The sequence below is a fragment of the Exiguobacterium sp. s160 genome (genome assembly GCF_018617575.1).
Lineage (GTDB): Bacteria > Bacillota > Bacilli > Exiguobacteriales > Exiguobacteriaceae > Exiguobacterium > Exiguobacterium aestuarii_A.
The window spans coordinates 1,023,379-1,079,049 of the sequence record NZ_JACSKK010000001.1 but is presented as its reverse complement, the minus strand read 5'-3'; the positions used below and the strand labels follow the sequence as shown (position 1 = coordinate 1,079,049).

Annotated in this window: 65 protein-coding genes; 49 read left to right on the top strand and 16 right to left on the bottom strand. The window is 50.4% G+C overall.

Annotated features, from left to right (window positions below):
- Window positions 1-420: 420 nt before the first annotated feature.
- Window positions 421-1,092 (bottom strand): AAA family ATPase, encoded by a 672-nt coding sequence (locus tag KNO86_RS05570; RefSeq protein ID WP_214693793.1) that lies wholly within the window; start codon window positions 1,090-1,092, stop codon window positions 421-423.
- Window positions 1,093-1,195: 103 nt separating this feature from the next.
- On the bottom strand, window positions 1,196-2,140 hold the full coding sequence (locus tag KNO86_RS05565) for a DUF5692 family protein (RefSeq protein ID WP_214693791.1): 945 nt from the start codon (window positions 2,138-2,140) through the stop codon (window positions 1,196-1,198).
- Window positions 2,141-2,341: 201 nt separating this feature from the next.
- Here KNO86_RS05565 and KNO86_RS05560 point away from each other — a divergent pair, with 201 nt between their 5' ends.
- The 11 genes from KNO86_RS05560 (at window position 2,342) to KNO86_RS05510 (ending at window position 10,085) form a co-directional block, all read left to right on the top strand.
- Window positions 2,342-2,956: a TetR/AcrR family transcriptional regulator gene (locus KNO86_RS05560; RefSeq protein ID WP_214693789.1), complete on the top strand. Its 615-nt coding sequence runs from the start codon at window positions 2,342-2,344 to the stop codon at window positions 2,954-2,956.
- A gap of 84 nt (window positions 2,957-3,040) precedes the next feature.
- The gene (locus KNO86_RS05555) at window positions 3,041-4,033 is read left to right on the top strand and encodes a tRNA dihydrouridine synthase (RefSeq protein WP_483297458.1); all 993 of its coding nucleotides are present in this window, start codon (window positions 3,041-3,043) and stop codon (window positions 4,031-4,033) included.
- Between the two features lie 65 nt (window positions 4,034-4,098).
- A complete protein-coding gene (locus tag KNO86_RS05550) occupies window positions 4,099-4,731 on the top strand; it encodes a GNAT family N-acetyltransferase (protein WP_214693786.1) in 633 nt (210 codons plus the stop codon).
- 221 nt (window positions 4,732-4,952) lie between these two features.
- Window positions 4,953-5,123 (top strand): hypothetical protein, encoded by a 171-nt coding sequence (locus KNO86_RS05545; RefSeq protein ID WP_214693784.1) that lies wholly within the window; start codon window positions 4,953-4,955, stop codon window positions 5,121-5,123.
- Window positions 5,124-5,197: 74 nt separating this feature from the next.
- On the top strand, window positions 5,198-5,848 hold the full coding sequence (locus KNO86_RS05540; RefSeq protein ID WP_214693782.1) for an SIMPL domain-containing protein: 651 nt from the start codon (window positions 5,198-5,200) through the stop codon (window positions 5,846-5,848).
- Between the two features lie 8 nt (window positions 5,849-5,856).
- Window positions 5,857-6,285 (top strand): hypothetical protein, encoded by a 429-nt coding sequence (locus KNO86_RS05535; protein ID WP_251126897.1) that lies wholly within the window; start codon window positions 5,857-5,859, stop codon window positions 6,283-6,285.
- A gap of 55 nt (window positions 6,286-6,340) precedes the next feature.
- Window positions 6,341-6,808, top strand: coding sequence for a flavodoxin family protein (locus tag KNO86_RS05530; protein WP_214693771.1), 468 nt, complete (start codon window positions 6,341-6,343; stop codon window positions 6,806-6,808).
- 114 nt (window positions 6,809-6,922) lie between these two features.
- A complete protein-coding gene (locus tag KNO86_RS05525) occupies window positions 6,923-7,321 on the top strand; it encodes a hypothetical protein (protein ID WP_214693770.1) in 399 nt (132 codons plus the stop codon).
- Window positions 7,322-7,407: 86 nt separating this feature from the next.
- Entirely contained in the window at window positions 7,408-8,520 is a 1,113-nt protein-coding gene (locus KNO86_RS05520; RefSeq protein ID WP_214693768.1) for a M14 family metallopeptidase, read from the top strand.
- Between the two features lie 75 nt (window positions 8,521-8,595).
- Window positions 8,596-9,399, top strand: a complete 804-nt coding sequence (locus tag KNO86_RS05515) for an alpha/beta fold hydrolase (protein WP_214693759.1) — start codon at window positions 8,596-8,598, stop codon at window positions 9,397-9,399.
- A gap of 257 nt (window positions 9,400-9,656) precedes the next feature.
- Window positions 9,657-10,085 carry a CBS domain-containing protein gene (locus tag KNO86_RS05510; RefSeq protein WP_074033810.1) on the top strand — a complete coding sequence of 143 codons (429 nt, stop codon included), beginning with the start codon at window positions 9,657-9,659 and terminating at the stop codon, window positions 10,083-10,085.
- A gap of 37 nt (window positions 10,086-10,122) precedes the next feature.
- On the opposite strand, the gene KNO86_RS05505 is transcribed toward KNO86_RS05510, so the two are convergent.
- The 3 genes from KNO86_RS05505 to KNO86_RS05495 all read right to left on the bottom strand — a co-directional run bounded on the left by KNO86_RS05505 (window position 10,123) and on the right by KNO86_RS05495 (window position 13,477).
- Window positions 10,123-11,232 carry a low temperature requirement protein A gene (locus KNO86_RS05505; RefSeq protein ID WP_214693757.1) on the bottom strand — a complete coding sequence of 370 codons (1,110 nt, stop codon included), beginning with the start codon at window positions 11,230-11,232 and terminating at the stop codon, window positions 10,123-10,125.
- An 84-nt stretch (window positions 11,233-11,316) separates the two neighbouring features.
- Window positions 11,317-12,264, bottom strand: a complete 948-nt coding sequence (locus tag KNO86_RS05500) for a TIGR03571 family LLM class oxidoreductase (RefSeq protein ID WP_214693755.1) — start codon at window positions 12,262-12,264, stop codon at window positions 11,317-11,319.
- 10 nt (window positions 12,265-12,274) lie between these two features.
- Window positions 12,275-13,477, bottom strand: coding sequence for an MFS transporter (locus KNO86_RS05495; protein WP_214693748.1), 1,203 nt, complete (start codon window positions 13,475-13,477; stop codon window positions 12,275-12,277).
- 265 nt (window positions 13,478-13,742) lie between these two features.
- Between KNO86_RS05495 and KNO86_RS05490 the strand changes: the two genes are divergently transcribed.
- The 4 genes from KNO86_RS05490 (at window position 13,743) to KNO86_RS05475 (ending at window position 16,748) form a co-directional block, all read left to right on the top strand.
- Window positions 13,743-14,069, top strand: a complete 327-nt coding sequence (locus tag KNO86_RS05490) for a winged helix-turn-helix transcriptional regulator (RefSeq protein WP_012727011.1) — start codon at window positions 13,743-13,745, stop codon at window positions 14,067-14,069.
- Between the two features lie 82 nt (window positions 14,070-14,151).
- Window positions 14,152-14,655 (top strand): cupin domain-containing protein, encoded by a 504-nt coding sequence (locus KNO86_RS05485; RefSeq protein WP_214693746.1) that lies wholly within the window; start codon window positions 14,152-14,154, stop codon window positions 14,653-14,655.
- The gene (locus KNO86_RS05480; protein WP_285800659.1) at window positions 14,652-15,545 is read left to right on the top strand and encodes an aldo/keto reductase; all 894 of its coding nucleotides are present in this window, start codon (window positions 14,652-14,654) and stop codon (window positions 15,543-15,545) included. Before KNO86_RS05485 ends, KNO86_RS05480 begins: the two co-directional genes overlap by 4 nt.
- A gap of 135 nt (window positions 15,546-15,680) precedes the next feature.
- Entirely contained in the window at window positions 15,681-16,748 is a 1,068-nt protein-coding gene (locus KNO86_RS05475; protein ID WP_214693744.1) for a DUF389 domain-containing protein, read from the top strand.
- A gap of 31 nt (window positions 16,749-16,779) precedes the next feature.
- On the opposite strand, the gene KNO86_RS05470 is transcribed toward KNO86_RS05475, so the two are convergent.
- Complete coding sequence (locus KNO86_RS05470; RefSeq protein ID WP_214693742.1) at window positions 16,780-18,474, bottom strand: M3 family oligoendopeptidase; 1,695 nt, start codon at window positions 18,472-18,474, stop codon at window positions 16,780-16,782.
- 208 nt (window positions 18,475-18,682) lie between these two features.
- Here KNO86_RS05470 and KNO86_RS05465 point away from each other — a divergent pair, with 208 nt between their 5' ends.
- The gene (locus KNO86_RS05465; RefSeq protein ID WP_012727005.1) at window positions 18,683-19,183 is read left to right on the top strand and encodes a PTS sugar transporter subunit IIA; all 501 of its coding nucleotides are present in this window, start codon (window positions 18,683-18,685) and stop codon (window positions 19,181-19,183) included.
- A 90-nt stretch (window positions 19,184-19,273) separates the two neighbouring features.
- Entirely contained in the window at window positions 19,274-19,873 is a 600-nt protein-coding gene (locus KNO86_RS05460; RefSeq protein WP_214693734.1) for a helix-turn-helix domain-containing protein, read from the top strand.
- A gap of 52 nt (window positions 19,874-19,925) precedes the next feature.
- On the opposite strand, the gene KNO86_RS05455 is transcribed toward KNO86_RS05460, so the two are convergent.
- The 3 genes from KNO86_RS05455 to KNO86_RS05445 all read right to left on the bottom strand — a co-directional run bounded on the left by KNO86_RS05455 (window position 19,926) and on the right by KNO86_RS05445 (window position 22,489).
- On the bottom strand, window positions 19,926-20,351 hold the full coding sequence (locus KNO86_RS05455) for a hypothetical protein (protein ID WP_214693732.1): 426 nt from the start codon (window positions 20,349-20,351) through the stop codon (window positions 19,926-19,928).
- Window positions 20,352-20,415: 64 nt separating this feature from the next.
- Window positions 20,416-21,609, bottom strand: coding sequence for an ABC transporter permease (locus KNO86_RS05450; RefSeq protein ID WP_214693730.1), 1,194 nt, complete (start codon window positions 21,607-21,609; stop codon window positions 20,416-20,418).
- Entirely contained in the window at window positions 21,599-22,489 is an 891-nt protein-coding gene (locus KNO86_RS05445) for an ABC transporter ATP-binding protein (RefSeq protein ID WP_214693728.1), read from the bottom strand. The genes KNO86_RS05450 and KNO86_RS05445 overlap by 11 nt, the downstream gene beginning before the upstream one ends.
- Before the next feature lie 116 nt (window positions 22,490-22,605).
- Between KNO86_RS05445 and KNO86_RS05440 the strand changes: the two genes are divergently transcribed.
- Entirely contained in the window at window positions 22,606-23,550 is a 945-nt protein-coding gene (locus KNO86_RS05440) for a ring-cleaving dioxygenase (protein ID WP_214693727.1), read from the top strand.
- Complete coding sequence (locus KNO86_RS05435) at window positions 23,547-24,146, top strand: alpha/beta hydrolase (RefSeq protein WP_214693725.1); 600 nt, start codon at window positions 23,547-23,549, stop codon at window positions 24,144-24,146. Before KNO86_RS05440 ends, KNO86_RS05435 begins: the two co-directional genes overlap by 4 nt.
- A 5-nt stretch (window positions 24,147-24,151) precedes the next feature.
- Here the strand turns inward: KNO86_RS05435 and KNO86_RS05430 are convergent, their stop codons facing one another.
- The gene (locus KNO86_RS05430; RefSeq protein ID WP_214693723.1) at window positions 24,152-24,640 is read right to left on the bottom strand and encodes a hypothetical protein; all 489 of its coding nucleotides are present in this window, start codon (window positions 24,638-24,640) and stop codon (window positions 24,152-24,154) included.
- Between the two features lie 329 nt (window positions 24,641-24,969).
- Here KNO86_RS05430 and KNO86_RS05425 point away from each other — a divergent pair, with 329 nt between their 5' ends.
- From KNO86_RS05425 to KNO86_RS05405, 5 genes are all read left to right on the top strand, one after another.
- Window positions 24,970-26,025: an acyltransferase family protein gene (locus KNO86_RS05425; RefSeq protein ID WP_214693722.1), complete on the top strand. Its 1,056-nt coding sequence runs from the start codon at window positions 24,970-24,972 to the stop codon at window positions 26,023-26,025.
- A 74-nt stretch (window positions 26,026-26,099) separates the two neighbouring features.
- Entirely contained in the window at window positions 26,100-26,435 is a 336-nt protein-coding gene (locus tag KNO86_RS05420; RefSeq protein ID WP_074033784.1) for an Asp23/Gls24 family envelope stress response protein, read from the top strand.
- A gap of 200 nt (window positions 26,436-26,635) precedes the next feature.
- Entirely contained in the window at window positions 26,636-27,301 is a 666-nt protein-coding gene (gene pgmB, locus KNO86_RS05415; RefSeq protein ID WP_214693720.1) for a beta-phosphoglucomutase, read from the top strand.
- A 218-nt stretch (window positions 27,302-27,519) separates the two neighbouring features.
- Window positions 27,520-27,927 (top strand): Rok-like winged helix domain-containing protein, encoded by a 408-nt coding sequence (locus KNO86_RS05410; protein ID WP_214693715.1) that lies wholly within the window; start codon window positions 27,520-27,522, stop codon window positions 27,925-27,927.
- A 122-nt stretch (window positions 27,928-28,049) separates the two neighbouring features.
- Window positions 28,050-29,102, top strand: a complete 1,053-nt coding sequence (locus KNO86_RS05405; RefSeq protein ID WP_214693706.1) for a glycosyltransferase family 4 protein — start codon at window positions 28,050-28,052, stop codon at window positions 29,100-29,102.
- Between the two features lie 40 nt (window positions 29,103-29,142).
- Here KNO86_RS05405 and KNO86_RS05400 read toward each other — a convergent pair whose 3' ends face one another.
- Both KNO86_RS05400 and KNO86_RS05395 read right to left on the bottom strand, forming a co-directional pair.
- Window positions 29,143-30,150 carry an LCP family protein gene (locus tag KNO86_RS05400; RefSeq protein WP_214693705.1) on the bottom strand — a complete coding sequence of 336 codons (1,008 nt, stop codon included), beginning with the start codon at window positions 30,148-30,150 and terminating at the stop codon, window positions 29,143-29,145.
- Window positions 30,151-30,191: 41 nt separating this feature from the next.
- Window positions 30,192-30,833: a YigZ family protein gene (locus tag KNO86_RS05395; protein WP_214693697.1), complete on the bottom strand. Its 642-nt coding sequence runs from the start codon at window positions 30,831-30,833 to the stop codon at window positions 30,192-30,194.
- A 180-nt stretch (window positions 30,834-31,013) separates the two neighbouring features.
- Between KNO86_RS05395 and KNO86_RS14805 the strand changes: the two genes are divergently transcribed.
- The 6 genes from KNO86_RS14805 (at window position 31,014) to treC (ending at window position 37,924) form a co-directional block, all read left to right on the top strand.
- A complete protein-coding gene (locus tag KNO86_RS14805; protein ID WP_214693695.1) occupies window positions 31,014-32,138 on the top strand; it encodes a sensor histidine kinase in 1,125 nt (374 codons plus the stop codon).
- A 22-nt stretch (window positions 32,139-32,160) separates the two neighbouring features.
- A complete protein-coding gene (locus KNO86_RS05385) occupies window positions 32,161-32,853 on the top strand; it encodes a response regulator transcription factor (RefSeq protein WP_271305325.1) in 693 nt (230 codons plus the stop codon).
- Window positions 32,854-32,948: 95 nt separating this feature from the next.
- Window positions 32,949-33,797, top strand: a complete 849-nt coding sequence (locus KNO86_RS05380) for a DegV family protein (protein ID WP_214693694.1) — start codon at window positions 32,949-32,951, stop codon at window positions 33,795-33,797.
- Window positions 33,798-33,848: 51 nt separating this feature from the next.
- A complete protein-coding gene (gene treR / locus KNO86_RS05375) occupies window positions 33,849-34,556 on the top strand; it encodes a trehalose operon repressor (protein WP_214693692.1) in 708 nt (235 codons plus the stop codon).
- 201 nt (window positions 34,557-34,757) lie between these two features.
- On the top strand, window positions 34,758-36,206 hold the full coding sequence (treP, locus tag KNO86_RS05370; RefSeq protein WP_214693690.1) for a PTS system trehalose-specific EIIBC component: 1,449 nt from the start codon (window positions 34,758-34,760) through the stop codon (window positions 36,204-36,206).
- Window positions 36,207-36,289: 83 nt separating this feature from the next.
- Window positions 36,290-37,924 carry an alpha,alpha-phosphotrehalase gene (gene treC / locus KNO86_RS05365; protein ID WP_214693678.1) on the top strand — a complete coding sequence of 545 codons (1,635 nt, stop codon included), beginning with the start codon at window positions 36,290-36,292 and terminating at the stop codon, window positions 37,922-37,924.
- Window positions 37,925-37,979: 55 nt separating this feature from the next.
- Here the strand turns inward: treC and KNO86_RS05360 are convergent, their stop codons facing one another.
- Both KNO86_RS05360 and KNO86_RS05355 read right to left on the bottom strand, forming a co-directional pair.
- Window positions 37,980-38,708: a hypothetical protein gene (locus KNO86_RS05360; protein WP_214693676.1), complete on the bottom strand. Its 729-nt coding sequence runs from the start codon at window positions 38,706-38,708 to the stop codon at window positions 37,980-37,982.
- A complete protein-coding gene (locus KNO86_RS05355; RefSeq protein WP_214693674.1) occupies window positions 38,705-39,439 on the bottom strand; it encodes a hypothetical protein in 735 nt (244 codons plus the stop codon). Before KNO86_RS05355 ends, KNO86_RS05360 begins: the two co-directional genes overlap by 4 nt.
- Before the next feature lie 167 nt (window positions 39,440-39,606).
- Here KNO86_RS05355 and KNO86_RS05350 point away from each other — a divergent pair, with 167 nt between their 5' ends.
- The 11 genes from KNO86_RS05350 to KNO86_RS05300 all read left to right on the top strand — a co-directional run bounded on the left by KNO86_RS05350 (window position 39,607) and on the right by KNO86_RS05300 (window position 47,474).
- Entirely contained in the window at window positions 39,607-40,764 is a 1,158-nt protein-coding gene (locus KNO86_RS05350) for a DEAD/DEAH box helicase family protein (protein ID WP_214693672.1), read from the top strand.
- Window positions 40,761-41,429, top strand: a complete 669-nt coding sequence (locus tag KNO86_RS05345) for a ComFC family protein (protein ID WP_214693670.1) — start codon at window positions 40,761-40,763, stop codon at window positions 41,427-41,429. Before KNO86_RS05350 ends, KNO86_RS05345 begins: the two co-directional genes overlap by 4 nt.
- Window positions 41,430-41,447: 18 nt before the next feature.
- Window positions 41,448-41,834 (top strand): flagellar protein, encoded by a 387-nt coding sequence (locus tag KNO86_RS05340; protein ID WP_214693668.1) that lies wholly within the window; start codon window positions 41,448-41,450, stop codon window positions 41,832-41,834.
- Between the two features lie 23 nt (window positions 41,835-41,857).
- On the top strand, window positions 41,858-42,109 hold the full coding sequence (locus KNO86_RS05335; protein WP_074033759.1) for a flagellar biosynthesis anti-sigma factor FlgM: 252 nt from the start codon (window positions 41,858-41,860) through the stop codon (window positions 42,107-42,109).
- A gap of 114 nt (window positions 42,110-42,223) precedes the next feature.
- Entirely contained in the window at window positions 42,224-42,580 is a 357-nt protein-coding gene (gene flgN / locus KNO86_RS05330; protein WP_214693666.1) for a flagellar export chaperone FlgN, read from the top strand.
- Window positions 42,581-42,594: 14 nt separating this feature from the next.
- A complete protein-coding gene (flgK, locus tag KNO86_RS05325; protein WP_214693664.1) occupies window positions 42,595-44,115 on the top strand; it encodes a flagellar hook-associated protein FlgK in 1,521 nt (506 codons plus the stop codon).
- A 6-nt stretch (window positions 44,116-44,121) separates the two neighbouring features.
- Window positions 44,122-45,063 (top strand): flagellar hook-associated protein FlgL, encoded by a 942-nt coding sequence (flgL, locus tag KNO86_RS05320; RefSeq protein WP_214693656.1) that lies wholly within the window; start codon window positions 44,122-44,124, stop codon window positions 45,061-45,063.
- Between the two features lie 27 nt (window positions 45,064-45,090).
- Complete coding sequence (locus KNO86_RS05315; RefSeq protein ID WP_251126896.1) at window positions 45,091-45,645, top strand: DUF6470 family protein; 555 nt, start codon at window positions 45,091-45,093, stop codon at window positions 45,643-45,645.
- Between the two features lie 15 nt (window positions 45,646-45,660).
- Window positions 45,661-46,098 carry a flagellar assembly protein FliW gene (gene fliW, locus KNO86_RS05310; protein ID WP_214693653.1) on the top strand — a complete coding sequence of 146 codons (438 nt, stop codon included), beginning with the start codon at window positions 45,661-45,663 and terminating at the stop codon, window positions 46,096-46,098.
- Window positions 46,098-46,325, top strand: coding sequence for a carbon storage regulator CsrA (gene csrA / locus KNO86_RS05305; protein ID WP_074033743.1), 228 nt, complete (start codon window positions 46,098-46,100; stop codon window positions 46,323-46,325). The genes fliW and csrA overlap by 1 nt, the downstream gene beginning before the upstream one ends.
- Window positions 46,326-46,418: 93 nt before the next feature.
- Entirely contained in the window at window positions 46,419-47,474 is a 1,056-nt protein-coding gene (locus KNO86_RS05300) for a GGDEF domain-containing protein (protein ID WP_214693651.1), read from the top strand.
- Between the two features lie 56 nt (window positions 47,475-47,530).
- Here KNO86_RS05300 and KNO86_RS05295 read toward each other — a convergent pair whose 3' ends face one another.
- Window positions 47,531-48,445: a YitT family protein gene (locus KNO86_RS05295; protein ID WP_214693643.1), complete on the bottom strand. Its 915-nt coding sequence runs from the start codon at window positions 48,443-48,445 to the stop codon at window positions 47,531-47,533.
- A gap of 179 nt (window positions 48,446-48,624) precedes the next feature.
- Here KNO86_RS05295 and KNO86_RS05290 point away from each other — a divergent pair, with 179 nt between their 5' ends.
- The 3 genes from KNO86_RS05290 (at window position 48,625) to KNO86_RS05280 (ending at window position 50,947) form a co-directional block, all read left to right on the top strand.
- Window positions 48,625-49,485, top strand: a complete 861-nt coding sequence (locus KNO86_RS05290) for a YitT family protein (protein WP_214693640.1) — start codon at window positions 48,625-48,627, stop codon at window positions 49,483-49,485.
- A 131-nt stretch (window positions 49,486-49,616) separates the two neighbouring features.
- A complete protein-coding gene (locus KNO86_RS05285; protein ID WP_074033738.1) occupies window positions 49,617-49,904 on the top strand; it encodes a putative quinol monooxygenase in 288 nt (95 codons plus the stop codon).
- Window positions 49,905-50,011: 107 nt separating this feature from the next.
- The gene (locus tag KNO86_RS05280) at window positions 50,012-50,947 is read left to right on the top strand and encodes a DMT family transporter (protein ID WP_214693638.1); all 936 of its coding nucleotides are present in this window, start codon (window positions 50,012-50,014) and stop codon (window positions 50,945-50,947) included.
- Between the two features lie 31 nt (window positions 50,948-50,978).
- Here the strand turns inward: KNO86_RS05280 and KNO86_RS05275 are convergent, their stop codons facing one another.
- Entirely contained in the window at window positions 50,979-51,479 is a 501-nt protein-coding gene (locus tag KNO86_RS05275; protein WP_074033734.1) for a hypothetical protein, read from the bottom strand.
- Between the two features lie 156 nt (window positions 51,480-51,635).
- Here KNO86_RS05275 and KNO86_RS05270 point away from each other — a divergent pair, with 156 nt between their 5' ends.
- From KNO86_RS05270 to KNO86_RS05250, 5 genes are all read left to right on the top strand, one after another.
- Window positions 51,636-52,121 (top strand): hypothetical protein, encoded by a 486-nt coding sequence (locus KNO86_RS05270; RefSeq protein WP_214693637.1) that lies wholly within the window; start codon window positions 51,636-51,638, stop codon window positions 52,119-52,121.
- Between the two features lie 66 nt (window positions 52,122-52,187).
- On the top strand, window positions 52,188-53,015 hold the full coding sequence (locus tag KNO86_RS05265) for a GNAT family N-acetyltransferase (RefSeq protein WP_214693635.1): 828 nt from the start codon (window positions 52,188-52,190) through the stop codon (window positions 53,013-53,015).
- A 10-nt stretch (window positions 53,016-53,025) separates the two neighbouring features.
- The gene (locus KNO86_RS05260) at window positions 53,026-53,349 is read left to right on the top strand and encodes a hypothetical protein (RefSeq protein ID WP_214693633.1); all 324 of its coding nucleotides are present in this window, start codon (window positions 53,026-53,028) and stop codon (window positions 53,347-53,349) included.
- 123 nt (window positions 53,350-53,472) lie between these two features.
- Complete coding sequence (locus tag KNO86_RS05255; RefSeq protein WP_214693627.1) at window positions 53,473-54,765, top strand: methyl-accepting chemotaxis protein; 1,293 nt, start codon at window positions 53,473-53,475, stop codon at window positions 54,763-54,765.
- A gap of 238 nt (window positions 54,766-55,003) precedes the next feature.
- Window positions 55,004-55,671 (top strand): flagellin N-terminal helical domain-containing protein (locus KNO86_RS05250; protein WP_214694033.1); only part of this gene is annotated, 668 nt, incomplete at its 3' end.

The window sequence follows — 55,671 nt, the reverse complement described above, 5'->3', positions numbered from 1 at the left end:
GTAAACGGAATGAACGATGTATGTTTTCAATTGATTATCGTTTTTTCAATTCATTGCTGATTATGGGATGTACATAAGGAAGGTGAGAAGTGAAATATCACGAAGAAGGTAAATATACAAAGGAGGAATTTGATGAAACAATATACGATTCGAAACCGAAACGTCCCGATTTCCCTGCATGACGCTGTCATCACGGAAGCGACCGTAACTGGTTCGATGATACGTCTCGTATTTGCAGATGGAATCCGTGATTTGTTCAAGAAAGAAGCGGTATGGACAGGATGTGCCACCGTGACGATTCCGAACGTAGATCGAGATTCTTCTTCCGTTACACGATTTGGTGAAACGACCTATTCGATGTGTCCAATCGAGCAACTCAGTCAGTTCGTCAAAAACGGACGGTTCGAGATTGTCGATGAGTTATATGGTTACCGCCAGCTGTTGTTCCGCTGCATGTGGTTGACCGATACGACATGTGAGACGGTGGAGTTGAATCTCTCCCATGCAAGCGAGCTTGTTATCCAATGGGAAGACGAACCCGTGGAAGAAATGTATGAATCTGAAGCATTTTGAAGAAAGCGTAAGTCCTACATGCTGAGCGACTGCTCTCGCGACATTTTGCTTTGATTGATAATCCGTTACAATCTTTTCTGCATGGATGTCAGATTCGAATGCGGACTGGCAACGGTCGATTTGAGATTTCCCCCAAGAGCTGAACCACTCGAACCGTTTATTCAATCGCTTCACGAGTGTCCGTCGATTCGCTTCGAGAATGATATGTCGTACATCGACGCCTTCCCGTTGAAGTCGTCCGATGATTTCATCTACATACGTTGCGTCAACGAGTGTCATCGGAACGAGGATGACTCCATCAAAGGATGTGGCAATCTTCAACAACATCTGATAGTTGAACTCACGCCATTCCGGGTGATGTTGAAAATCAGATTGCTGAAGGCTCTCCGGTAATTGATTCCGAATGAAAAACCCAGCCTGCTCCGGGTCATAGAGAAACGCGTTCGGCAATTGTTTCTCAAGTATCTTGGCACAGGTTGTCTTGCCCGAACCGAATGCGCCGTTGATCCACAAAATCATTGTCATCATCCTTTCGTGTTTATATTCTATACGATTACAATGGAGTCCTATAAAAAACACCCCATAGTAACGGAATTTGAATTCCATCTACTATGGGGTATTGTCATGCTGTCTTTGGATTAGGCGATTCTGTTTCACGTAACGCATCGACTCGTTTGTATTCTTCGGTATCGGTCCACAGCTCGTCTTTCAACGGGTTGAGACGTTGTTTCATAATACGTGACACCTGCATGACGGCGAGCACGACGTTGAGGACAAGACTGATAAGTGCGAGTGTCCAGTTCGCTGCTGGATTATACGAGACACTCACGTTGACCGTACTGCCGACCGCAAAAAAATAAGGGAAGGTCATGACCCACATCATCCAAATCGATAGTGTCTGGGCACGGTTTTGCATCCATGTCCCTTTCGCCCAAAGAAGAGCAGGAATCGTTGCGGCAATGTTCAAGGCAAAGCCGGAATAGAATGCATTGCCCGGTGCACAAGAGTAGACGTAAGAGATGTTCCAAATGCCATAGGCGATGATCCACAGTTTCGTCTGGTCCGGCCAAATCATATCGACTCGCTTACCGGACGTCGCGAAGATACCGAACCATCCGCAAATCGTGAGGATGTTCAAAATCCCGGCGAAGGCGTTGATATAGTTCCAACCACCGGAGATGTAAGTCATTCCATCGACGACTCCATCAAATCCCATGAAGCCGACTTGAAACTCCCGAATGACGGCCTCCATGATATTGATGGCAAGAATAGCCGGGACGAGTACTAAATACCAAGGATGTTTCTTATGGTAGTTTGTGAAGCGGATGACCATGTAGATGAGTGCGCCGGCGAGTGCCGAGTACACCTTCACCCAGTGGAACCATGATGTAATTTCGGAATCGACGACAAACAACCAGATCGGGGTCAACGCAATCGGTAACGCCATGAACATGAGTTGACTCGCCCGTTTTCCAGAGCGGACGAACTCGTTCAAACCCATTAAAAGACCAAGTACGACGAACCACATGATGACGTTATACCAAGGAATCGACTCGAAGAAAAACATAAAGCAACACTCCTTTCAAAAATGAAATGACCAGAAATAAATGCAATGACTAAACATACCGAACGTTCGTTATGTTTATGTGAAAAGTGTAACAATATATTGAAATCGCTGTCAATGTGAGTTGGTAGCTCACAGGGAAGTGTCGAAAGTTCGCCACATCATTATGATATAATGAGCGATGAGAACAGAGGAGGGTGCTAGATGATGATGAACGAAGGGAAGTTAAAAATCTTACAAGCCGCGCGTGAAATCATCGTCGAACAAGGCATCAAAGGCACGACGCTTCGAGGAATCGCAGAGCGAGCCGGATTCAGTACGGGCGCGATTTATCATTACTATACGTCAAAAGAGGCGATTCTATATGACGTAATGGACGAAGGACTCGGAGAGATCAAACGAATCGAGAGTGTCTCTCATGACGATCAGAAAGAAGCGACGGTGATCATCCAAGAAATTTACGAAGGCATGCAGGAGCGCCTTCAAAAAGATGCGGAGAGCCGACTCCAGTTTTATCTCGCCCATGAAGCGATGATTGGGAATGAGGACATTCAACAGAAATTCAAAGAGAAGTATGAAGACTGGATCACACGAATTGAGGCGATTTTTGTACGAGCGTATGATGTCGAACAAGGACCGATGACTCGGGCGGTCGCCACGTGGACGATGGCCGGAATTGATGGAATGGTCCTCCAGACGCTACTCCGGACGGGAACGATCGAACCGGAATACACGAATCGTGTGCTTCATTATTTGTTGACCGAAGGATTCCCACACTTTTTTCAGCTCATTCGTTCGAAAGAAACGAATCATGAGTAATGTCAGTTGATACAATCCGACAGACATAATAGAATAGATGAGTGATTTTGTTGGACTGTATGGATGAAAGGAACTGATTTTACGATGAAAGAAAACTTTTGGCGCGACCTTCCGCGTCCATTCTTTATACTTGCCCCGATGGAAGATGTGACCGATGTCGTCTTCCGTCATGTCGTCGCTCATGCGGGACGCCCGGACGTCTTCTTCACAGAATTTGCGAACTCGGACAGTTATTGCCATCCTGAAGGGAAAGGTAGCCTTCGTGGTCGTTTGACATTCACGGAAGACGAGCAGCCGATGGTCGCCCACATCTGGGGAGACAATCCGGAGTATTTCCGTCAGATGAGTATCGGGATGGCCGAGATGGGCTATAAAGGACTCGACATCAACATGGGTTGCCCAGTCCCAAACGTTGCAAAACGTGGGAAAGGGAGCGGACTCATTCTCCGTCCGGAAGTCGCGGCTGAGCTCATTCAAGCGGCGAAAGCCGGCGGCATCCCGGTCAGTGTCAAGACGCGTCTCGGTTTCGCGAAGCTCGACGAGTGGCGCGACTGGTTGACGCATCTCTTGAAACAAGACATCGCCAACTTGTCGATTCACTTGCGCACGCGCAACGAGATGAGTAAAGTCGACGCGCACTGGGAGATGATCCCGGATATCGTGAAGTTGCGTGACGAGATTGCACCGGATACGCTCATCACCATCAACGGAGATATCCTCGACCGTCAAATGGGACTCGAGCTCGTTGAGAAGTACGGGGTCGATGGTGTCATGATTGGTCGCGGGATTTTCAAGAACCCGTTCGCATTCGAGAAAGAGCCACGCGAACACTCGATGGAAGAACATCTCGATCTATTGCGTTTGCAACTGGACCTTCAAGACAAATTCCAAGAAGACGTGCCACGTTCAATCTCGAACTTGCACCGTTTCTTCAAGATTTATGTCAAAGGATTCCGCGGGGCGAGCGAGCTCCGTCATAACTTGATGGAAACGAAATCGACGGACGAGGTACGAGCGTTGCTTGATGCCTTCGTCGAGAAATATCATAAAGAAGAGGCAGCGCTGGCTGCTGAATAAACGATGAGGTTCAGCGAGAGCTGAACCTTTTTTGTATACTGAATTGAGAAAGGGTGAGAAACATGATGAATATTCGCAAAGAAAGAGTGGAAGATGAGCGTCGCGTCGAAGAAATTGCGCGGGAAGCGTTTTGGAACTTATATTTCCCGGGATGTCATGAGCATTATGCAATCCATCAACTTCGAAAACATGAAGATTACTTGCCTGAATTGTCATGGGTCATCGAGGTAGACGGGGAACTTGCTGGCGGAATCTTTTACTCGAAGTCGAAAATTGTAGATGGAGAGAAGTCGATGGATACCATCACGTTCGGTCCAGTTTTCATCGATCCGGAGTATCATCGACAAGGCGTGGGCAGACATCTCATCACGCATTCGATCGAGCATGCGAAATCGCTTGGTTACCGTGCAATCCTGACACTCGGGTATCCATATCATTATGAACCATATGGTTTCGTAGGTGGAAAACGGTACGGTATTGCGATGCCGGACGGACAATATTATAAAGGGCTGCTCGTATTACCTTTATATGAAGGGGCGCTAGATGGGGTTCAAGGTGTCGCCGTATTTACCGAGGGCTTAGATGTAGAAGAAGCTGAGGTAGAGGCATTCGACGCTACGTTTCCGAAGAAGAAAAAAGAAGTGCTACCAAGTCAACGCGAGTATGAGCTTGCTTCAACTGAACTCGACGAATCATAAAGTAATGCCAAAGAAATGATTCTTTGGCATTTTCTCTTGTTTCTTACCTAAATAAAGGATATTTTGGATATATCGGCTGTTACTACATATTAGGAAATATGTGACAAGGTTGTTTAAAAGAAAAGTAGTGAACTCACTTTGACATAAAGAATTAATGGTTAGTAGATGTAGATGGAAGAGATGAAGTCGTCAGATTGAGCGGATTGGTAAGGAGGGGCAAGATGGATTCACGAGAATGGAAGGACTGTATCATTTGTTTTGGATTGATTGCGGGGACAACACTCGGTGTAATCCTCTCGTTTTTCTTCGATATACAGCTGACATACGGCATCGCGAGCGGAGCAATGGTTGGCTATATCGGAGGGCTTGCCGTATCGATTTGGAATAAATGACAATTTTATACAAAAGGACTATGTGGCAGGATTACCGAAAATCTGTGTAATACACTATGGAGGAGCGGATCAATATGGAACGTACGATTACCGTAAAAGGAACAGGAAATGTCTCGTCTCGACCAGATTTGATTGTGATTCATATGGACCTCGTCACAAAAGCACCACGATATGAAGAGACGATGACTGATGCAGCAAACGCCGTGGCGCAGCTTCAAAAGGCCATCGTGCGCGCAGGATTTGAAAAGAAGGACCTGAAGACGAGTGATTTTTCGATCGATACGGAGTATGAACGATATCAAGATAAACATAACAATTATCGGTCGCGCTTTGTCGGTTATGTCTGCAAACAGAAGACGAGACTCGAGTTTCCGCTAGATACGTCCAAACTGTCTGATGCCATCGAACAAATCAGTCAATCCCGGGCGAATCCAGTGCTATCGATTCGCTTCACGATGAAAGACCCGAACGCGATTGAAGATCAGCTGTTAGTGAACGCTGCGGAAAATGCGAAAAAACGAGCGGAACTTCTCGCAAATGGAGCAGGCGCAACGTTAGGAGACTTGCTTCAGATTGACTACACGTGGGGAGAGATTCACGTATTCTCACCAACGAGCGTCCTCTATAGTCAGGACGTCGTCTATTCCGAATCACGGATGCCAGAAATCGAACCGGATGACATTGATGTGAGCGATACGGCGACGTTCGTCTGGAGTCTCAAATGAGGCGATTTATGATCCTGACTCTTTTCGCTATATCGATTGCGCTTCCCGTATCCGCTCTTTCCTGGGCATATACATTTGTCGTGTTCGACCGAAATGCATATGAAGTGCTTGATACGATAATAGATGAGGATTCGCTCGGTGACGTGATTGGTGAAGTGGAAACAACGGTCAACGATGAGACGGGACGTTACTACGGGAATGCATCGAACGGCTATCCAATTGGGACCGCTTACCGTGAAGTCGTCGGGGAGCCCGTTGAAGACGTCATTGCGGTCGAGGACGGCTCGGAATGGAAGCGGGCGGAATACCGATTTGAAGCACCCTATCACACGCGCGACTTTGTCACGTTCTTCGGCTATATCTTGCTCGTGCTCGGCATTGTTATGGTAAGTTGGACACTCTTCAAGCGAAGTTCACTGTACAAAAAAGAAGCATGAACGAACGTTGGAATGGGAAGGGGATAAAGAGACGTTCGGCAAAGGGGGATTCATCATGAATATTTTGATTATTTTTGATTCGTTGTATGGTCATACAGAAAAGATTGCCCATGCGATGCAGGAAGAACTTTCGAAAGAGCATGAGGCGCGCATGGAACATGTGTTGAATATCGGCCTCGGTGACTTGGCGCATGTCGACCTTGTCATCATCGGTTCACCGACACATGGGGGTTATGAGACGGAGGACATTAAAGTGTTTCTAGACGGAATCTCGGACAATGCGCTTCGCGGGAAGCGGACGGCTGCGTTTGATACGAGTGTCGTCAAAGAAAAACAGAATCCGATTCTCGGTAAAATCATCGACTGGTTCGGTCATGCGGTCAATCGCGTCGAAGGGGAAATGGTTGAAAAAGGCGCGACGAACGTTCAAAAAGAATCGTTCTTGGTTGATGGGGAGACGGAGATGCTGAAAGAAGGCGAGCTCGAACGTGCAAAAGCATGGGCACGGGAGTTGGTCGGATAATACGTGAAACGCATTCTGAAATGAGGATGCGTTTTTTTAATAGAAGCGGAAGAGAAGGCTGAAAAAGCGGGTAAATACTTAGTATTCAACTCTTTAGAAAGGGAGCTGGTTGTGATGAGAAAAATGGAACGTGATGTCTTCGTCGGATGGATGGTCGTCTTGCTCATTATATTGGTGCACTTCCTCATCACTGTCTCTCTCGGAAACTCATACTTTGCCGAGTCCTCCCTCAATCGCATGTTGTGGCTCTCGAGTTTCCCAGCATTTCTGATTGCTTTCGTTGCAGCCTTTTTCCAAAAAACGAATACGATTCTCCTAGCGGTTCGCCGTGGATTGTTGTGGACCGTCGAGTTGATGGTCGCGTTCACGGTCCTCGCCTGGGTGTTCCGTTCGTTTGAAGGATTGTATGCGAACGCGGGTCTCTATTGGTTATTCGGTGCCGTCTTGATTGGTCCAATCTTCTACGTGATGGCATTCCGACGTCAACATACGAAACGGATCCGAACGCCTTGACTCGAAACGTCTCCTCTTTCAGGAGGCGTTTTTAGATTGCCGTAGGATGGGAATGGAGTAGAGAGAAAAGATTGGAGGAGAGTGCGATGAGCCAGTATTTTTCATCATCTTACGAAGAGTCGCGTGAGAAGTTCATCAACTTGTTGTCGGAGGTGAAACGATATTATCCGAAAGCAGAGCTGTTGACGCATTCGATTGGGGACGAAAGCATCGACATCATCTTAGGAGAACCGAAACGAGATCGAAAAGCGATGCTTCTCATGACCATCGGAGAACACGGGATCGAAGGATATGCAGGTGCCGCGGTGACGCATCAATTTGTTCACACACAATTGCCACAACTGCGACATGAAACGACAGGCCTTTGTCTCATCCATGCCGTCAATCCGTGGGGAATGAAACATTTCCGCCGGGTCAACGAGCATAATGTCGATTTGAACCGGAACTATGTGATCGACCGTGAATCTGTCCCATATAACGTGAACCGTGAATATGAACTGATGCGCCATCTCTTCGTACCGGACGGAGTGATTGACGACTACCATGAGGCGCGTGAACAGATTTATTCGTTCCTCGGCTCTGGGATTAAACTCGACGGATTCAAAGCGATGAGTGGAGCGAAAGGGATGGGACAGTACCAATTCCCGAAAGGTGTGTACTATGGGGGAGAAGAAGACGAACCGTCAGCCATCTTCTTGAAAGGCATTCAACATGATTTACTGGAACGCTACGAGAAAGTGGTTCATCTCGATTGGCATACCGCACTCGGTCCGACAAACGAAGTGACGATGGTCATCAGTAAGCGAGACGGTCGCACCGAAGACGAGTTGAAACAGGCGTACGGTCTCGACAACGCGAAAGTGTATGACCCAGATGAAGTGCTCGGGGACTCGACGAACCACTTCTACTATGTACGCGACACGGAGTATCCGGACAAAGGGCTCGTCTCTGCTCTCTTTGAGTTCGGTACGTTCGGAACGTCGACGAAAGCCTCCATCCGCGAGTTTTTGACGATCATTTTAGAGAATCGTCTGTATTTTGAAGGGACGAAAGATCCCGAAGCGCGTAACGGGATTCAAAACGAGTTCATGGCGATGTTTTATCCAGACGACCCGTCTTGGCGGGAAGCGGTGTTACGAGAAGGGGCGAAAGCCATCGAAGGGTACTTAAAAGGAGAATCGCTCTGGCGTGACACATGAGAAGGTTTTTAAGGGTTGGAAACGGGAACAAGTAGGTTGTGAGTATTTACAATCAATTAAAAATGTGGAGGTTGGATGATGGGATATATTACAGCACATGACGGGACAAACTTATATGTGGAGGATGTCGGTTCTGGGGAGCCGATTGTCTTCTTACACGGTTGGCCGGCGAACAACAACATGTTCGAGTATCAGAAGAACGCGCTCATCGAAGCAGGCTATCGCTATATCGGGATCGACTTTAGAGGGTACGGCAAATCTGATGCGCCAGCGACGGGGTATGACTATGAGACGATGGCATCCGACGTGCATATGGTCGTCTACGGCCTTGGTTTGAAAGACTTCACACTCGTCGGATTCTCGATGGGTGGCGCGATTGCTGTTCGTTACGCGGCCGACTATAAAGAGGATGGTCTGAAAAAGTTAGTGTTGGCGGGAGCAGCGGCACCGATTTTCACACAACGTTCAGACTATCCGTACGGGATGACGATGGATGAAGTTGACGCGTTGATTGACGATACACGAGCCGATCGACCGAAGATGCTCGAAGGATTCGGGGAAATCTTCTTCGAAAAAGAACATTCGAAACCGATGCAAAATTGGTTCCACCATCTTGCGCTCGTTGCTTCGAGTCACGGAACGATTGCCTCGGTAAAAGCGCTCCGAGACGAAGATTTGCGTGACGCCTTGCCGAAGATTGACGTAGAGACGTTAATCATTCACGGCGTACATGACAAAATCTGTCCGTTTGAGTTTGCCGAACAGATGGAAGAGGGTATTTCAAACGCACGGATTGAACGTTTTGAAGAGAGTGGGCACGGTACGGTACTCGATGAACGAGAGAAATTTAACGATACACTGTTGCAGTTTGTTCAATAACCTTTGGCCTCCTCATGGGGGCCTTTTGTGTGTCTGGACGGATAAGAACCAACTAAAACGGGTATAAATCAATTGGAGTTCCCTTCCAAATCTTTTGAAGCACCGAAACATCGCTGTGACAAGAATCACGATGTTTTTTTGTGTCGTTTAGGAGAAAGGGGATGATTAAAGAGAATAGGAACATGGATTTAGTTCAACCTGTCCTACCATTCATGGTACAATAACGGGGTGGATTAACAGATTGAGGAGAGATTTAAATGAACATCGCTTTCTTTTTATATCCGAAAGAAGACGTCAAATATTTGGACCCCGAATCAACGGTACGACAAGCACTTGAAAAGATGAAACATCATCGATTCACGTCTGTTCCACTCGTTTCGGAAAACGGATTTTACGCCGGGACGATGACAGAGGGGGATTTACTCTGGGCACTCGCAGAACAGCTTCGCGGGGAAGAAGACTATGAAAAAGTGCTCCGGACACGTCTAAAGGACATCAAGCAACGCGTTCGCTATAAGCCGGTATCCATTACGGCCCAAATCGAAGAACTTGTCGATGCGATCACGGATCAAAACTTCGTGCCGGTCGTCGATGACGGCAAATACTTCATCGGCATCATCCGACGCCGTGACATCATCGAGTATTACTCGTCAAAGTTGAAACAACTGGAGAATGAAGTCCGATAACGAACAAGCCAGAACCGAATCCCGGTTCTGGTTTGTTTTACGTTTCTTTCTGCTTTGTTTTCAAGAACGGAAGTGGGGCAATCATTGCGATAAAATAAATCAAGGTTATCACGAGTAAGAGTAGGGTTGCCGGTAAATAGGGTGCGATGAGTGGGATGACGAGTAGGACCGCGAGAACCGCAAGTCGCTTCCAAGACACCTTGAAGAATAGACGATTGAAGTAAATGACACCATATCCAAACAAGACGATGGCGACATACAACGTAATCCGGTGTGCCAAATCGAGTGTCTGCATCGGATCGTGCACGAGGGCGATCTTGACGACAGCGAGTAAGATGATGCCAAGGAACATGGAGAGGTGCGACCAATAGAATCCGGCCTTGGCTGTCTGATCTCGTTTATCCGTATGCATGTCTTGAAAACGATTCTCCCTTGCTTCATCGTCCTTCACGTAGGAGTACCAGAGCAGAACGGTCAGCATAAGGGCAAGAATCATTGTCAGAACGACATCCGAGGTTAAATCCTCATCAATCGCAGCGCGACCGGTCGATGCAATCGTTTCGCCAAGGGCGATGACGAGAATCAAGTAATGACGCTCAAGGAAGTGCCAGGAGGACACTTCGAACTGCCCTCTGTTTTTCTGTACAAGAGGACCTAATACAGCGACAATCGCGACAATTCCCCATACAATCAGGCGTACGTTCCCCTCAAACAGCGAAGCGACGAGGATGATGATGCTAAAGGAGACGTTGTACGGTACGATGGCAAGCATCGCCTTTTTCGTATCCTCATTACTGTGCAACAAGAATAGCGTCGAATGCACGGCGACAATCACTAAAAAGCCAAGCCCGAAAATGAAGCCATCTTGATCATATGCTTTTGGGATGGCGACGGAAATGAGCATAAAGCCAATCATCCCGAGCGTCATGAAGATTTGATGGTTCCTTCTTGTCAGTTTGGTCGTATTCGTCAACCAAATATATCCCTCGAAGATGTACCAAATGAGAGCCATGAGGACGAGAACTTCTAAAAACGTATGAACACTCAAATGATGTTCGAGTTTCAATGTGAGTTGGATGAACGTAAATACAAATACCAAGTCAAAAAACAGTTCAATCTTTTCTACCTTTTCATGATGAGAGGGCATGAGAGGACTCCTTTTCATAGATTCATTTGTATTTACCCGTCCATTTCTCAAAAAACCCTTCATTTCGAAAATGAAGGGCAAACCTCAAACAAGTGGTGGGAAATGCGGCAACACATACTCTCCTAATTCATCGATGACTTCTTCAGCCAGACGTTCTCCGTCGAAGAGGGCGAAGAAGAGGTGATTCACGCCGATAGCACGATACGCTTCGAGCAATTTGACTAAGTGGTTGCGACCTAGACGGAAACCGAGGCGAATCGGCGTCGGTAGCTCATCTGGGTCATGCGTCAAGTCAAGATGCATCGGCATCGAGAAGGGACGAAAAGCACGACCGTGCGCCTCACCGCTTTCACGCCAAGCGTCAAGCGCTTGTTTTTGTGCGAAAGGTGCCTGCGGATAGTACATCCATCCATCCCCGTTCGCCCCGAGCCAGTCCATATCCTGTTGCGCGAAGCCGGTGATCATTGTCGGGATCCGTTTCTTCGGACGTGGTACGAGCGTTGCCTGTTCAACTTCCCCGTAAGGTGAGTCAATCGTTGGGTAGTTGTAATAGAGTGCCTGCTCCATGACGCGAAGCGATTCTTTGAACTGGTCGCCGCGTGTCGGATGATCGACTCCGAGTCCTTTGAAGTCGGCACGACGGTCGCCTGACGAGATTCCGAGAATCAATCGTTCCGGGAATAACGCTTCAATCGTCGCGACTTCCTTCGCTGAACGAAGCGGATGTCGGAGTGGTAAGACGAGTGCGGACGTACCGAGCGCGATGTTTTTCGTTTGACCGAGTAAATGTGTCCCGTAGATCAACATGTCATAAATCTGACCGACGGCGGGGTCTAAAAAGTTCGGGTCTTTTAATAGAACATCCCGTAACCAGAGCGCTGTGAAGCCGTAGTCGTCTGCTTTTTGAGCGAGTTCGACTTGACGTTCGAGTGTCGGGGTACGCATTTTAAAATTTTCTAAAGGGATGTGGAGGCCGAGCGTAAGCTCGCCCTCCCGATACATCCGGTTGTAGCTTTTATGATTGTTGAACATAAGCTCCTCCTTAGTTTGCTTCCAAACGACGAGAGATGGCTGTCAAGATGACGGCGATGATGACCATGATCCCACCGACCCACGGTGTGTGGACGAGTCCGATTGAATCGGCGACGAGTCCGCCGATTGTCGCACCGAGGGCGATCCCGATGTTGAAGGCCGCGATGTTGAGTGCGGATGCGACATCGACAGCAGCCGGTACATATTTTTCAGCCAATTGCACGATATACAGTTGAAGTCCAGGCACGTTCATGAAGGCGAGAAGTCCCATCAAAACGATGGCAATGAGACCTGCCACTTTGAACGGAATCATGAACGACATGAGGATCATGACCGCTGCGTGAACGATGAACATATAGAACAATGCTTTCGCCGGGTTTTCGTTGGCGAGTTTTCCGCCGACCGCGTTCCCGATGGCGACTGCGATTCCGTAAACGAGTAAGACGACGCTGATCAAGCTCGGGCTGATTTTTGTCACGTCTTGCATGATTGGTGTCAAGTACGTAAACGCGACGAACGTTCCGCCGTAACCGAGTGCTGTGATCAAGAATCCGAGCATGAGACGACCCTTCGTGAGCAGTTTCTTCATATCTGAGAATTTCGCCGGTGGCGACTGTTTCAAATCTTTCGGAATCAAGAAGAAGCTGGCGATGATTGAAACGACACCAAGTGCTGCGACAGCAAAGAATGTGGCACGCCATCCGAAGGCTTGACCGATGAAGGTACCGAGTGGGACACCTGTAACGGTAGCGACAGTTAAACCTGTGAACATGAGTGCAATGGCACTCGCTTTTTTATGCGGTGGTACGAGTTGTACGGCGATGGTTGCTCCGATTGAGAAGAAGACACCATGCGAGAACGCGGTGATAAATCGGGCGACGATCAAGAGTTCAAAGCTGGTCGACATGGCAGAGACCAAGTTTCCGCCGATAAAGACGACCATCAGTGCCATGAGTAACGTCTTGCGGTTCATTCGGTTCGTCAGTGCCGTTAAAATCGGTGCACCGACGGCGACGCCAATGGCATATCCCGAAATAATGAGACCCGCGAGTGTGATCCCGATGTTTAAGTCACTTGCGATGGATGCGAGCAATCCGACAGGGACGAACTCGGTCGTCCCGATGCCGAAAGCGCTAATGGCAAGGGCGAGTAACGCCAATCCTCCATTTTTAGGTGCCTGTTCTTCAACAGGTTGTGAAATAGGTTGATTCATGAGTAGTTCCTCCTAGTTGATGAAAAAATGGTGTGGAAGACGAGGGCCCTTCGTCTCCCGATAGCAAAGACATCTCACTTTCCTCTATTTGTTCAGTACGGTCGAAAAAGTACCTTACCGTCTCAAGAGGGTTCTACGAGCGAAATGAACTTGTATTGATTTGCTATAGTCGTTATCATAAGGGCATGAAAACTGTTTGAGAAGTACGTACTTTAAAGTGCGGTAGGCACCAAAAAGTGCCTATAGGAGAAATGGAGGAAATGATATGCCATATAATATTCCGGTCGAAGCGACGCTTGACGTCATCGGTGGTAAATGGAAAGTCGTCATCATGTGTCACTTGATCAAAGGAGAGCGTCGGACGAGTGAGCTGCGTAAACTCATGCCGAACATCACCCAGAAGATGCTCACTCAACAATTGCGTGAACTAGAAGCGGACGGAGTTGTCGTGCGTACGGTGTACGAGCAAGTTCCACCGAAAGTCATCTACTCGCTCTCAGAGTATGGATGGTCACTTAAACCGATCTTAGACGCCATGTGCGCCTGGGGAGAGTGCCATATCGACCAGTCTGGAGAAGAGGTCATCTCATAATATTCACGGTCGTCCATAGAGGGCGACCGTTTTTTGTGTGGGGAAGTCGGGTACAGGGACAGAGACAAGGAGGGTTTTTAGAATGGACTTGAAAACTTTTTTGTTTACAGATGACGGCTCGATCCCGAATCATCCCGATTATCCGGCGCTTCTTTATCGTGGTGTCTTTGATGACCCGAGTGGGATGCAAGAAACGTTCGCTCATAATGAGTGGACGAACAGTTGGGTGAACGGGGTGTTCGATTATCATCACTATCACAGCAACACGCATGAAGTGTTGGGCGTATTAAACGGCGAGGCGACCCTTCAACTCGGAGGGACGAACGGTGATCTCGTACGCGTCAGTGCAGGGGATGTCCTCGTCTTGCCGGCGGGAACAGGACATCGGCGCATCGAGGCGAGCGCAGATTTTCAAGTCGTCGGGGCATATCCGGACGGTCGTGACTATGACACGTTGACTGGAAAGACGGAAGAACGTCCGGAAAACGTAAAGCGAATCGAACAAGTCGAGAAACCGACATACGATCCCGTCTTCGGGACGACGGGACCGTTACATGAGGCATGGACAAAGGAGGAAACGATATGAATCAACGACTACCACATTCTTTATTACTCGCGGCATTGAAACAAAACGTCGTCGAATTGAAAGACGGACGGGAGATGCGCGCACTCGGGCAAGGAACGTGGCGTATGGGGGAAGAAGAATCAAAGCATGACGCTGAGGTGGAAGCGCTTCGGACAGGACTCGACTGTGGACTTCATGTCATCGATACAGCTGAGATGTACGGGGAAGGGGAGTCGGAAAAGTTGGTTGGCGAAGCCATTCAAGACCGACGCGAAGACGTTTTCCTCGTCTCGAAAGTGTACCCATACAATGCGTACGGCGACAAACTCGTCAAAGCGTGCGACGCGTCACTCGAACGACTCGGAACAGACTATCTCGATCTTTACTTACTCCATTGGCGAGGGGATGCCCCGCTCGAGGAGACGATTCAAGGAATGGAGCAGCTCAAGGCAGACGGCAAGATTCGGGCATGGGGTGTCTCGAACTTCGATGTCGAGGATATGAAAGAGTTGCTTTCTCTGCCTAACGGAGACAACTGCGCGGTCAACCAAGTGCTCTACCATCTTGGCAGTCGAGGGATCGAGTATGACCTGCTCCCTTATTTGAAAGAACAAGGCATCCCGGTTATGGCGTACGCACCGCTTGCCGAGGGAAGTGACGTGAAAAAAGATGTCTTTGAAAACGAGACGGTCAATCAAATCGCGGAGGCGTATAGTGCCTCGGTCGCGCAAATCTTACTCGCCTGGACGATTCGGAGCGGACACGTCATCGCCATTCCGAAAGCGGGGCAGGCCGAGCACGTCGAGGAGAATGCGGCGGCCCCCTTGCTCGATTTGAGTGAAGAAGATTTCGAGGCGCTCGATGAAGCATTCCCACCACCGACGACGAAACAACCGTTAGATGTCATTTGATGATGTGAACTGGACCAATCAAAGGTCCAGTTTTTCTTTTGCTGAAATCGATTGTCTTTTTCGAGTTGCGGGTAAATAAAGGAAGGACTTGCTTCTGTGGATGACATCGATACGACAAAGGAGCTGAAAATCAGAATGGAACAGACGTACACCGCCGAAGAATTCAAAGACAAGATGTACACGAATTTAAAGGTACGGCCGAGTGATTCCGTCATTTTGATGTGTTCGATCTTCATCGCTTCAATTGGACTGAATATGAACTCTATTCCCATCATTATCGGGGCGATGTTAATTTCGCCACTGATGACACCGATTTTAAGTATCGGTCTCGCCTTGTCGCTTTATGACATGAAATTACTGCGTGCAGGCGTACGTCTGCTTCTCGTCCAAGTCGCGGTCAGTCTCACCGTCGCGACCATCTATTTCGCTATCTCCCCAATCACCTATGCGAGTAATGAAATCATCGCTCGGACCGAACCGACGATTTGGGATGTCATCATCGCCTTCGCCGGGGGGACCGCTGGGATCATCGGGGCACAAAAGAAAATGAGTAACAACATTGTTCCGGGTGTCGCCATCGCGACCGCCTTGATGCCACCGTTATGTACGGTCGGTTATTCGATTGCAACACGCAATCTCGACTACTTAATCGGATCGAGCTATTTGTTCGTCATCAACTGTGCATTCATCGCCATCGCCACGTTCATCGGGGTCAAATTCATGGGCATCTCACAAGTGTTGACGAAACAGGATGCGAACCATAAAAAAATCAATCGACTTCTCATCGGTTTATCTGTCCTGATCGTCGTTCCGAGTATCTTTTCGGCCGCGACGCTCGTTCAAGACAGCATCGTCCGGACGGGAATCAATAACTTCATCGAAGAAGAATTCTCAGATGCCATTATTATCAGTCAGGACTATCAAGAGGATGACAATCTTCTTCTCGTGACGACGACAGGGAAACGGTTGACCGAAGAAGAACTTGCCGACATCGAATCGCGGTTGCCGGACTACGGGCTTCGTACCATCGAACTCTCGGTGACGCAAGTCCCGGACTTGAACGGATTGTCCGGGGAGAAGGTAGCTGAACTGCTTCAAAAATATTTGGAAAGTCGCCTCCAACAGTTCAACCTGTTCGACAGCCGTCAGATTGATTTAGAAGACTTGCCGTTTGAACTGCAGAACGAAATCAATCCAAACTAAAAGACCATCGATTTTTCGATGGTCTTTCTTGTTAGTTCGCGAGCGGATGTTTCAAGAGATAGTCTTCGATTTGATCGATTGTTTCTTTCAACACGCCGTCTGCGAATGGCGATTTGAGACCCGCGAGTTCGACGAGTTCGAGGAACGAGCGGCTTCCGCCGGCCTGACAAAGCGTGAGATAATCGCTCCATGCCGCTTCACGGTCTTCATGCATGCGTACCCAGAACTGGAACGCACACACTTGCGCGAGCGTGTAGTCGATATAATAGAACGGACTTTGGAAGATATGCCCTTGTTGGTGCCACCATGCACCTGATTCGAGATAGTCGTTCGTCTCGTAGTCACGATGCGGAAGGTACACTTTCTCCAAGTCGCGCCATGCTTGACGACGCTCGGCGGCTGTCATGTCCGGATTGCGGTACACGACGTGTTGGAACTCATCGACGAGCACGCCGTACGGAAGGAACGTCATGCTGCCAGCCAAGTGGTTGAACTTGTACTTGTCGACTTGGTCGCCGAAGAAGAGCTCCATCCATGGCCAACAGAAGAACTCCATCGACATCGAATGGATTTCGCACGCCTCATATGTCGGGAAGGCGTATTCTGGAGTCGTCAAATGACGGCTCTCGTACACTTGGAAGGCGTGACCGACTTCGTGTGTGAGGACGTCGATGTCTCCGGCTGTCCCATTGAAGTTCGAGAAGATGAACGGGAGACCTTCAGAAGGCAAGTACGTGCAATATCCGCCGCCAGCTTTACCTGGTTTCGCCGTCAAATCGAGGGCGCCGCGTTCTTGCATGTATTGGAAGAACTCGTCTGTCTCGTTCGAGAGTTCCTGGTACATCTTGTTGCCGCCTTCGATGATGAACGACTCATCCCCTTGAGGTGTCGCGTTACCGTCCGGGAAGACGAATGACTCGTCGTAATAGTAGAGATGATCGACACCGATGCGTTTCGCCTGCTTCTCTTTTAACGCAGAAGCGAGCGGGACGATGACGTCGCGGACTTGTTTGCGGAAGTTGTCGACCATCGACTCGTCATATCCAACGCGTTGCATGCGGGCATAACCGAGTTCAACGAAAGACGGGAAGCCGAGTGCATGGGCAATCTCTGTCCGAACCCGTACGAGTTCCCCGTAAATCCGGTCGAGCTCGTCACCGTTGTCAGAAAGGTATGTATAGCGGGCGACGGATGCGGCTTTACGGACATCGCGGTCAGGTGACTGAAGGTATGGACCGAACTGTGACAAGTTGAGTGTCTTGCCGTCAAATTCAATCTGTGCCGCCGACATGACCTTTTGATAAGCCGTCGCGAGGCGGTTCTCTTCCTGCAATTTCGGGATGAGCGACTCCTCGAACGTCTCGAGTGCACGCTCGGCGAGAGAGAACAACTGGCTACCCCATTCCGCTTCGAGTTCCGAACGAAGCTCGTGGTTCGTCAAGACGCGGTAGTATGCTTGAATCTCTTTCTCATAGACCGGTAGTGCATCGTCGAAGAAAGATTGTTCTTCCTCATAAAAAGCGTCGCGTGTGTCGACCGAGTGTCGGATCGCGACGAGTTGACTTTGTGTCTCAAAGTCGTTCCGTTCCTTGTTGATTTGACGAATGAGTTCATTCGCTTCCTCAAGTGTGCTCGCTTGCTGTAATTCGGCAGAATAATCCGACAATCTGCTGTTCAAAGCGTCCAAATCGGGCCGTTCATATGACAATTTTGTGAAAGTCGTCATTGTAAGCGCCTCCATCGTGTGAAATTTTTATAAAGTGTAAAAAGGGCTTGCAAAAGCGATTGCACACTCGTATTCTTACGATGTGTAAAACGATTTCGCACTACCTTATATCTACTATACCGTTAATAAGGTAGGGATTGAAGTTTTAGCTTTTCGGGTATAAAAGGGAAGACTTCGATTCAATAGAACATGTTGGAGGGATTAAGCTATGGGATTCTTTAAAAAACTATTTGGTGGTAAAGAAGAACAACTCAACGCGGTTTCACCGCTTACAGGAAAGGTCGTCGACATCACGAACGTACCGGACCAAGTATTCTCACAAAAAATGATGGGTGACGGAATTGCAATCGAGCCGACTGAAGGCAAAGTCGTTTCACCAGTTAGCGGAACAATCGCAACGGTATTCCCGACGAAACACGCGATCGGTATCAACGCGGACAACGGTGCAGAGTACTTGATCCACATCGGTTTGGATACGGTCAACCTTAAAGGTGAAGGCTTCGAGACACACGTCACAGAAGGTCAGTCTGTCAAAGCAGGCGACCCGCTCGTCACGTTCGACCTCGACTTCATCAAAGCGAACGCTCCATCTACAATCACTCCGATCATCATCACGAACCATGACAGCTTCGGCGTGAACAAACTTGTCGCAGAAGGCGACACGGTGACAGCTGGATCTTCAGAAGTCGTCGAATTGACGAAGAAATAAGAGAACGATTCATGACTCGGGAGCCTACGCTTCCGAGTATTTTTTTGTGAATTCGGGAATTATAATGAAGAGAGGGAAGGGGGAAATGAGATGGATGGTAAAAATGCACCATATCGGGGATATGGGGACCGGATTCGAATCTTGCGAGAGCGGGCTGGATTATCGATTGAGACGCTTGCAGAACAAATCGGCGTCGCCCCATATTTTATTCGACGTACGGAACTGAGTGAGGTCTATCCGACGATGCCTTACATAGAGGCGCTCGCAGAAGCTCTGCGCATCGATTCCAATTATTTGGCGCGTCACATTTGGACGGGGGAATCGCTCAAAGTGTTGATGCGAGGGAAAGTACCTGAAATCGAACAGATGAAGCTCGCCTATGAGGAGGCGATGCACGGAAAGTCCGTCGAGGAGATGCAACGACAACTCGAGGAGCGGATGCGCATCTTCGACTTGATGCACGAAGAGGAATTGCAGCGAATCTTTGAAGAGGACGAAGAGCCGACGTCGCACCATGCCCTCGAAGCACTCGTCGACGCCGTCCTTGACCTCGGACGGTCCCATGACACGAATCGTCACATCGTCCCGTTCGCTCGCTATGTGGAAAGACTCGTCCCCGACCAGTTCGCGGACAACTCCTTCCAATATGCAGAGTACGGCGTCGTGGACAAATCATATAAATTGCAATGATATGGAACGAAAAAATGACCAGGAGAATTACTCTCCTGGTCATTTCCATTCATCAGCGCATCGGACGCGCTTCGTAGCGTACTTTCGGACGAGTGCCGGCAAGTAAAAAGCCGAGCACGATATTCAAGATTGTGAGCACCCATCCGACATACCCGAACGTGTAAGCGAGACTCGCTAGCACCGTTTGCCAGTCGAGCAGAGCTGCTGCGTCGCCGCGGAATGTGAAGCGGATGACGGTGAAGCCAATGAGTGTCGTTGCAGTAATCATGATGCCGATCCATGCGCCACCGAAGCGAGACGTTTGTGGACGTCTGCTGACCGGATACCAAAACGCGAGCGTTCCGATAAACGTACTACCTGCATACGCAAGCAGGATTTGCCATAACGCATCCGCGTCTAAGAAGACGGTATAACAGATGAACGTCGTGAGCGTCGTCATAAACGTAAAGATTAAGGCCGCGAGTAATCGTGATCGCATAGTTCGTTTTCCTCCTCATTTTGCACATTCTTTAGAGTAAACGAAAACGAATTTGCTGTAAACGTTATTGGCGGTTTTGTAATATTTGTCGCCATTGTTTAATGGCGTTCGTTCCATAGAACAAGACGCCGCCACGATAGAATTTCGAGCCGATCCAAAGCGTCACGCCGATCGTTCCGATGAGTAAGCCGATTGAGAGGGCGACCTCCCACACCGCCACATCGACGAGCATGACCCGGAGGAACATGAGCATCGGGGCGAAGAACGGGACGAAGGAGAGAATCGTCACGATGGTCGCGTCCGGATTGTTCAAGCCGAACATCGCCACTAAGAACGCTGCGACGAGAAGCATGATGACCGGCATGACCATCTGTTGGGATTCTTCGACGCGGCTGACGAGCGAGCCGAGGACGGCGAAGAGTGACGCGTACAACAAGTAACCGAGTAGGAAGAAGACGAGCAAGTAGATGACAGCTCGCGCATTCCCTGCGTTTTCGATGACGGTCGTCGCTAACTCACTGCCGCTCGCGCTGACATAACCAAACCCAAGGAAAATCCCGATCTGGATGAGGGCGAGTGTCCCGATGGCGGTCACTTTGGCGAGCATGTGCGTCACCGGATGCGTCGTCGAGATGATCAGTTCCATGACACGCGACGATTTTTCAGTCGTCACTTCCGTTGAAATCATCGATCCGTACGTAATGATCGAGATGTAAAGGAGCATCAACATGACATAGACGAGTGCCGAAGACGAAAGCAGCTCATCCGAGTTCTCGCCTCCGCGCCCGAGATACGACTCATCGAGCTGGATTGGTTCACTGAGAGCCGTGATGACGGCCGGGTCGACATCGGCTGATTCAATTAATTCCGCATTACGCAATTGCTGAAGCGACGTTTGCAAGATGGTCGTGAATTCCTGCTCTGGTCGTTCCGAGATAACACGGGCGTCGTAACCGTCGACAAAAGCAACGACTCCGTATTCGCCGTCATTGATTCCGGCGCGTGCCTCCTCTTCGGTGATGTCACTCGTGGCAACGTCTTCATAGCCGAGCGACTGAATCGTATCGACGAGCGCTGTGTTTTCCGTTACGACGAGGGCGCTCGCTTGTTCTGAATCCTCGAACGAGGACATGATGCGGTCGATGTTCGTGAATCCGAAGATGAATAGAATCGTCAACGCCGTCGAGATGACGAACGCTTTCGAACGGATCCTCGATTTGAGGGTGAATGCATAGAGCGGTCCAAAGTTATGAAACATGCTGTCCGACCTCCTTGATAAAGATGTCATTGAGCGATACCGGTTGGCGCATGAACGTCTTCACGTTTGCCTGATGGCGAACGAGTGTCGATAGGACGACGTCGCTATCATCAAATGAATGTAGACGTACTAAATGACCGGACTTATACGGTTCGATCGTCTCGATGACCGGGAGTGATTCGAGCACTTGAATCTGGTCCGTCTCGATGAAGAGGGCCGGCTCGGCGTAACGCGACTTGATGGACGGCACGTCACCACTTACGACGGCACGTCCACCTTTTAAGATCCCGACATGTTGACAGAGCTCTTCGACATGTTCCATTCGGTGACTCGAGAAGACGATGGTCGTTCCAGCGTCACGCAAAGCGAGCACCTCGCGTTTCAGAATCTCGACGTTGACCGGGTCGAGTCCACTGAACGGCTCATCTAAGATGACGAGCTCGGGGTTGTGGAGCAGGGCGGCAACGAGTTGAATCTTCTGCTGATTCCCTTTTGACAGTTGTTCGACGCGCATCGTCTCATACTGAGGAATCTCTAGCCGTTCGAGCCAAGATTTGACCGCACGTTTGGCATCGCTTGAACGCATGCCTTTCAAACTGGCTAAAAAGACGAGTTGTTCGCGCACTTGTGACTTCGGGTACAGTCCTCGTTCCTCGGGTAAGTATCCGACAATCCGATGGTCGACCGCTTTGCCGTTCCACGTGATGCTTCCATCGGTCGGTTTCAAAATGTCGAGGATCATTCGGAACGTCGTCGTCTTGCCGGCACCGTTCGCTCCGAGAAGACCAAACATCTCTCCTTGTGGCACGCGGAACGTGAGATCGTCGACAGCGGTGAAGTCACCGAATTCTTTGGTGACTCGTTCAATCTGTAATGCCATGTTCTTATACCTCCTTAGAATGTCTCTCTTCTTATCGTACGCCACCGTGAGCAAAAAGTTTCACTTTTTCTAACAAATGATTTATCTTGAAATCAAGATAATAAAGGAGGATGACAATGAATACGCAATCTACAGGCATCCATCACATCTCATCGATGGTACAAGACCCGCAACGTACACTTGATTTTTATGGACAAGTACTCGGTCTTCGTTTCGTGAAGCAGACCGTCAATTTTGATGACCCGGGTACGTATCATCTCTATTTCGGGGACGAGGTCGGCACACCGGGAACCGTCATTACCTTCTTCCCAATCCCTGGGTTAGGGAAAGGACAGGTCGGGAGCGGTCAAGTCGGTGTGACGACATATCTCGTGCCGGCAGGAAGTTTACCGTTCTGGGAAGAAAGATTACAACAGCATGGAATTGCGACCGTCGCCACGGAACGGTTCGAGGAGCCGTCACTTCTGTTTGAAGACCCGGACGGACTCGTCGTCGAACTCGTCGCTCGACCGACGACGAAACAGACGCACTGGGTCATCCCAGGCGTCACGAAGGATGAGGCGATTGTCGGATTCGCGGGCGCGACATTATTATCAAAAGCACCAGACGAGACCGTACGCTTGTTGACGGAACTGTTTGGATTTGAACGAGTCGGAGAAGACGAGGAATGGGTACGTTTGAAAGGGACGGCTGACTATGGGAACATCATCGACGTCAAAAAGACGATTCTTCCGAACGGTGTGCCCGGAACGGGGACGGTTCACCACATCGCTTGGCGAGTCGCGGACGGTGAACACTATCCGACGTGGCAAGATGCCATCTTTGACCTTGGGCTTAGACCGACCGAAGTGAAGGAACGAAACTATTTCCGCTCGGTTTATTTCCACGATGCCGGACGGATCTTACACGAACTCGCGACAGACGTACCTGGGTTCACCGTGGACGAATCCATCGACACGCTCGGTGAGACGTTACGCCTACCACCATGGCTTGAAGCGGACCGTGACAAGATTGTCCGCACGCTACCAACGATTACAATCCCGAAAGGAGAACGGATATGATTCATCAATTCATTCAAGGAACGAAAGAGACGACGCTCGTCTTATTGCACGGAACAGGGGGGAGCGAGCAAGACTTGATCCCGCTCGCAAAAGAGTTATCACCGGAATCGAACGTCCTGACGCTACGAGGGGACGTCCTTGAGAATGGGATGACCCGCTTCTTCCGTCGTCACGCGGAAGGCGTGCTCGACCTCGAAGATTTAAAGAAACAGACGGAGCGCTTCCTTCAGTTTTTAGATGATGCGGCAGCGGAATATGGAATCAAACGGGACAAGATGATTCCAATCGGATATTCGAACGGGGCGAACTTGATCGGTTCGGCACTATACCGTCAACCAGCATTCGCCGCTTCACTCTTGTTCCATCCGATGGTCCCGGACCGTTCGCTCACATTGCCTGACTTGTCAGGTACGAACGTATTCATCTCAGCAGGTGAGCGCGATCCGATTTGCCCGAAAGCAGAAACAGAAGAGCTGACATCGACACTCCGGAATGCCGGAGCGGACGTCGAGCTCTTCTATCATACGGGTGGGCATGAAGTGCGCATGGAAGAAGTCGAGGCGGCACGGACATGGATCGCCGCTCACCTCGACTAATTCGTTCAAGCCATTTTTTTCGGTTTGTTCGGACGAGAATAGACGACGAGGACACCTCGGTCAATCAAATAGGCGGCGAATAAGCGTTTCGCTTCCTCAGCATGCACGGTTCGGTCGATTTGGATATACAATCGGCCGAGCTTTTTTTGTGAGGTTCGCGTGAGCAACCAGATCGAGTCGAGCGTATACTGCCAGCTCTGAAGCGTGTCGCCACCGATGTATAAGTACCGGTTTTGGGTGCGCTCGAGCAGATAGTTGAGCCACCAGACGTCACGGACCAATTTGGCGCACACACCGAGCGCGAACGTGAGACCGAGGAAGGCCATACTAGACAACACAGGATGAATGGCAGAGAACCCGTTACGGACCGACTCAAAGGCCACCATCAGTAGCCCGACGGAAAAGCTGCTGATTAACCACCAGAATCCGAAGTTAGAGAATGAACGTTTCGGGTCGTGCACCATATGATGTCGATTCCGGATGATCGAAGCCATTCTCTCCACCTCCTTTATTAGAATATTCTGAATATTTAGTAACACTACTATACTATACTGTACCCAATCCCGTCTATTTGAATACGCCCACAACGTGCTGAATCGTGAGGATTTTTTGACGTTTCGGCTTGCAATACGTGAATTATGGGAATGATGACAGTGAAGACATGAAAATTTTGTTGAAACGTAATTTCACTTGGCGAGGGAATCGATTATGATAGGTGAGGGATTTTTCCATCTGATCTTCCATGCAGTCCGTGTGCGAATTGAACGTGAAAACATGAAGGTCAGCTTCATCGCAATCATCATAAAGAACTAGAGGGAATGTTATGAGAAATTATTGGTATGACAATATTAAGGGAGTACTCGTCTTACTCGTCGTGTTCGGTCACCTGTTGACGGACGTCCGCGGCGCTTATGACGACATTCTTCCGAAGTGGGTGTATTTGTTCCTGTACACCTTCCATATGCCGTTATTCATTATGCTAAGCGGTTACTTCTATCGGGAGAACCGTTATTTACGTGTGATCCAGTTGTTCGTCGTCTACGTCATCTGGCAAGTCATTCTCGGGTCGTGGTTCGCCTTCACAGAAGGCATCCCGATTTTCTCGCTGGAGAATCCGGGGCTGAATCTGTTGAAACCGTATTGGGCACTCTGGTATTTGATGGCGATCATTTTCTGGTACATCATCACTCCATATGTGACGCAGCTGAAAGGGTATGTGCTATACGCGCTTCTATTTGCGCTCCTGTTCGGGTTCCAGGCGGAGGCGACCGGCTATTTCGCGTTACGAAAAGTGATCATGTTCTATCCGTTCTTCTTGATCGGGAACTGGATGTCCGAACGGAACACACTCAATTTCTTTGAATTGCCGAAACGGGCTGAACAACGTAACCGTTACCGGATTGGGGGAGCGATTGTCTTTGTCACGTTGACGATTGGCCTATTGATCTCCATGCGCGTCCAACAGGCCGACGCGTTCTATCACATCGGAAACTTGTTCAAGTTCCGCTTCGCTTATGATACGGCGGTGCCGGAGGCGATGTGGAGCGGACCGTTCGCTTTCTTGATCGTCTATACGGTGTCGCTTCTCATGTCGATCAGTTTCGCGCTCATCATTCCGGGACGAAGACTACCAATCTTCTCGAGGGCTGGACGATATAGTTTGTATGTCTATCTCGTTCACGTCTTCTTCGTCGTCGCTTGGAAGGCGTTCGTGCCGGCTGGATTCATGCCGACGTCGTGGATGCAATTGCTCGTCTTGTTCGGTGTCGCATTCGTGATGGTACTCGTGATTATCAGTCCGCCGATGGTTCGTCTCTTACGTCCGCTCGTCGAGATTGACGTGAGGCGCGTACAAAATACGAAAGGTGTGAAAGGGTAAAGTCTTTTCTAAACGCTTCATTTCCGCTACACTTTATAAAGAGGAAACGAAACTAGAGTTAAGGAAGTGACCCTATGCCATACGAAAATGGAATGCACAGCACAGAAGGTGACGTGAACGTCTCACGTCATGTCGTAGAAATGATCGCCGCAGTCGCGGTCAAAGAAACGAAACACGTATCGTTCACGCAAGAAGACACGAAATTGTCAGAGCGTGCGCTCATGAAGCATGTGAAAGTCGATGAGTCAGAAGAAGGCATCACGATCAACTTGTCACTTTATATCGCATATGGGCAGTCGATCATCAAAACGGTGACGGCGGTTCAAGAGCGAATCACGCAAGATATGGATACGATGCTTGCGATGACACCACGTTCGGTGAACGTGAAAGTCGTAGGAATCCAACTGTAAATGAGAGGGGAGAGCAGAGAGCTCTTCTCTTTTTTTGATTTTTGCGAAAACGGTTGCATCAAGATAACGTTTTCATTTATAATAGAAGTCGAACAAGTGCAACCGTTTGCATCATTGACCAAACGTGCGACGGGTACTTGTCAAGTTCCCTAAATGTAGTCTGACGACACAAGCATTTGAAGGAAAGGCGGAAAGCATGTATGTCAACGATTGAAGCAGTGATTTTCGATTTGGACGGTGTCATCACTGACACGGCAGAGTACCATTACCTCGCTTGGAAGCAGCTCGGTGAAGAGCTCGGAATTCCATTTGACCGCGAATTCAACGAAACGCTCAAAGGGGTGAGTCGGACTGAATCGCTCGAGCGGATCCTTACGCTCGGCGGAAAACAGAACGACTTTACGCCGGAAGAGAAAGAAGAACTCGCTCAAAAGAAAAACGAGCATTACGTTGAACTCATTCAACATATCTCATCTGACGATCTTCTTCCTGGCATCGTTTCATTCCTGGATGAAATCAAAGAGGCGGGACTTAAAATCGGAATGGCGTCTGCTTCAAAGAACGCATTTGCGGTCGTTGACGCACTAGGTGTCCGTAATTACTTCGACCATATTGTCGATGCAGCAACTGTCGCCCAGTCAAAACCACACCCCGAAGTGTTTTTGAAAGCCGCTTCTGCCCTTGGCGTGAAACCCGAACTCGCCATCGGCGTTGAAGACGCGGCTGCCGGCGTAACTGCAATCAAAGCGGCAAACATGTTTGCTGTCGCCGTCGGGGAAGAATCGATGCTTGGTCATGCAGACCTCATCGTCGCTTCTACCGACGAACTTTCGCTCGATCGCATCCTCGAACGCGCTCGCGTGTAATGGACTACAATCATCTTCCGTGAGACGGCGACTGCCCCGAACAGTCGCCGTCTTTTTATAGTCCAAAAGTCCCGAATAGACAATATTGCCCAAAAAGAGATGACAAGCACATTACAAATCCGTTACACTTTTATAGAAGATATCAAGGGATTATTAGGAATTACTGATTTAAAATAGGGAATTCCTAAAATTAATTGGATGTAGAAGGGGATTTGTGTATGGAATCTACGAATGTGAATGAACACATTTATCGAGAATTGATGGAAATCGAAGAATCTTATCGTCAATTGCAACGACGTGCGGAATATTTGATTGCGGAATTGAGTCGGGACAAAGAGGAAACAGACTCAACGACTGATGCATCAAAACGCCTACGTCCACGTCGTGTGAATCAGCGTTATCCACTCGAAGTATATGTTCATCAAGTGACGGATCTTTTGAAAGAGCGTCAGACGATGAGCGTACGTGATATCCAGATGGAGCTCGAACTTCGTTACCGCCATCACATTAGCAATATTTACCAATTGATGGTGAAGATTGAAGGGGTCAACCCAGAGATTAAAAAGATTGGCCGCGGCCTTTATACATATGAACCAGCAGAAGAAGTAGCCGTAACACTTTCATAAGTTTGAGCCGATGGGAACGCCCCATCGGCTTTTTGTTGTAAACGGACTGATAACAACTCATCGATTCAAAATATGATATAATTCGCCAGAGTCTATTTTTTTGAGAGAGGAACTGTCGGCCCATGCTATGGATTGCCATGTTGGTCAGTTTTGTAATGGCCATCTTGATTACACCGCTCGTTCGTCGATTCGCATTCTTTATCGGTGCAGTCGATCATCCGAACGCACGAAAAGTACATATACGGACGATGCCACGAATCGGTGGTCTGGCGATCTTCATCGCCTTCTTCATCGGCTATGCGCTGCTGCTTCCGACGAGTCGTTATAATGACGCCATCTTGATCGGGGCCGTCGTGATTCTCCTGACCGGACTGATTGATGACCGTTTCCAGCTCTCTGCTCGTGTGAAGTTGATGGGGCAGATGATTGCGACGGTCGTCGTCTTGAACTCTGGGATGCGCATCGAGCTCGTCAATCTCCCGTTCGATCAGCAACTGTATCTCGGGTCATGGAGTATCCCGGTCACCGTTCTTTGGCTGATTGGGATCACGAACGCGATCAACTTGATTGACGGACTCGACGGGCTCGCTGCGGGTGTCTCGAGTATCGCCCTCGGAACGATTGCCGTCTTGGCAATCATTCAAGGGAACGTCTATTTGACGATGATGGCTTTGTTGTTGCTTGCGAGCACGCTCGGCTTTCTCGTCCACAACTTCTACCCAGCGAAGATTTTCATGGGGGACACGGGAGCGCTGTTTCTCGGCTATATGCTCGCTGTCTTCTCTCTGATCGGATTTAAGAACGTGACATTGTTTTCACTCGTCGTCCCGGTCCTTTTGCTCGGCTTGCCGATCTCGGATACGATTTTCGCGATCGTGCGCCGGCTTGTCCAAGGTCGACCGCCGATGTCACCAGACAAGTCGCATATGCACCACCAGTTGATTGACATGGGGTTCACGACGCGCCAAGCCGTCCTGCTCATGTATGGGATGACGCTATTTTTCGGCATCTCATCCATCTTGTTTGCGAAGACGACAATGCTCGGTGCCGTCATCACGTTCGTCGTGGTCCTGATCGTCATCGAATTGATTGTCGAATCGACGGAACTCATTCATCCGAACTATAAACCCATCATCCGAACGTCTCGGCGACTACTTGGTCGACCGAGGACATAAACAAACGGCCGGTATCGCCTAGCGATATCGGCCGTTTTCTTTAGTAAATCGTTGTCTCGGTCATCGAGTCATCTGTTTCATCGGTTGATGGCTCGTCCGCCGTGACGGGCATTCCAAGCTCCGTTTGGAGAAGGGCTTGCGCGTCCCGGAGGTCAGCAGGGTCAAGCTCATAATAATAGACACCGTTCAACGTCAAATCGGTTCCTTCAAGTGTTTCACGATTGAACGACTTGAGGGATTTTGTATACGGTTGAAGCTGTGAGGCTTCTGACAAGGACATGTTCGTTCGAATGTTCTCGCCGACCGCATTCATAATCCGATTCAATTTGGTGAACGAGTTGATCGTGGTCGCCTCGTTGATGATGGCCTCGATCACTTGTTGCTGTCGACCGGCCCGACCGATGTCACCGGCAGGGTCTTGTTTTCGCATGCGGGCGTATGCAAGTGCTTCTTTTCCGTTCAACACTTGAACGCCTGGCTCTAACTCGACGTTTCCTGTCGCTTTTCCGGAAATAGGGATGAGGACGTCGATTTCGATGCCACCGACCGCGTCGACGAGGTCTTCGATTCCATCAAAGTTGATGGTCGCATAGTAGTCGATGGGGATATCGAGCAAGTTTTCGACGGTTGCGATTGTCGTATCGATGCCGCCGTAAGCATACGCATGATTGATTTTGTCTTTGAATGGTTCTCCGTCATCGAGGATGATATCGACATACGAGTCGCGCGGGATGCTGACGAGCGTCACTTGACGCGATTCCTTGTTGAACGTCGCCACCATCAACGAATCACTTCGGCCTTCTTCGAGCGAGGCGCCGCCATCGACCCCTGCTAACAAGATGGAGAAGTGATCTTTCGTCAAGTCGATGGTTTCGTCACGACGTTCGGACTTGTCGCCACGATCCAATTCTTTGTTCGCGTTCTCCGCGGTCTCGTTCGCTTTGAAGACAAAATAGCCGAAAGCGGAACCGCCGATCAGCAATACGACACCCAACACGATGAGGACGATTTTCCAAGGTGACTTTTTCTTGCGTGGGGGTGTTTCCATGTGGATTCCTCATTTCAGTTGTTTCTTTTATTATAAGTGTTTCAGCGTTTGAAATCACGTTCGATGATGCGAATATCGTGAGTTTGTAGCATGCCTTGACCGTTCGTCATATCTGTCAACCAAGCGATTGCATCTTCAGTTTCTTCGACAGGCACTGATACATAGAACGTGACGAGGTCGGCGTACGAGATGTCGTCGAGCAAGTAGGTGGACTGTCGCAATTCGTTCTCGACTTTACCGATCCATGTGTAGTCAACGGTGAGCGTCAATTGCTGCATTTGCAAGCGTTCGACAATCCCGATCGCATCGAGTCCTTCACTGACAGTCCCACCGTATGCCCGGATGAGTCCACCTCCGCCCAATTTGATGCCTCCGAAATAACGTGTCACGACGACGACCGTGTCTTTTAGATGACGTTTCCGCAACACCTCGAGCATCGGCATGCCTGCTGTACCACTCGGCTCCCCATCATCGTTCGCTTTCTGGTGCTCGTTCCGTTCCCCGATGATGTAAGCAGAACAGTTATGGTTTGCGTTCCAATGCTCTTTTTTGATGCCTTGGATAAACGACTGCGCCTCTTCCTCGGTTTCGACACGTTTGAAGTGGGCGATAAATTTTGACTTTTGTATGACGACTTCGTATGTTCCACTTTGTTTTATAGTATAATTTGACTCAATAGACATTTCTGAAAATTCTCCTTTCTATTTTTGAATATTTTTTTTAGAATTCAAGTAGGCACATACGCTTCAATTGGCGAATGCAATTTATAGAAAATCTCTCATGTTCACTGTAAACCTGTTTTCAAGTGGACGATATATAAGGATAGATGAGGATTAACTACCGAACTATTAGGGGATGGCATCGTGAATCATATTACCGATCGGACAGCTTTAGAACATATCATAACAAATATGATTGATACGGTGACGGAAAGTAAAGAGGAGATTGTCCGTATAACCGAAAGTTCATCAACTGAATATTCTGCGATTCAAAACGAGTTGAAAGAATTGACGGATAAAATCGAGTTCTACATCGAGGAGTCCGATCGACTCGACCGACTCGTAAAAGCCGCGAAAGCCAAGCTCGTTCAAGTCAGTAAAAAGTTTCATATACATAGTGAGCAAGAAATTCGTGACGCCTATGAACGGGCGAATCAGATGCAATTAGAACGGTTTCTCGTTCAAAAAGAAGAGATGGCGGCCCAGCAGCGTCGTAACGATTTAGAACGACGTCTTCTTATTCTAGAGGACACGATCGAACGTGCCGAAAAACTGATCGGTCGTGTCAGCGTCGTCTTGAACTTCTTACGGGACGACCTGCAACAAGAATATTCGGACATGATGAAAAAGCAGGAGATGGCCATCGGTGTATTCGAAGCGGCCGAGCGTGAACGACGTCACCTCGCTCGCGAGATGCACGACGGACCGGCGCAATCGCTTGCCCACATTTTGATTCGTGCCGACTTGATTGAAAAGACGTTTGATAAACGAGGGAAAGATGAAGCGTTTGCCGAATTACATGAATTGAAAAAGTTGATTCGTGGAGCACTCGTCGACGTACGTCGCTTGATTTACGATTTGCGTCCGATGTCGCTTGACGATTTAGGTTTTTTACCGACGCTCGAGCGCTATCTCCACCAAACGGAGGAGTATACGGCCATCAAGACGCGTCTCAACTATCGCGGGTCACGTGCCCGTCTGCCGGAGAAGTTAGAAATCAACGTGTTCCGTCTCGTGCAGGAAGCGGTGCAAAATGCGATCAAGCATGCCAAGACGCCAGAGATCATCGTCAATGTCGAACAGGCGAGCGATGTGATTCACCTTCACATCCGCGACTATGGCATCGGTTTCGAACCGAGTACGATTGGCGAAGAGTCGTTTGGGATTGTCGGGATGCGTGAGCGAATTGAGTTGGTGAACGGAAGTATCACCATTGACTCGGAAGTCGGCAAGGGGACGGTCGTCCGCATGTCGATTCCGATTCCGTGAGAGAACAAGGGGGAAGACATACATGGAAATGACACAGACACGCATTGCAATCGTGGATGATCACGAACTGTTCCGCGAAGGATTGAAGCGAATCTTTGATTTGGAAGATGAATTTACGGTCGTCGCAGAAGGGCGTACGGGTCGCGAGGCGATTCGCATCGCCGGCGAACAAAAACCGGAAATCATGATCTTAGACATCAACATGCCGGACATGAACGGGATCGAGGCGACGAAGCAACTGTCGCTCCTGTCACCGGAGACACGCGTCCTCATCCTCTCGATCCATGATGATGAGTCATATATCACGCATGCGCTCGAAGCGGGCGCGTCTGGTTTTCTTTTAAAAGAAGTGGCGTCGACCGAATTGATTTCGGCGGTCCGTGCCGTCGCTCGGGACGGGGCTTACCTACACCCGAAAGTGACGACGAACGTCTTGAAAGAGTACCGTCGTCTCTTACAATTCAAAGGGGAACAAGCGGGTCGTGGCGTCGAAAGTCGCACGGATGACCCGGTGTACCAATTGTTGTCACGTCGCGAGGTAGAGGTGTTGCACCTTCTCGCAGATGGTCGGTCGAACCGAGATATCAGTGACATGCTGTTCATCAGTGAGAAAACGGTTAAAAACCACGTGTCCTCTGTCCTTCGTAAAATGGATGTGAACGACCGGACACAAGCGGTCGTCGATGCGATTCGCCGGGGTTGGGTCGAGATTTGAGCGTCGCCGATGCTTTACCTCGTTTTTGTGTTACAATATGGAATGGAATCCTAACATAATTGGAAAAATGAAACGACGTAAAGTGAGGATATAGTATGGGAAACATTGCGATTTTAACCGACAGTACCGCCTATCTGTCGGATGATTTTTTGGCACGACATGACGTCCATGTCGCTCCACTCAGTGTCATCTTTGATGGCGCGTCGTACCGCGAGTCGATCGATATGTCGACGGAGGCGTTCTATGAGCGAATCGAGGCAGGCAAGCTACCGACGACGTCACAACCGGTCATCGGTGAGACGGTCGAGTTGATTGAGAATTTGCCGGATGATGTGACGGACGTGATCGCCATCACACTCTCAAGTGGTATCAGCGGAACGTACCAGTCGATGGTCGCGTTAAATGATATGGTCGATGTGACCGTTCATGCGTTTGACTCAGAGATTTCATGTATGCCGCAAGCGTTCATGGTCGAAGAGGCGTTAAACCTCCGTGACAAAGGCGCCACGCCGGAAGAAATCATCGCTCGACTCGAGACGGTTCGTGATTCGATTCGCGCCTATTTCGTCGTCGATGACCTCGATCATCTACAACGTGGTGGACGATTAAGCGCCGCGCAAGCGCTCGTCGGCTCGTTCCTACAAATCAAGCCGGTCCTACACTTCCAAGACAAGTTGATCGTCCCATTTGAAAAGATTCGTACGTATAAGAAGGCTGTACGTCGAATCGAAGAAATGATGGACGAGTCGATTGCCGGTGACGGTGAGGGATACTGTATCGGAATCATTCACGCCAACTGCCCGGAGCGTCAGGCGGAAGAAATCGCTTCGATGAAACAGAAGTTCCCGAAAGCACACATCTCGGGAAGCCATTTCGGTCCGGTCATCGGAACGCATCTCGGACCTGGTGCAATCGGCATCACTTGGTATCGTCGCGAATGGTAAACCACAAGACGACCGTTTCTGGTCGTCTTTTTCAATGGAGGAGGGAATGCGATGGCGAAATATCGCCAAATATTTGAGCGGTTGGCAGAAGAGATGCGGAACGGCACGAGACCTGCAGACTCGAAACTCCCGTCGGAGACGGAGCTGATGCATCAGTTCGAGGCGAGTCGGGGGACGGTCCGAAAGGCACTCGATCTCTTGCAGGAAAACGGGTACGTCCGAAAACACCACGGGAAAGGTGTCTTCGTGTTGAAGCGCGACCAGATCGAGTTTCAATTCAATGGGATTGTCAGTTTCTCAGAAGTGTACGCCAGCATGCTCGGTCGCTCCATCCAGACGCACGTCGCGGCGTTCGAAGAGATGGAGGCACCACCTTGGCTCGTCGAACGGATGAACTTGAAACCGGGAACACATGTGTTTCGCATCGAACGCGTCCGAAACTTTGACGGGGAGAACGTCATCTTAGACATCAACTATTTCGTCAAAGACCTCGTTCCTGGATTGACAAAAGAAATCGCTGCTCGATCGATTTATGGATATATCGAAGGAGAGCTTGGCTTACAGATCAGCTACGCCAAACGAAAGATCGCGGCAGAGGACGTGACCGAGCTCGACCGGATGCGTCTTGATTTGCATGACTATGAATATGTCATCGTCATCACGAACGATACGTTCTTATATGAAGGACAACAATTCGAATATACGGAATCGCGTCACCGCTTGGACAAGTTCCAGTTCAGTGACGTCGCCCGGCGCTAAACCTCTTTCGGACAGGAAGAGGTTTTTAGTTTGAACGAGATCGATTAAGGGAATTTTTTACAATGAATCTGGTCATAAAATCTTCACTCAAACTTGTATATATAAGTTGTTGACTTAACTTATATAGATAAGTTATACTTTGTTTGTACTCATAAGTAACCGTTTTCATTAGGAGTTTTCAAACAAAGGAGGACAATAAACATGAAGGCAGATTATCGTCAAATTGCCGCAGACATCCTTGAAGCAATCGGCGGCAAAGACAACGTGGACAAAGCCGCACATTGTGTGACACGTCTCCGTCTCTCCCTCAAAGACCAGTCAAAAGTCGATGAGGCACGTGTGAAAGAAGTCGATCTCGTCAAAGGGGCGTTCGAGAACTCGGGCGTGTATCAAATCGTCATCGGAGCCGGTGATGTCGACCGCGTCTATGCCGAGTTCATCAAACTCGCAGGACTCGAAGCGGCAACGGTCGCCGAAGTCAAATCCGCAGGCGGCAAAAAAATGAATCCGCTTCAAAAACTCGTCAAAGTCTTCTCTGACGTCTTTATGCCAATCATTCCAGCCATCATCGTGGCCGGTCTCCTTATGGGGATCAACAACTTACTTGCTTCTGAAGGTCTCTTCATCGACGGGCAGACGCTCATCGAGGCTTATCCGAACTTACAAGGACTTTGGGACCTCATCAACATGATGGCGAACACGTCATTCGTCTTCTTACCGGCACTCGTCGGATGGTCGGCGACGAAACGTTTCGGTGGAAGCGAAGTGCTCGGGATTGTCATGGGTCTCTTGCTTGTCCACCCGGACCTCTTGAACGCTTGGGGCTACGGAACAGCGGCACTTGAAGGAGAAGTACCGACATTCGATATCCTCGGATTGTTCGAGATTGAGAAAGTCGGATATCAAGGTCAAATCTTGCCGGTTCTCGCTGCAGCTTATATTTTGAGCCAAATTGAGATGTTCTTGAAAAAACGTGTACCGAATGCGATTCAACTCTTGGTCGTTCCGATCACGACGATCGTCGTCACTGGATTCCTTGCACTCGCAATCGTTGGACCAATCACACGCGGAATCGGTAATGTGATTGCGACAGGACTCGTCAACACGTTTGAAGCCGTACCGGTCGTCGGGGCACTCCTCTTCGGATTGTTCTACGCACCACTCGTCGTCACAGGGATGCACCACTTGTTCATCGCCATCGACCTTCAGTTGATCGCAGATACAGGCGGTACGTTCATCTGGCCGATGATCGCACTCTCAAATATCGCGCAAGGTTCTGCTGCACTCGCCATGTTCTTCGTCTACAAGCACAACGCGAAGCAAAAGAGCATGGCATCGACTTCAGCAATCTCGGCTTACTTCGGGATCACGGAGCCGGCGATGTTCGGGGTCAACTTGCCGAATAAATTCCCGTTCTACTCTGCGATGATCGGGTCGGCGATCGCAGCCATCTTCATCACATTGAACGATGTTCAAGCAATCGCAATCGGTGTCGGAGGACTCCCTGGATTCCTCTCGATCTTCACAGACAAAATCCTTCTCTTCATCGTCGGGATGATCATCGCAATCATCGTACCGTTCGCGCTCACATTCATCTTGTCGAAGCGCTACATGAAAAAAGGTGAAATCGAAGAAAATAAAGTCGCATAAGCATTGACTCGGGAGGGAGGGACGGCAGTTCTTCCCTCTTTCCTATTGAAATGAAAACTCTTACAAAAAAGGAGATGTCGTTGATGACACAGAAAAATTGGCGCAAATCAGTCGTCTATCAAATTTACCCGAAAAGCTTTTACAGTCCGGAAGGGAACGCGACCGGATCAATCAAAGGGGTGACGGCGAAGCTAGATTACTTGGCAGAACTCGGCATCGAATACATTTGGATGACGCCTGTCTATCAGTCACCTCAACACGACAACGGCTATGACGTGAGTGATTACTATGCCATCGACCCGTCTTACGGCACGATGGAAGACCTCGACGAATTGATCCGTGAGGCAGAGGCGCGGGGCATTGGCCTCATGATGGACATCGTCGTCAACCACTCGTCGACAGACCATGAATGGTTCCAGAAATCATTGGCGGGAGACGAGCGGTATCGTGACTACTACATCTGGCGCGACGAGCCGACGAACTGGGAATCGAAGTTCGGTGGGAACGCGTGGGAATATGACGAGAAGAGCGGGCAATACTATCTCCACTTGTTCGACGTGACCCAGGCCGATTTGAACTGGGAGAACGAACAGATGCGTGAAGACGTCTATGAGATGATGCGCTTCTGGCGCAAGAAAGGAATCAAAGGGTTCCGTCTCGACGTCATCAACTTGATCTCAAAAGAGCAAGATTTCCCGGAAGACGAGTCGGACGGTCGGAAATTCTATACGGACGGTCCACGCATCCACGAATATTTGAAAGAGATGAACCGAGAAGTATTTGACGGGCATGACGTCATCACGGTCGGGGAGATGTCGTCGACGACGCTCGACCATTGCGTGCGCTATTCGAACCCGGACGAGAACGAGCTCAGCATGACGTTCAGCTTCCATCACTTGAAAGTCGACTATCCGAACGGCGAGAAGTTCGTCGCCTCTCCGTTCGACTTCATCCAGTTGAAAGACATCATGTCGACGTGGCAACAAGGGATGCACGGAAAAGGATGGAACGCCATCTTCTGGTGCAACCATGACCAACCGCGCGTCGTCAGCCGTTTCGGGAACGACACGAACCATCGCGTCGAGAGTGCGAAGATGCTTGCGACCGTGCTCCACGGTCTCCAAGGAACACCGTACATTTATCAAGGAGAAGAGATCGGGATGACGAATCCTGGCTTCGATGACTTGAACGAGTATCGTGACATCGAGACGCTCAACAACTATAAGTTGAAACGCGAAGAAGGCGTGTCGCATGAAGACATGATGGCAGCCATCAAACAAAAGTCACGCGACAACTCGCGGACGCCGATGCAGTGGGATGCGACGACGCATGCCGGCTTCACGAACGGCACACCGTGGATCAACGTGGCACCGAACTACCAGGACGTGAACGTCGAAGCGGCGCTCGATGACCCGAACTCGGTGTTCTACCACTACAAGAACTTGATTGCATTACGAAAAGAACTTGACGTCTTGACGGACGGGGACTATACGCTCCTCACGCCTGATTCGTTAGACGTTTGGGCATATACACGGAAGACCGACCGCGAGGAGCTCCTCGTCGTCGCCAACTTCTATGGAACGGAAACGACGTATACCATCCCGGAAGGTTTTGAGCGGGTGAACGTCGTCAGCCACAACTACGACGTGCCTGAGCTCGACGGGACGACGTTGTCCCTTCGTCCATACGAGGCGATCATGTTCTACAAACAGAAATAAGTGCAGCTTGCACGAAAACGGATCATCCCGCATGTCGGATGATCCGTTTTTTCGTTCAGTCGGTGAGGATCCGGCTTTCGATGATGTCCTCGAGGAGCGGAGATTCCAATTCATCGTAAAAGAGGGAGGGGACGAAATAGATGTCGTCTTGATCGGTCACGCTGAACGATAGCGTATGGAACGGGACTTGATGGTCATCGAAATAGCGTCTTGTACCTCTTGCTATGTCTGAAAGTGACTCTTTCATTGATGTCGGTTGAGACAAGTCGAGATGGATATGACCGTACGTGGTTCCATATGCAATCAGATCGAACACTTCGTCTAACTCTAAATCGCTCGGGGAAATGCCTTTCACCACTGAGTCGTCTTCTTTTCTACGGATGAATCCCTGTCCATAGGTAATGGGGTAGGGGAACGTGTCAGAACGTAAGATGCGTTCTGTCCATGCAGCGTATTCATCATTCAACCGTTGATAAGTCGTTTCTCGAAGATGGACCTGATCATAATCATCGTGTGTGACTTGTCCATTGCGTTTCACGTAGACCGTGAACGTCGTATCAGGACTCGTTGGAGAAGTGAATGTGACGAAATAACGCGTGCTATGTGGGAACATATAGTCGACTTGTTGGACACGCACGTCAAGTGCGGGATAGGTATGACGAACATATGCTACTGCACTATTCGACACACGCTGTTTCTCGAAATCCGTACCGAAAACGATGCGAACCCCGAACGTGGCGACAATGATGGTGCCGCAAAGAAGAAAGAAAATCCTCCATTTCATTGTGACATCACCTCATCGTGCTGACGCTGGATGATTTGTTCGAGCTCGGGAGAGTCAATTTCTTCTCGTGAGACGCTACCGGTATAAAACCAGTCCTCCTCCCCGCGAAGCGTGACGGACATCGTTCGGAACGGAACGCCAGCCGCGTCCATGTTATGCTTCAAATCTCGTAATAGAAATGCTGCACGATTGACCGTCGTGGTAGGGACATCTACAGAAATAAATAGACTGCCATGGTTAGCACCGATATCTTGAATGTCATAGTCCTGATCGAGGCGAAGAGATTGGAGGTCCAAGGATTCTTCCGGTGAATCGGGTCCGTCCTTTGGGATGAGGACGTCATCGCTCAGATGAACATGTTCTGGGAGCGCGGGTCCGACCAATCGACGATACGCATCATGGATCCGGTCGAATGTATTCATTCCTGAGGTGACGTTCGCATAATCATTGAACGTGATGTCACCATCCGTCGTAATGTGCAATTCAAAATGTGTGTCGATGCTCGTGTCGGAATCGATCGTGAGGAGATAAAGGTCACTTCCCCACATCATCATAGTGGCGCTCGTGATTTCGAGAGATTGATCGCGGTGGTGATTCTCGAGATACGTGGCAGCGACTTGGCGAACGAACTGTTCGTCTTTCGGATGACCGAACAAAAAATGAGAGAGTAGTGTGAAGCTACCGTATAAGATCAAACCTATTCCAACCAAAGAGCCAATGAATCGTCGCATCCGTTCCACGTCCTCACAATTTAGTCTATTTTTCCCATAATCATAACGGATAAAATACGGAAACGTCATCCGTCAAAAGAACGATTGCGGAAGGGATTTGTACATCAAGAGGATTCGCACGCACATGTGTGTGTTGTTAGCGTGAAAGGAAAAAGGAGCCAAGAGATATGGGGGAACTCATCGTCGCATCTAACGGGACGCGCGCCATCCGTTTTGGCATCTGCCAACGCTGTCTCAGCACGGACGTCCGAACGTTCACCTGTCACCACGGGTCGTGTGCCTACTGCCGGAACTGTCTTTATCTTGGGCGGGTCTGCCGATGTGATTTTCTACAAGAGCGGGACATCACGACACCACTCGAAACGACCGAATTGACGATGTCATTCGAGCTCGCACCAGCCCAAATGCGGGTCGCGAATCAACTGCTCACGTGGTGGGACGAACGGAAGACCGGTCTCGTCCATGCGGTGTGTGGCGCCGGTAAGACTGAGATGACGTTCCCTGTGATCGAGCGGGTCGTCAATGAAGGGAAGCGGGTATTGATCGTGTCCCCGAGGAAAGATGTCGCCATCGAATGGGTGGAACGGCTCGAACAAGCATTCACCGTGCCCGTCACGAGACGGTACGGGGGTGGGGAGAAAGACTCCATCGGGATGATCACGGTGGCGACCGCACCGTTACTACTCAATCTACGAGACGTATTCGATTATGTGCTCGTCGATGAGTCCGATGCCTTCCCGTTCGCTTTTGACGTGACGTTATGGCGCACCATCTATCGGGTCGGGAAAGGGGTCTTTGTCTTCATCACTGCGACTCCGACCGCTTGGCAACAGATGGTGTCGACGGTGCATCTGTCCCGCCGTTATCACGGATTTGATTTGCCGGTGCCGACACTCGTCAAACAGTCGGACGAACGGGTTTTTGACTTCTGTCGACGTCACGCCGCAAAACCGCGTCTCCTGTTCGTGCCGACAAAGCCTCACCTCGAGCGATATCGTAAGACGCTAGAAGACGCAGGGTTTACATGTCGAACGGTATCGGCCGAGACCGAGGAACGGACCGACGCGCTTCACGAGCTTCAAGAGACAAAGGGAATCGTCCTTGCGACATCGATTTGGGAGCGGGGGATGACGGTCCGGGGCGTGCAGGTCGGGGTGCTTGAGAGCGAACATCGACTCTTCACGACACGAGGGCTCATCCAAATGGCAGGACGGGCCGGCCGAAAACCTGATGCGCCGACAGGGGAGGTCTGTTTCTTTTATCATGAACGGACGTTTCGGCAAGATTTCGCCATCCGGGCGATCGTGAAGGCGAACAGTCGATGAAATGTCTTCTCTGTCACCAACCGATGACCGTCCCGTGGACACCGGCCACGTTATGGCGACGCGACTGGGTGTGCCCGTCATGTGAGGACCGACTGACGCCGCTCGGGACAGGCTGTCCGCGCTGCGGTCAACCGAACGAGACGGGGGAGACGTGCTCAGATTGTATCCGCTGGCTCGCGCTCGGCTCTGATTTGACCGTCCGTTGTCTGTACGCCTATGACGAGGCGGGAATAGAGTGGCTACATCGCTTCAAATTCAGTGGGGACGTCGTCATCGCCGCATCGGTCGCACCAAAACTTCGGGCACTGCGAGAACCTGGTGCGACGTATGTGCCCGTCCCACTAAGTGACGAACGACACAGGTCGCGTCGCTTCAACCAAGCGGAAGTGCTCGCACAAAAGATTGGTCCGACCCGGCAACTGATCGAGAAAACCGAGGTTTCGAGTCAACGCGAACTCGGGAAAGAAGAAAGACGACACCGAACGAATCCTTTCACTGTACCAACTTCAGTGAAATGTGGGAAAATCATTCTTGTAGACGACGTCTATACGACAGGGACGACGCTCCATCAGGCGGCATTTTCGTTACGGCAGGCAGGTGCGACAGAAGTTTCTGCGATTTGCTTATTTCGGGCGCTAAACAAATCAAAAACGCATCCGATATAAAAGGCAGAGGTGAAACCAATGGATGCAGCATCTTGCCAAATGTGCGGACGCTTGTTTATGAAACAAGGTCGCTCGCCTTATTGCCCATCATGTAGTGAAGTCGACTTCCAAAACTTTTTGAAAGTTCGTGACTTCATTCGTGAACCAAAAAACAAATCAACGAACATCGGCGCCCTTGTCGAAGCGACGGGTGTGTCGGAACTTGATATCACGCGATATATCCATGAAGGACGCCTGATCATCAAGGACAACCCGGAACTCCTCGTCGGCTGCGTACGTTGTGGTCAACCGACGAACGAAGGGAAAGTCTGTTCGAACTGCCAGAGAGATATGCAGAAGGAACTGTCTAGTCTACAAGAGAGCTTGACGAAGTCGTCAAGTGCTCGCGCTTATCGTTTGGATTAACATCATGAAGAGGGGGAAGACGCATGCGCATCGATTCAGCCAAGTGGGTACATTTACCGAACACTTATGAAAAGAAAACGCAAGTCGAGCCGAAGCCCGCGCCATCACGCCAAACGGACCAATTGTCAATCTCGGCGGAAGCCCGCGCCCGGTTTGAAGAACCGGTGAAACATCCGGACCGTCTCGCAAAAATCGACGCTTTGAAAGCAGAGATTGATGCGGGCACGTATTCACGGGACGCGCGTGAAATCGCCAAACGCTTTCTACAAGGATGAATGGAAGCGAGGTCCGTTTGAGGCCTTCGCACTGAATAACACGGCACGGAAGCTGACTAAATAAGGGGTACCCCTTTCTTTAGTCGGCTCTTTTTTTGGAAAAAGGAGAGACTCATGCTCACATTACATAAACGTTTACTCGAATTGGCTTATACGAAAGAACAGCTGCTCGTCCAAAATGACATGGCCGCTTTTAGCGCGCTCGTCAAAGAAGAGGCGAAACTCGTCCGACAAATCTCACAAAAAGAAGCGGAACGACTTCAAGGGACATATGAATTGGACGATGAAGAGATAGAGGAACTGAGACTGGTCTTGTTCGAGTTGAAGCGTCAGAACGAATTGAACGCGTCGCTTCTCGAACAGTCCCTTCGTTATATTACTTGGCATCTAGACATGCTCTTGCCAGAAGCAGATGATTTCACATACGGACAACAGGCGTTTGAAACACGCTCGTTCAGCCGTGACGTTTAAGGAGGAAGTACAGAATGGGCTCAACATTTATGGGATTAGAGACGGCGCGCCGCAGCCTGACGACACACCAATGGGCGCTACAGGCGACGGGGAACAACGTGGCGAACGCCTCAAACCCTGGCTATTCACGCCAACGCCTTACCCTCGGGATGACAGAACAACTCTCGGTCAACTTCGGTGGAACGAAAGCCGGACAATTCGGGACCGGGGTACGCGGGGAGACGCTCGCCCGGATTCGCGATCTCATGATTGACCAACAGTATCGCGACGAGTCGGTGAAGAATGCGTTCTATGCGACGAAAGAGGCGGCGTTCGGGCGGATGGAGGACATTATCAACGAACCGTCTGAGAACGGTCTTGCCAAATCGCTCGACTTGTTCTGGGCGTCACTTCAGGATTTGTCGGTCAACCCGGACGATACGGGTGCACGAAGCGTCGTCCGCCAGCGGGCGATGACGCTCGCCGAGACGTTCAACTACATGTCTTCGTCGCTGACGAAAGTACAAGACGATTTGAAAGCGGAAGCGGGCGTCGTGTCGAAAAAGATTAACGACCTGTTGACGAAGATCAATAACGTGAACCGTCAAATCGGGGACGCGGAACCACTTGGCGTCTTGCCGAACGAACTGTATGACGAGCGCGACCGATACATGGACGAGCTCTCGCAATATATCGAGTTCGAGCGTGTGCCGGTCGATTACTTGAACGGGGAGACGCGCGGGAACTCGCAACGTGTCGCAGAAGGACGAATCGACATCCAAATCACCGTGCCAGGAAATCCGAATCCAATCAAATTGGTCGACGGCATCACGGGTGGCGTAGGGGAAATGACCGAGTCGACGTATCGTGCGGCAGATGCTGTGACAGCTGAGGCGATGACACTCCAAGACATGCCGAACGGTAAGCTACGAGCACTCGTTGAAATGTACGGAAGCCAATCAGGTCCTGAAGCGGCGAATGGGGCGTACACGAAGATGCTCAAAGACTTAGACGAGATGGCGAGCGTGTTTGCGACGGCATTCAACAATGCACACATGACGAACAAAGATGCATCAGGGACGGACGGGCGAAACGATTTCTTCGTGAATTCAGGAACGAACACGAACACCGACATCAAAGCGTCGAACATCGAAGTGAACGAGACGTTCATGAATAACCTCGACTTGATCGCCGCTTCAAAAGACGGCAATATCGGGGACGGGAGCGGGGCACTCGAACTCGCGCGTCTGAAAGAGATGGCGCTCAGCTTTGCCGGGTCGGCCACGACGACGACATCGATCGGAAAGTACTATCAGAACGTCATCGGGAACATGGCGGTCGAGGCGAGCCAGAACGCGAACCTCGCGAAGAGTACGTTCGCTCTCTTGAGTAGCTCGGACCAGCGCCGCCAGTCGGTGAGCGCGGTGTCGCTCGATGAAGAGATGACGATGATGATCCAATATCAACATGCATACAATGCGGCGGCACGGAACATCACGGCCGTCGACGAAATGCTCGACAAAATCATTAACGGCATGGGTGTCGTTGGGAGGTAATGACTGATGCGTGTCACACAGACGATGCTCACACAGACGAACTTGAAACACTTATCGAGTAGCTATAACACGCTCGCCCGCGTCCAGGAACAACTGATCAGCGGGAAGCGGATCCAAAAGGCATCGGAGGACCCGGTCGTCGCGATGCAGGGGATCCGGTACCGGACCGAAGTGCGAGAAGTCGACCAGTTCCGTCGCAACGTCAGCGAGGCGACGAGCTGGATGGACATGACGGACTCGACCTTGAACGAGGTCACGGAAGCCGTCAAACGGATTCGGGAATTGACGACGCAAGCTGCGAACGACACGTACGAGTCGTCACAGCGCGCGATCATCAAGAGTGAGGTCGACCAGTTGATCGAACATATCGGCTCACTCGCCAACTCGAAGGCGGGCGAGAAGTATATTTATAACGGGACGAAAACGGATCAACCTTTGATTGATATGGATAAGTTGAAAGCATATCTTGCGGACCCAAGCGCGACGTCAGATGTGAATACGATTTACACAGATGTTGCGGGCGCACCTACTACGACTGGAAAAATTGAGTTCGAAGTCTCAAAAGGCATCACGATGCAAGTGAACATGCAGCCGGAGACCGTCTTCGGCCGAGAACTTTTTGAAGGATTGAAACAGCTGAGCGGTTTGCTCGCCGATGAAAATACGGGAGGTGCCGACTTATCTGCCCAACTCGAGACGCTTGATACGATCGGTCAGAACTTGATCACGGAGCGGTCGGAGCTCGGTGCCCGGGCGAACCGTTTGGAGCTCGTCGACAACCGTCTGCAAGACCACGAAATCATCGCGAAGACGATCATGTCTGATAACGAAGACATCGACGTCGAGAAAGTGATCATGGAGTTGAAGTCACATGAGACGGTACACCGCGCCGCACTTTCTGCCGGGGCCCGTATCATTCAACCGACGCTCCTTGACTTCCTCCGGTAATCGGTCATGAATCTCGCGAGACTTGAAATGCGGCAAACGTTTGCTGCCATCCAGATGACCTCGAACCGACCGGTGCTCGAGATGCGTCAAGGTCGGGCGGACATGTCGATGCAGCAAGGGAAAGCTGAGATGACGCAACAGACGACTCAAGGGAAACTTGAAGTCGACTCGTCGGTGGCACGGAGTGAGAGCAACCTGAAAGGGGCGCTCGAACTCGGTCAATCGTTCGGACAGATGGGGGAACAAGGAGCCCGCGAGGCGATGATGAACATCGCCCGTGAAGGGGACCGCATGATGCGCATCGAGAACGGCAACCCGATTGCCTCGATGGCGGCAGAGAAAGTGAACAACCCGTATCCGATCGTCGAGATGGGCTATATGCCGAAATCGATTGACCGTGTCAAGTTGACGTATACGCCGGCGGATGTGAAAATCGAATGGAATATCACACCGCCACAGATTGATGTATCGCTCACACCGGCGGACATCTCGTTCACGCCATGGACGATGGACATTTCTCTCCGTCAACAGGCATCGCTCGAGATGTGGCCGGTCGGTGGGATGTATGATGAAACGCGTTGAAAGTGAGGACAATCCATGTTCATTGAAACAGACTACTTTGGCAAGATTGAAATAAATGAAGCGGAGACGATCACGTTTGTCAGTGAGATTCCGGGATTCCCGGAATCGAAGACGTTCGTGTTGATTCCGTACGGGGAAGAGCTGCCGTTCTGGTCACTCCAGTCAATCGAAGAGAAAGCGTGCGCGTTCGTTGTGACGAATCCGTTCTGGCATAAGTCGGACTATGCGTTCGAACTGTCGGACGGGGCGAAGGATCAGCTCGGGATTGAAGAAGCGGAACACGTCTCTGTCTACTCGATCGTCACGCTCCGTGAGCCGTTTGATGCATCGACGCTCAACTTGAAGGCACCGATCGTCATCGAGACGAAAGAACGTCGCGGGAAGCAAGTCATCTTAGACGATGCCTACCCGGCCCGTTATCCGCTCGGCGGCACGAAGGCGGAGGTGCGCTGATGCTCGTATTGAAACGAAAACAAGGTGAGGCGATCCATATCGGGGACGACGTGACGCTCACCGTGCTCGCCATCGAGGGAGACCAGGTGAAGCTCGGCATCGATGCCCCGCGCCATATCGATATCCATCGTCATGAAGTGTACATTCAGATGCAAGAAGAGAATGAGTCGGCACGAGACAGTGCCAACTTGATGAAACAGATGATCAAAAAGCAGTCGGAAGCGTGAGCTTTCGACTTTTTTTGTAAATATAGAATGTAAGGGTGACATTTTTCACCTAGTTGGGCTAGGATGGAAACGGAAAGGGAAGGAGGGGAATCGATGGGAATGGTCATCAACCAGTTTTTTATTAATATCAGTATCATCTTTTTACTCATGTCGCTCACGTTATACGTGATGCGGACGGTCTTGCCGATTCAACCGTCCTCCCCATTGTTCGTCCGTTTTTGGTTCGGGGTGTCGAACGGATTGACGGCGATCTTGTTGACCTTAAATGCCATCGAGCTTGGCGATGCGAGGATTGACCTCCGTCTCATCCCGATCGCCTTATCGGCGACGTACGCCGGCCCGTTTGGTGCCGTCGTCACGCTCGCGCTCATCTTTATCGGGCGCATGACCTTGCATGGGATGAGTGCCCCGTTCGTCGATTCGATCCTTATGTTTGTCGTGTTATACATATTTTCGCTCCTCCTCTCGCGTGTGCCGATGCATCGGTCGCGAGGATATACCGTCTATGTTGGGTTCGGTGCGCTCCTCGTTTTGATTCGCGTGACCGGTAGTGTGGATGCGATGGTGTTCGTGAACGTCTTTATCCCGTACTTCCTCATGCTGTCGCTCGGGGCGTGGCTCTGTTACTGGGGGGCGAAAAAGCTTGAGACGCATTTATGGATGTTCCTTCTGCATACGCATCGGGCGACCGTCGATGAATTGACAGGACTACCGAACCGTTACCGGACGCTTGAACAAATGAATGAACTGGAGATGTCTGGGAAACCGTGGACGTTACTCGTCATCGATGTCGATCACTTCAAGCAGTTGAACGATACATATGGTCATCTAGCAGGAGATGCCGCACTCCGTCATATCGGTCAGACCCTCGAGCGGCACTGTCCGTCAGGCGGGTTCGTCGGTCGTTACGGCGGGGAGGAGTTCTTGCTCGTGATTGAAGGTAATGAAAGGGCGAAAGAAATGGCCGAATCGTTAGTCGAGACCGTGCGCCACACGACGTTCGAATGTCAGGGAGAGGTCATCCCGATGACCGTCTCGATCGGTGCCGCGGTCGCCGAGCACGAACCGAGCATGGTCGTGTTCGAACGAGCGGACGAGGCTTTATATGATGCGAAACGGAACGGACGGGACCAGGTCCGCTTCGCTTAAAAAATCCCCTATAACCGTTGGCGAATGGTGTCCAGCGGTTATAGGGGATTTCACGTTTAGTGAATGTTTTTCTTCTTGAACTGTCCGCCCCGGACGTCGTGAATGTTGCCGATGGCGAGGAACGCTTTCTCGTCATAGTCGTCGAGGATGTCTTTTAATTTCGTCTCCTCGAGTCGGCTGATGACCGTGAAGACTACTTTCTTTCCGTCTCCGGTGTAGGCCCCTTCTCCGTGGAGATACGTCACGCCCCGACCGAGCCGGTCCATGATCGCCTGACCGATTTCTTCCGGTGCGTTCGTGATGATCCACGCCGCCTTCGACTGATCGATCCCTTCCAAGACGACATCGATCGTCTTGAACGCGATGAAATACGTGAGGAGCGAGTACATCGCCCGGTCCCAGCTGAAGACGAAGCCGGCTGTCCCGAGGATGAAGATGTTGAAGAACATGACGATCTCTCCGACCGAGAACGGTAACCGGTTCGTGAAGGCGACGGCAAGAATCTCGGTCCCGTCGAGCGACCCACCGGCGCGGATGACGAGCCCGATCCCGGCACCGAGCAAGAAGCCCCCGAAGACGGTCGACAACAGCAAATCGTCCGTGAACGGCTTGATGTCATGCAGGACGATCGTGAACGCCGACATGAGGAGGATTGCCGTCAACGTGACGACGGCGAACGTCTTCCCGATTTGCCGATAGCCGAAGTAGATGAACGGCAAGTTGAAGAGGACGAGCCAGATGGCGAGTTTCGTCTCCGTCAAATACGACACGATGATCGAGACCCCGACGATCCCACCGTCAATGATCTGGTTCGGAACGAGGAACGCCTCCAGGCCGACCGCGAAGACGAGGGAACCGAGTAGCAAGAGGACGACTTTCGCAAACAGTTCGGACGCTTTGATCGGATTATGTTCGCGCCTTAAGCGCTGCACTTCCTCCGGTGTCGGGGAAGGCATGGGTGTACGCTGCATACGTGGTGCCCCCTTTCCATTTTCTTAAGTATACCAAAACGAGCCGATACAAAATCCTTTGAGACAGAGAATCTGACATGAATATTCAGAATAGATTGATGATTCCCTGTAAATTATTTCAGTATTATTTTGTGGTAGGCTAAGAAGGTTGTTGAACATGAGAAGGAGGTCAATGCATCATGAAACGAGAGAATAGAGCCTGGTTGATGGGGTTTCAAATCATCATGAACATCATCGGCGGACTCATCGCGGCGTATGGGTTGGAGTCCGTCCTCATCCCGAACAACGTGTCGGACGGGGGCGTCACCGGCATCAGTATCGTCGGGTCGCAGCTCACGGGATTGCCGCTCGGGATCTTTATCGGGATTCTCAATATCCCGTTCATCTATCTCGGGTATAAACAGATTGGGAAAAGTTTCGCCATCCTTTCGGTCACAGGGATTGCGTCGTTGTCAGTCGGTACGGTGATCATGCACCATGTTCCGACGATCATCGAGGGCGACGCGCTCCTCATCACCGTGGTCGGCGGAATCATCCTCGGGTTCGGGATGGGGATGTCCCTCCGTAACGGGGGTGCGCTTGACGGGATCGATATGCTGGCCGTTCTCTTGTCCCGTAAACTGCCGTTCGGGACGAGTGACTTGATTCTATTTTTGAATACGTTCGTCTTCATCGTCGTCTCGACGGTGTTCGGGCTCCAAGGAGCCGTCTTGTCGGCGATCGCTTATTTCATCGCCTCAAAAGTGATTCATATCGTCGAAGAGGGATTGAGCGGTGCGAAGACGTTCAAGATCATCACGAGTGAACCGAATGAAATGGTCGAGACGATTCGGGACCGTCTCGGGCGGAGCGCCACGTTGAATCAGATCCAAGGTGCATATTCAAAAGAGAGCTATTACGAAATCACGTGCGTCATCAACCGGCTCGAAGAACGAAAGATCAAGGACATCATCGATCAAGTCGACCCGAAAGCGTTCGTTGTCGTGTATGAGGTGACGGAAGTCAAAGGCGGAAATTTCCAAAAACGCGATATTCACTGACGGATGGCCACGTGCCGTCCGTTTTTTTATACATGTGGCGTGAAAACATTCCGCTTGTCTGAACCTGTAAGGCAGGAAATCGGAAGCAAAAAGTGGAATGAGACGATGCAAGGGAAAGGGGAGGATGGAGCATGTATGCACTGATCGGAAAGCTCGTCACAAAAGCGGGACAACGGGACCGACTCGTGGCAATTTTATCGGAAGCGGCACGAGAGATGGAGGCGACGTCGGACTGTGAATCGTATCGGGTCCACGTATCGCTCGACGAGGCAGACACGGTGTTCGTCTATGAAGTGTGGCGGAGTGAGGATGCGCATGCGGCGTCATTGTCGCTTGCTGAAGTGAGGGCGTATATCGATCAGGCGAAGCCCATCCTCGAGCGGATGGAGCGGATCGCCGCGCTCGAACTGCGGACGTGACGGAATCATCGAATCAACAGGCGGATGACCACGTGTCGTCCGTCTTTTTTTGCAGGAGAAAGAGATGGATGCCGAGAACAAGACAGGATTCGGAAAGGAGGGAACGTATGCGTCCACTCATACTCGGTGTCTTCGCGGCCTTGTTTTTTGCAAGCACGTTCGTGTTGAATGAAGTGATGCAAGTCGGGGGAGGTAGCTTCGCCTATAGTGCCTCGCTCCGCTTTTTATGGATGATCCCACTGTTGATGCTCGTTGTCGCCTTACGGGGTGGACTCAAGCGGGTCATCTCGGCGCTGAAAAACAATCCGCGTCCGTGGATATTGTGGGGGACGGTCGGGTTCGGGTTCTTTTACGTTCCCATCTGTCTCGCCGCTGAAGTCGCACCCCCGTGGCTCATCGCAGGTACATGGCAAGTGACAATCGTCGCCGGGGCACTGTTGTCACCACTCTTTAAGAAGGCAGACGGTTCCCGCGAACAGATCCCGTGGCGAGGACTTCGGTTCTCGAACTTGATTTTGATTGGGGTCGTCTTGATGCAAGTCGAGTTTTTCGAATCGTTCGAGCCTCGCTTCCTATGGCTCGCTGTCGTCCCGGTCGTCATCGCGGCTTTCGCGTATCCTCTCGGCAACCGCAAGATGATGCAACAGACGGACCTCGACGTGTTCGAACGCATCCTCGGCATGTGTCTCGGGTCGCTCCCGGTGTGGTTCTTGTTGTTCGGGTACGGGTTGACGACGGGTCGTCCCTCATCGAGCCAGCTCGGGCAGACGTTCCTTGTCGCCTTGTTGTCAGGGATTGTCGCGACCGTCCTATTTTTCAAGGCGACGGACCTCGTCAAGCACGACATGGGGAAACTGGCGTCCGTCGAGGCGACGCAGGCGCTCGAGGTGTTGTTCGCCTTGATTGGCGAGCTCCTGTTCCTCCATGCGGTCATGCCGTCCCCGATTGCCTTGGTCGGGATCACGCTCGTCATGATTGGCGTCGTCTTCCATAGTCGGAGCCAATTCATCGAGCTTCCGATGGCAATCGAAAAGGAAGCATAAAAAATACCTCGCTCCTTTGAGCGAGGTATTGTCATGAACTTGTCGTCAAACTGCCTTTGACTTTGTCATAGAAGTCATCCATCATACCAGTACGGCTACCGAGCTGGCAGATGAGTTCGAGCGTTTCTTTATAGAACTTCTTGACGAGTCCTTTGTTTTTGATTCCGTCCATCGACGCGAGCGTCTTGTCGAGGTTCTCTAAAATCTCTTTGATCTGTGCGTCCGAGTCCGGTTTGACGACTGTCATGTTCTCCGGGATGCTGACGACCTTCTCTTGACCTTGGTGGCGGAATGATGCGCCGAAGCCAAGGTTCTCGATGAAGAGGTGCGGCATGACCTTTTGACCGAAGAAGTGCTTGTGCCAGTCTGTCGCTTTCATCGTGTCCATATCTTGTTTGAACGTGGAAGCCGTCGAGACGTATTGTTTAAACAAATCTGTCATGAATTTCTCGATGACCGGGATTTGAAGGGCGAAGACGTTTTTCAAGAGCGCATCGAGCTGAGCGCGCGTCAAAGTAGTTTCGTTAGACATGTCAGTTCCTCTTTTCTCTAGTACGTTATTACCATCGTATGGGATTGACGGACGGTCGTCAATGTAAGGGGAAACATTTTTTCAGAATATTTGATGAAAAGTTATCAACTTGTGGGATAATCAAGTGAAGACATCAACAACTAGGGAGTGGTTCTTGTGAACAAATCGATGAAATGGGCGCTCGCGCTCGGTGTGACAGGTGCATTGGTGGCAACGGTCGGTGTCGTCTCGTCCCGGGGACGGACAGAGGATACGACGCAGACGATTCGTGACCGCGAGCTCGGGTACGAAATCATCTTGCCGTCAAAAATCGTTGCGGCGATCGAGCGCGGTGACGTCTATATCGAGAAGGCACAGGACGTCGTTGACATCGGTGACACGAAGAGCTACAGCACGTTCGATTTGTACTATAACGTCGAGGACGGCGACGACCAGCTCTTGTTTCACTTGGACTTGATTGACCGTGAGTTGACGGAAGAGGCGTTCGCGACGGAGGTCGGGTACGGCAACTATCTCGGCACGAACGACATGACGTTCTTCTGGGTCGAACCGACAGAGGCCGTCCCAGGCGCGGAGGCGCATACGGATGAGATCGCTGAATTGATCGAGACGCTCCCTGAGTTGGAATTCCGGACGTTATAATCTCGTAAGTTGGCTCGCTACGGCGGGCTTTTTTCTTTGTGCTACAATACAGATGAGGTGATGTACATGAATTGGACAGTAGAAGAAGTCAAACAAGCAGATGATGTGAAAACGTTAGAACAGGCGGTCAACACGAACGACAAGATTGACGTCAAAGTCGGTCATGAGTCGGTCGGACAGAACGACTATGCGGTATACGACGGAGAGACGCTCGTCGGGTATCTCATGCTCTTCCCATATCTCCCGAACGAGTATGAGGTGAACGCGCTCGTTCATCCGGAATACCGGAAGCAAGGCGTCTTCACGGCACTGCTCGAGACGGCGAAACAGGATGCGAAACTGAACGGCTGTGAGGCGTTCACGTTCGTCATCGACCGGAACTCAGCGTCTGGGAAGGCGGTGCTTGAACATCTTCAGGCAGCGTATCAGTTCTCGGAATACAATCTCGTCTTGAAGAAGGCGGAATTGTTCTTGAAACCGGACGAGGTATCGCTCCGTGAGGCGACGGCAGACGACCGCCCGCTCATCATCACGACACTCAGCGAGGCGTTCGGTGACCCGGTCGATGTGACGGAAAACATCTATCAACAAATCGACACACCGGACCGTGTGACGTTTATCGGAGAAGTCCACGGCAAGCCGGTCGGCGTCATCCGTGCCCTTCTCGTCGGTGACGACGCGGCAAGCATTCACGCGTTCGGCGTCAAGGCAGGCGAGCAAGGCAAAGGCTACGGCACAAAAATGTTGAAGCAGATGGTGCAACAACTGTTCCGCATGGGCCGGACGAAAGTCGAGCTCGATGTCGAGACGGAAAACAAGGCAGCGCTCGAGATATACAAGCGTGCCGGATTCGCAGAGAATGGCGGCTATGAGTTTTACATGATCGAATTATGAGGTGACCCACATGGTGAAAAATCTGAAATGGCTCGGTGCGGCGTTTGAAGCATTTCTCGGGATCCCGATTCTCGGTGGTCTTTTCATCATCGGGATGGGGTATTCGCCCCTCGGATTCATGTTCGTCTATCACGTCATCGTGTTGATTCTCTCGTTCAGTCGACTGAACCGATTCTCGTACGGCGCGGCCGTCGGAATCACGGCCTCGGTCCTTGGGTTCATTCCGATCGTCGGGATGGTGCTCCACTGGGCGGCAGCGATCACGCTCGCGGTTGACGCGGCGACGACTCCGCGACGGTTAACGCAGGTCGAACGTGACGATGAAGCATTTTGACGAAACGTACTCCTTTCTGGGGTACGTTTTTTCATTGACCAAACGTTCAACTGAAAACGCTATACATTCATTGGAAATCGGACGATATAGGGAGTGATGAACACAATGAGGAGGAACAACACAGTGAAAGTATTTAAAAACTTTACGACGCAATTGCTCGCGTGGATCTTGGTCACGTCCTTTATCACGGGCGGAGCGGTCGGCTACATCACCCTATTGCTTTTGACAGAACTCGAGATGGAACAAGGTCAGGTCATGCTCGTCGGTACGGTCGTGGCGTTACTCATCTCGTCACTCGGGGGCATCGTCATTTACTTGATCGCCCGTCGTCCACTGAAAGCGGTCGAGATGGCTTCTGAAAAAGCCGTTGAAGTCGGGAACGGTGATTTGACAGTCCACTTCGCGGACGAGAAGACATCAGACCGTTCGGAGATGGGGCGTTTGCTCTTGTCGATGGACAACATGGTCGAGCACCTTCGGGAGCAAGGGACGAACATGCGTTACACGGCGGATCAATTGACTGGTTCGGCACAAGAAATTGCAGCTTCAGTCCAAGAAGGAAACGTGGCGGGCGAAAGTATTCGTTCTGCAATGGACTCCCTCAACAAGATGTTAGAAGATAACGTTAGTGCGACGTATAACTCGATGGACTTACTTGGAGCGGTCGCACGGACGATGGAGAGCATCCGTCAAGAGATGTCATCGGCGCTTGATTCAGCGAGCGAGATGCAACAGGAAGCAGAAAGCGGGAAAGGGCTCGCGTCGTCTTCCGTCAACGCGATGCATGCGATTGCCGGAAAAGTGGAGCAATCGTCGACACTCAACAGCCAGTTGACAGAAATGACAGGCGAGATCTCACGTATCACGGATGTCATCAGTGACATCTCGGCACAGACGAACTTGCTTGCCTTGAACGCATCGATTGAAGCAGCACGTGCCGGGGAGCATGGTCGTGGATTTGCCGTCGTAGCAGCAGAAGTGAAAAAGCTCGCGGAACAAACAGCGAACTCGACTCAAGAAATCACAGATCTCATTGTAGATGTGAAACGTCTCGTTGGCGATACATCGTCTTCAATGGCAAATGTCAAAGCAGAAGTGGAGACAGGTGTCGGCTTAGTTGAAAAAGCAGGTGGTGCGTTCGCATCGATTCACAACTCAGCAAATGAAGTGTACAGCCATGTGCATTCGGTCGATTCACTCCTCGATGAGTCACGGGGTCAGATTGATTCGGTTGTCACAAACTCGGCAGGCATCGTCGGAATGGTCGAAGAAGCATCGCGTTATGCGAATGAAGTCACGTCAGCGGCGAGTCAGCAAGCGGCAAGTCTTGGAGAAGTGAACGGGGCGATGACAGAGCTCGTTCGCGTCGCGGAGAGTTTGCAGAATGAGACGGAACAAATGAAGGTGGAAGCTTAAGAAGTTTGAAGACGTCCCAGTGATGGGGCGTTTTTTCTATTCGAATTGAAGAGAAGTAGTCAGAATGTGTAATTTTTTTTGGGAATAACTAAACAGATACCTGTAGATTCCGATATAGAGTATGGAAACGATAAAACGTTCCAACATTTGCAAGGTAAGGGCCGGCCTAAGCCTTGTAAGCTCAGACAAATGGATTTGGAAGAGCGGAAAAAACTCGAACCTATGGAGGGAACTTAACATGATTATCAATCACAACCTTAACTCAATGAACGCACACCGCAACATGTCATTCAACACGGCGCAGACGGGCAAAGCGATGGAGAAACTGTCTTCAGGTCTTCGCATCAACCGTGCTGGTGACGACGCGGCGGGTCTCGCCATCTCTGAGAAGATGCGCGGACAAATTCGTGGTCTAGATATGTCTTCGAAAAATGCACAAGATGGCATTTCATTAATTCAAACTGCTGAAGGCGCATTGAACGAGACACACTCGATCCTCCAACGCATGCGTGAACTTTCAGTTCAATCTGCTAGCGATACAAATACAAATACAGATCGTGCTGAAATGCAAAAAGAAGTTGGACAATTAATTCAAGAAATCGATCGTATTTCAACGAACACAGAATTTAACACTAAGAAATTACTGGACGGAACGTTCAACGGGAATTTCCATATTGGGGCAAACCAAGACCAGAACTTAAACTTAACTGTGGCTAACATGGGTTCTGTAGGTCTCGCGGTTGGTGCTGTTACTATTGCAACTCAAGCAGGAGCTAACACAGCTATTACGACTATCAATACAGCAATCGAAACGGTCTCAGGAGAACGTTCGAAACTAGGTGCCACACAAAACCGTCTCGAGCACACGATCAACAACTTGAGCACGTCAGCCGAGAACCTCCAAGC

What these genes read in the sequence shown, in the direction of transcription:
- KNO86_RS05570 (WP_214693793.1), bottom strand. Translation starts at nt 1,092, where the DNA reads ATGATTTTGTGGATCAACGGCGCATTCGGTTCGGGCAAGACAACCTGT.
- KNO86_RS05565 (WP_214693791.1), bottom strand. Translation starts at nt 2,140, where the DNA reads ATGTTTTTCTTCGAGTCGATTCCTTGGTATAACGTCATCATGTGGTTC.
- KNO86_RS05560 (WP_214693789.1), top strand. Translation starts at nt 2,342, where the DNA reads ATGATGATGAACGAAGGGAAGTTAAAAATCTTACAAGCCGCGCGTGAA.
- KNO86_RS05555 (WP_483297458.1), top strand. Translation starts at nt 3,041, where the DNA reads ATGAAAGAAAACTTTTGGCGCGACCTTCCGCGTCCATTCTTTATACTT.
- KNO86_RS05550 (WP_214693786.1), top strand. Translation starts at nt 4,099, where the DNA reads ATGAATATTCGCAAAGAAAGAGTGGAAGATGAGCGTCGCGTCGAAGAA.
- KNO86_RS05545 (WP_214693784.1), top strand. Translation starts at nt 4,953, where the DNA reads ATGGATTCACGAGAATGGAAGGACTGTATCATTTGTTTTGGATTGATT.
- KNO86_RS05540 (WP_214693782.1), top strand. Translation starts at nt 5,198, where the DNA reads ATGGAACGTACGATTACCGTAAAAGGAACAGGAAATGTCTCGTCTCGA.
- KNO86_RS05535 (WP_251126897.1), top strand. Translation starts at nt 5,857, where the DNA reads ATGATCCTGACTCTTTTCGCTATATCGATTGCGCTTCCCGTATCCGCT.
- KNO86_RS05530 (WP_214693771.1), top strand. Translation starts at nt 6,341, where the DNA reads ATGAATATTTTGATTATTTTTGATTCGTTGTATGGTCATACAGAAAAG.
- KNO86_RS05525 (WP_214693770.1), top strand. Translation starts at nt 6,923, where the DNA reads ATGAGAAAAATGGAACGTGATGTCTTCGTCGGATGGATGGTCGTCTTG.
- KNO86_RS05520 (WP_214693768.1), top strand. Translation starts at nt 7,408, where the DNA reads ATGAGCCAGTATTTTTCATCATCTTACGAAGAGTCGCGTGAGAAGTTC.
- KNO86_RS05515 (WP_214693759.1), top strand. Translation starts at nt 8,596, where the DNA reads ATGATGGGATATATTACAGCACATGACGGGACAAACTTATATGTGGAG.
- KNO86_RS05510 (WP_074033810.1), top strand. Translation starts at nt 9,657, where the DNA reads ATGAACATCGCTTTCTTTTTATATCCGAAAGAAGACGTCAAATATTTG.
- KNO86_RS05505 (WP_214693757.1), bottom strand. Translation starts at nt 11,232, where the DNA reads ATGCCCTCTCATCATGAAAAGGTAGAAAAGATTGAACTGTTTTTTGAC.
- KNO86_RS05500 (WP_214693755.1), bottom strand. Translation starts at nt 12,264, where the DNA reads ATGTTCAACAATCATAAAAGCTACAACCGGATGTATCGGGAGGGCGAG.
- KNO86_RS05495 (WP_214693748.1), bottom strand. Translation starts at nt 13,477, where the DNA reads ATGAATCAACCTATTTCACAACCTGTTGAAGAACAGGCACCTAAAAAT.
- KNO86_RS05490 (WP_012727011.1), top strand. Translation starts at nt 13,743, where the DNA reads ATGCCATATAATATTCCGGTCGAAGCGACGCTTGACGTCATCGGTGGT.
- KNO86_RS05485 (WP_214693746.1), top strand. Translation starts at nt 14,152, where the DNA reads ATGGACTTGAAAACTTTTTTGTTTACAGATGACGGCTCGATCCCGAAT.
- KNO86_RS05480 (WP_285800659.1), top strand. Translation starts at nt 14,652, where the DNA reads ATGAATCAACGACTACCACATTCTTTATTACTCGCGGCATTGAAACAA.
- KNO86_RS05475 (WP_214693744.1), top strand. Translation starts at nt 15,681, where the DNA reads ATGGAACAGACGTACACCGCCGAAGAATTCAAAGACAAGATGTACACG.
- KNO86_RS05470 (WP_214693742.1), bottom strand. Translation starts at nt 18,474, where the DNA reads ATGACGACTTTCACAAAATTGTCATATGAACGGCCCGATTTGGACGCT.
- KNO86_RS05465 (WP_012727005.1), top strand. Translation starts at nt 18,683, where the DNA reads ATGGGATTCTTTAAAAAACTATTTGGTGGTAAAGAAGAACAACTCAAC.
- KNO86_RS05460 (WP_214693734.1), top strand. Translation starts at nt 19,274, where the DNA reads ATGGATGGTAAAAATGCACCATATCGGGGATATGGGGACCGGATTCGA.
- KNO86_RS05455 (WP_214693732.1), bottom strand. Translation starts at nt 20,351, where the DNA reads ATGCGATCACGATTACTCGCGGCCTTAATCTTTACGTTTATGACGACG.
- KNO86_RS05450 (WP_214693730.1), bottom strand. Translation starts at nt 21,609, where the DNA reads ATGTTTCATAACTTTGGACCGCTCTATGCATTCACCCTCAAATCGAGG.
- KNO86_RS05445 (WP_214693728.1), bottom strand. Translation starts at nt 22,489, where the DNA reads ATGGCATTACAGATTGAACGAGTCACCAAAGAATTCGGTGACTTCACC.
- KNO86_RS05440 (WP_214693727.1), top strand. Translation starts at nt 22,606, where the DNA reads ATGAATACGCAATCTACAGGCATCCATCACATCTCATCGATGGTACAA.
- KNO86_RS05435 (WP_214693725.1), top strand. Translation starts at nt 23,547, where the DNA reads ATGATTCATCAATTCATTCAAGGAACGAAAGAGACGACGCTCGTCTTA.
- KNO86_RS05430 (WP_214693723.1), bottom strand. Translation starts at nt 24,640, where the DNA reads ATGGCTTCGATCATCCGGAATCGACATCATATGGTGCACGACCCGAAA.
- KNO86_RS05425 (WP_214693722.1), top strand. Translation starts at nt 24,970, where the DNA reads ATGAGAAATTATTGGTATGACAATATTAAGGGAGTACTCGTCTTACTC.
- KNO86_RS05420 (WP_074033784.1), top strand. Translation starts at nt 26,100, where the DNA reads ATGCCATACGAAAATGGAATGCACAGCACAGAAGGTGACGTGAACGTC.
- pgmB (WP_214693720.1), top strand. Translation starts at nt 26,636, where the DNA reads ATGTCAACGATTGAAGCAGTGATTTTCGATTTGGACGGTGTCATCACT.
- KNO86_RS05410 (WP_214693715.1), top strand. Translation starts at nt 27,520, where the DNA reads ATGGAATCTACGAATGTGAATGAACACATTTATCGAGAATTGATGGAA.
- KNO86_RS05405 (WP_214693706.1), top strand. Translation starts at nt 28,050, where the DNA reads ATGCTATGGATTGCCATGTTGGTCAGTTTTGTAATGGCCATCTTGATT.
- KNO86_RS05400 (WP_214693705.1), bottom strand. Translation starts at nt 30,150, where the DNA reads ATGGAAACACCCCCACGCAAGAAAAAGTCACCTTGGAAAATCGTCCTC.
- KNO86_RS05395 (WP_214693697.1), bottom strand. Translation starts at nt 30,833, where the DNA reads ATGTCTATTGAGTCAAATTATACTATAAAACAAAGTGGAACATACGAA.
- KNO86_RS05385 (WP_271305325.1), top strand. Translation starts at nt 32,161, where the DNA reads ATGGAAATGACACAGACACGCATTGCAATCGTGGATGATCACGAACTG.
- KNO86_RS05380 (WP_214693694.1), top strand. Translation starts at nt 32,949, where the DNA reads ATGGGAAACATTGCGATTTTAACCGACAGTACCGCCTATCTGTCGGAT.
- treR (WP_214693692.1), top strand. Translation starts at nt 33,849, where the DNA reads ATGGCGAAATATCGCCAAATATTTGAGCGGTTGGCAGAAGAGATGCGG.
- treP (WP_214693690.1), top strand. Translation starts at nt 34,758, where the DNA reads ATGAAGGCAGATTATCGTCAAATTGCCGCAGACATCCTTGAAGCAATC.
- treC (WP_214693678.1), top strand. Translation starts at nt 36,290, where the DNA reads ATGACACAGAAAAATTGGCGCAAATCAGTCGTCTATCAAATTTACCCG.
- KNO86_RS05360 (WP_214693676.1), bottom strand. Translation starts at nt 38,708, where the DNA reads ATGAAATGGAGGATTTTCTTTCTTCTTTGCGGCACCATCATTGTCGCC.
- KNO86_RS05355 (WP_214693674.1), bottom strand. Translation starts at nt 39,439, where the DNA reads ATGCGACGATTCATTGGCTCTTTGGTTGGAATAGGTTTGATCTTATAC.
- KNO86_RS05350 (WP_214693672.1), top strand. Translation starts at nt 39,607, where the DNA reads ATGGGGGAACTCATCGTCGCATCTAACGGGACGCGCGCCATCCGTTTT.
- KNO86_RS05345 (WP_214693670.1), top strand. Translation starts at nt 40,761, where the DNA reads ATGAAATGTCTTCTCTGTCACCAACCGATGACCGTCCCGTGGACACCG.
- KNO86_RS05340 (WP_214693668.1), top strand. Translation starts at nt 41,448, where the DNA reads ATGGATGCAGCATCTTGCCAAATGTGCGGACGCTTGTTTATGAAACAA.
- KNO86_RS05335 (WP_074033759.1), top strand. Translation starts at nt 41,858, where the DNA reads ATGCGCATCGATTCAGCCAAGTGGGTACATTTACCGAACACTTATGAA.
- flgN (WP_214693666.1), top strand. Translation starts at nt 42,224, where the DNA reads ATGCTCACATTACATAAACGTTTACTCGAATTGGCTTATACGAAAGAA.
- flgK (WP_214693664.1), top strand. Translation starts at nt 42,595, where the DNA reads ATGGGCTCAACATTTATGGGATTAGAGACGGCGCGCCGCAGCCTGACG.
- flgL (WP_214693656.1), top strand. Translation starts at nt 44,122, where the DNA reads ATGCGTGTCACACAGACGATGCTCACACAGACGAACTTGAAACACTTA.
- KNO86_RS05315 (WP_251126896.1), top strand. Translation starts at nt 45,091, where the DNA reads ATGCGGCAAACGTTTGCTGCCATCCAGATGACCTCGAACCGACCGGTG.
- fliW (WP_214693653.1), top strand. Translation starts at nt 45,661, where the DNA reads ATGTTCATTGAAACAGACTACTTTGGCAAGATTGAAATAAATGAAGCG.
- csrA (WP_074033743.1), top strand. Translation starts at nt 46,098, where the DNA reads ATGCTCGTATTGAAACGAAAACAAGGTGAGGCGATCCATATCGGGGAC.
- KNO86_RS05300 (WP_214693651.1), top strand. Translation starts at nt 46,419, where the DNA reads ATGGGAATGGTCATCAACCAGTTTTTTATTAATATCAGTATCATCTTT.
- KNO86_RS05295 (WP_214693643.1), bottom strand. Translation starts at nt 48,445, where the DNA reads ATGCAGCGTACACCCATGCCTTCCCCGACACCGGAGGAAGTGCAGCGC.
- KNO86_RS05290 (WP_214693640.1), top strand. Translation starts at nt 48,625, where the DNA reads ATGAAACGAGAGAATAGAGCCTGGTTGATGGGGTTTCAAATCATCATG.
- KNO86_RS05285 (WP_074033738.1), top strand. Translation starts at nt 49,617, where the DNA reads ATGTATGCACTGATCGGAAAGCTCGTCACAAAAGCGGGACAACGGGAC.
- KNO86_RS05280 (WP_214693638.1), top strand. Translation starts at nt 50,012, where the DNA reads ATGCGTCCACTCATACTCGGTGTCTTCGCGGCCTTGTTTTTTGCAAGC.
- KNO86_RS05275 (WP_074033734.1), bottom strand. Translation starts at nt 51,479, where the DNA reads ATGTCTAACGAAACTACTTTGACGCGCGCTCAGCTCGATGCGCTCTTG.
- KNO86_RS05265 (WP_214693635.1), top strand. Translation starts at nt 52,188, where the DNA reads ATGAATTGGACAGTAGAAGAAGTCAAACAAGCAGATGATGTGAAAACG.
- KNO86_RS05260 (WP_214693633.1), top strand. Translation starts at nt 53,026, where the DNA reads ATGGTGAAAAATCTGAAATGGCTCGGTGCGGCGTTTGAAGCATTTCTC.